The following is a 56,565-nucleotide window of genomic DNA, read 5'->3' as shown; positions in this document are numbered from 1 at the left end:
GTGCGGCTCGACGGGCGACGTGCTGCGCATCAGCCCAAGCGCGCGGCCCGATCCGTCGGCGTGGTGCAGCGTTCTCCAGGATTCGCTCTCCCATTCGGCCGAGGCGACCAGGTCGAGCGCGGAGGTCCAGAACTCCACTGCCCGGCGCACGTCCGACACACCGATCACGGGGATGCCAAGTGTGAGCATCGTGCAAGTGTAGGAGCGGGGGCACCATGGGACGCATGGGGAAAACCGCGGTCATCGTCATCGACATGATCAACACGTACGACCACCCCGACGCGGACCGGCTGCTGCCCTCGGCGCGCGAGGCCGTCCCGGCGGCTGTCCGGCTCGTCGAGCGCGCCAAGGCCCTGGATGTGCCCGTCATCTACGTCAACGACAACTTCGGCGAGTGGCGTTCGCACCACGGCGAGATCCTCGACAAGGCACTCTCCGGCGCGCACGCCGACCTGGTCGAGCCCCTGCGCCCCGACGAGCGCTCGCTGTTCGTCGTCAAGGCACGCCACTCGATCTTCTTCGAGACTCCGCTCGCCTACCTGCTGAGCCAGCTCGGCGTGGACCGCGTCGTGCTGTGCGGCCAGGTCACCGAGCAGTGCGTGCTGTACTCCGCGCTCGACGCCCACACCCGCCACCTGGAGGTAGCCGTGCCGCGGGACGCCGTCGCGCACATCTACCAGGACCTGGCGGACGCGGCGCTGCGGATGATGGAGCGGAACATGGCGGCCGAGATCACCACGGCCGGCGCCGTGTCGCTGGACGGCTGACGCGGGGCTCGAGCGCCGGGCGGGTGAACGGGAGCCATGCGGGGCGCCGTGCGGGGTACCCGGAGCGAGCGCCCGCCACAGACGGCCCGGAAGGGAAGGACACCGATGCCGAAGGACGACAAGTTCTACGACCGAGACCGCCCCGACGACGCGTCGCTGCCGGAGGACCGGCCGCGCGGAGGACGTGCACGGCCCGCCAAGGGCGGCAAGTCCTGGGGCGTGATCGGCGTCCTCGTGGTGATCTTCATCCTCGTCCTCGTGGGCATCGCGCTCTTCCCGTGACGGTGTACTCGTTAGGACGCAGAACGGTTTGGGATCGCGCGGCGGCGGCAACACCGTTGGTCATGCGCGTGCCGGCGACGAAACACATGAAATCCGCGGCGACCCCGACAGGCCCCGGTCGGGGGAGCCTGCTTCATGGCGCCCTCGCCGCCTCCGTGAAGGCGTTCGACGCCCTCGGGGAGTGGGGCCGCATCGACCCCCTGATCAAGCCCGTGCAGAGCGCCGTTCGCGCACTGCCGCTCGGCCGCGCCCGCGACGCGCTGCACGGCCTGGACGTCGGGCATCCGCTGCACCCCTTCCTGGTGCAGGTGCCGATCGGCGCGTGGATGTCGGCGGCCGTGCTGGACGCCGTGCCGGGCAGCGCCCGCCAGAGCCGCGCGCTGATCGGCGTCGGGCTGCTCGCCGCCGGACCCGCCGCACTGGCCGGCTGGGTCGACTGGGCCGAGCAGCACGAGCAGCAGATGCGCACCGGCCTCGTGCACGCCACAGGCAACGTGGTCGCGGTGTGGCTGTACGCGTCGTCCTGGGTGGCGCGGGGCCGCGGGAGGACGGGACGGGGCAGGGCGCTCGCCTACGCGGGCCTCGCCGTCGTCGGCGCCTCCGGCGCGCTCGGCGGGCACCTCGCGTACCGCCAGGGGGCCGGCGCCAACAAGGCGGAGCCCGTACCGCATCTGCTGGAACCCGGCTGGCAGCCGCTCGGCGCGCTTGGCGACCTGCCAGTCGGCGAACCCGTACGGCGGCAACTCGGTGAGGTGCCGCTGCTGGTGTTCCGGCACGCGGACGGCCGCGTCGACGTCCTGGCCGACCGCTGCAGCCACCAGTCGGGACCCCTCTCGGACGGCACCGTGCGCGACGGATGCGTCGAGTGCCCCTGGCACGGCAGCGTCTTCCGCCTCGCCGACGGCGAACCCGTGAGCGGGCCCGCCACCGCCCCTCAGCCGCGGTTCGAGACGAGGACGGGCGCGGACGGAACGCTGGAGGTCTGCCTGCCCGGCGCCGGCTGACCCCGGCCCGTCGGCGCGCCTGCATGTTCGGCGCCCGGTGGGGAACCCGGGGTCCCTGACGCGCGCGGGATCACCGCGGACGTCGTCGCGCGGTGAGGAAGGGAGACCACGGGTGACCGCATACGGATACTTCCTGTCGTCGGAGGAGTTCGCGCCGCACGAACTCCTCGAACAGGCACGCATGGCGGAACAGGCGGGCTTCGAGGCGCTCGCCATCTCCGACCACTTCCACCCCTGGAACCACGAGCAGGGGCAGAGTTCCTTCGTGTGGTCGATGATCGGCGCACTGTCGCAGGTCACGTCGCTGCCCATCACGACACTCGTCACGTGCCCCACCGTGCGCATGCACCCGGTGATCAACGCCCAGGCCGCCGCCACGGCGTCCGTACTCACCGGCGGGCGGTTCCGGTTCGGCCTGGGAACGGGCGAGGCGCTCAACGAGCACATCCTCGGCGACCCGTGGCCGGAGGCGACCGAGCGCATGAAGATGCTCGAAGAGGCGATCCAGGTCATGCGCAACCTGTTCTCCAGCGAGCAGACCACACACCGCGGCGACCACTACACCGTGCAGAACGCCCGCCTGTACACACTCCCCGACGAGCCGCCGCCCCTGTACGTTTCCGGCTTCGGCCCGCAGGCCGCGGCCCTCGCGGGACGCATTGGGGACGGGCTCGTGACGATGTCGGCCGATCCCACGCTCGTCGAGCAGTTCCGCAGGGCGGGCGGCGGGACCAAGCCGGTGATCGGCGGGCTCAAGGTCTGCTGGGACACCGACCGCGACCGCGCCGTCAAGACGGTGCACCGCATCTGGCCCAACGAGCAACTGCCTGGTGAGATAACGCAGTTGCTGCCGACGCCCGAGCATTTCCAGCAGGCGTCCACACTGGTCACCGAGCAGATGGTCAGCGAGGCCGTCGTCTGCGGCGATTCCGTCGACGAGCACGCGTCGTCCGTCGGGGCGTACGCCGACGCCGGGTTCGACGAGGTCTACGTCAACCAGATCGGCCCCGACCAGACGCAGTTCTTCGACTTCTACCGCACCGAGGTGCTGCCCCGCCTGCGCGGGAAGACGCGCTGACCCACGGCGCGCTGACCTCAACCTGACAACCCACGGAGGCACCATGAGGGCCCTCACCTGGCACGGCAAGCGCGACGTCCGCGTCGACACGGTCCCGGACCCGAAACTCGTCAAGGCGACCGACGTCATCGTGCGGATCACCTCCTCCGGCATCTGCGGTTCCGACCTGCACCTCTACGAAGTGCTCGGCCCCTACCTCGATCCCGGCGACATCCTCGGCCACGAGCCGATGGGTGTGGTCGAGGAGGTGGGCAACGACATCACGACGCTGTCGGCCGGCGACCGGGTCGTCGTCCCGTTCAACGTGTCCTGCGGAACGTGCTGGATGTGCGGTCAGGGACTGCACTCCCAGTGCGAGACGACGCAGGTACGGGAGTACGGCACGGGGGCCGCGCTGTTCGGGTACTCCAAGCTCTACGGCCAGGTGCCGGGCGGGCAGGCCGAGTACCTGAGGGTGCCGTTCGGCGACACGCTCCCCGTCAAGGTGCCGCACGGCCCGTCGGACGACCGGTTCGTCTACCTCTCCGACGTGCTGCCCACCGCGTGGCAGGCCGTCGAGTACGCGGCGATCCCGCCCGGCGGCAGCGTCACCGTCCTGGGGCTCGGGCCGATCGGCGACATGGCGGCACGGATCGCCCTGCACCGGGGCGCCGAGCAGGTCATCGGCGTGGACCTCGTACCCGAGCGGCTGGCGCGGGCACGCGCGCGTGGAGTGCACACGCTCGACATGCAGGAGTTCGGCGAGGGGCTCGGCGACGAGGTGCGGCGGCTCACCGGCGGCCGGGGCACCGACGCGGTCATCGACGCCGTCGGCATGGAGGCGCACGGCAACGGCATGGCGAAGAACGCGCAGCGGCTCGTCGGCTTCCTGCCCGAGTCGGTCGGCCAGAAGATGATGGAGAAGGCGGGCATGGACAGCCTGGCCGCGTTCATCACCGCCATCGACGTGGTGCGCAGGGGCGGGACCGTGTCCCTGTCCGGAGTCTACGGCGGCAGCGTCGACCCCGTGCCGATGCTGAAACTGTTCGACAAGCAGATCCAGCTGCGCATGGGCCAGGCCAACGTGCGCCGCTGGGTCGACGACATCCTTCCGCTGCTCGTCGACGACGACCCGCTCGGCGTCGACTCCTTCGCCACCCACCGGCTCCCCCTCGAGGACGGGCCGCAGGCGTACGCCACCTTCCAGGCGAAGAAGGACGGCATGGTGAAGACGCTGCTCAAGCCCTGAACCGGCCCCAAGGCCCGAATCGGCCCGGCCCGGCCCGAGCACGGCCGATGGCTGACTCGGCGCGTGCCGGGTACCCGGGCAGTGCCAAGGAAAGCGGATACGGAGGTCAGATCCGATGCCAGCGGGATCGAACAGCAAGCGTGAGCGGCAGTACGAGCACATCAAGGAGGGCGCCGAGAAGCGTGGCACCTCCGAGGGGCGTGCGAAGGAGATCGCCTCCCGCACGGTCAACAAGGAGCGCGCCCGTTCGGGTGAGGCCAAGTCGGCGAGCAAGACGTCCACGCGCGACCCCAAGTCCGCCTCGCAGCGCGGAGGCGAGCGCTCGCACAGCGGCCCGGGCGGCCCCACCAAGGACCAGCTCTACGAAGAGGCCAAGAAGAAGAACGTCGAGGGCCGCTCGTCGATGAACAAGCAGGAACTGCGCAAGGCACTCGGGCGCTGAACGGGTGACGCGGGCGACGCGGGTGACGCGGTGACGCGGTCGCTCAGCCGGGGCCGACCGGGGGAGTGCCGTGGGGCGTCCAGGTCACCGTGCGCCAGTCGGGCGCGAGCACGAGCCGGGTGAGCGGGTACGTGGGCCCGAGCCCGGGATCGCCGTCCCGCCGGCCGATGCCGAGGCCCGCGCGTTCGAGGGCCTCGACCCTGCGCTCCAGCGCCTCCTGGCTGGACGCGCGCAGGGCGGTGCGGCGGATGCCGCAGGTGCGATCTCGTGCGAGGGTGCCACGGCCGGTGATCCTTCGTTCGAGGGGACGGCTGCTGGGTGGGTGGCGCCGACCCCAGGTGCCGTCCACAAAATCGTCAACAATCTGGGTCGCAACTCTTGTGCCGCTCGTCGGCGCGCGTCTACGGTCCGGCAGAGCGCCGAGCCCACCGACAGCGAAGGACGCCATGCCGACGACGACACAGCACGACACTCCGGAGGAGAACAGAGGCGCGGTCCGCACGGGGACGGTCGTGGCCGCGCTCGTCGCGGTCTGCCTCGCACAGATCGGCCTGGCCATGCCCGCGACGCTCAACGGCGTGTTCCAGGAGGAGTTCCACCCGGTCGGCTCGCAACTGACGTGGATATCCGACTGTTCGCTGCTGCCCATCACCGTCCTTGAACTCACCTTCGGCGTCCTGGGCGATCTGTTCGGCCGCAAACGACTCCTCATGGTCGGTGCCCTGCTGCTGGCGATCGGCGAGGCCGTCTCCGCGTCCGCCGACGGCGTCCACGTGATGTGGGCCGGGCAGATCGTCGCGGGTCTCGGCTGCGCGGCGCTCTTCCCCACGTCACTGGCGATGCTCATGTCCGGTTCGCCGGCGCCGGGCAGGCGCGCCCGCATGATCGCGCTGTGGGCCGCCATCCTGTCCACGGGCAACTTCCTGGCGCCCCTGCTCGGCGGCCTCACGGCCACCTACGCCACCTGGCGCTGGGCGTTCATCGTGGTGGTCATCCTCGCGATCGTGGGCACGGCGCTGAGCTGGTTCGGGGCGCAGGAGTCCACATCGCCCGAAGGCCGTTCGCTCGACCCGGCCGGCCAGACGACCATCGGCATCGGCCTGTGCGCCCTGCTGTTCGGCGTCATCCAGGGCGCGTCGGACGGCTGGGAGAGCCCGCTCGTGGTGACGGCTTTCATCGTGGCGGCCCTGTCCATCGCGCTGTTCATCGTCGTGGAACTGCGGGTGCGCAACCCGCTGCTGCGCCTCGGCCTCTTCCGCAACCGGGCGTTCGCGGTCGCGTCCGCCGTCACCGTCATCGGCATGTTCGCCTTCCTCGGCACGGCGTTCACCACCAGCCTGCGCATGGGCCCGGTCCAGCACCAGAGTTCACTTCGCATAGCCGTCGCGTTCCTGCTGCTCAGCGGCTTGACCATCTTCCTCATGCCGCTGACCGCACGCCTCATGGCGGCGCTCGAACCGCGCTGGGTGCTGGGCGCCGGGTTCGTGCTGATGGCGGTGGGCGACTTCCTCGCGGGCCGGCTGCCGGTCACCGACTCCACGCTGCCCTCCCTCATCGTGCCGCTCGGCCTCGTGGGCGTCGGCTTCAGCCTGGTCGTCTCGTCGGTGACGGAGACAGTGGTCGGAACGGTGCCGCACCACCTGTCGGGTATGGCAAGCGCCACCACCAGCATGCTGCGCGACTTCGGCTTCACGCTCGGTCCCGCGGTCATCGGCGCAGTCGCCGCGGCCCGCTCGTCCGCCGCGTTCACCAGCGCACTCGCCGGCTCCTCACTTCCGCCCGACGTCAAGGCCGCCGCGGGCACGCTCGCCGCGCAGACGGGCAGCCCGCTGCCCGTGGAGGACCAGCCCGCCACGAGCACGGTCGGCAAGGCCTCCGACCTGGCCATGCACGCGCTCGGCCACGGCTACGCGATCGGCTACGTGGTCTGCGGCGCCGCGGCACTGGCCTGCTGCCTGTTCACGGTGGTCGCCCTGCGCCGTGCGTCCGCCGAGGCCCCCGCGAAGGCGGCGGCCCAGCCGGCCACGTCGTGACGGCGTTTGCTACGCGCCGTCCGGACGGCCGGCGCCCGCGTCCGGCAGCCTCCGGCCGAGGCGCGCATAGGTGACGGCTGCATGCACCGGGAGGGCGACCGGCACGACGAGCAGAAGGCTCCACGCGACGGCGCCGACGGCAGCCAGGAGGCAGCACGCCAAAACGGCCAGGAGAGTGGGCACGGTTGACGCGATGGCGATGCGCGCACGTGTACGGCGGCTCATGGGGACCCCCTGCTGGGAAGTGACGTGGAGTGAGGTGGACGGTCAGGCCGAGCTGTCGCGGGCACGCGCGAGGTAGTCGGCCAGGTCCCGCCAGTCGTCGGCCGGCGCATCGGGCTCGCCGGACACGGCGGCCGGATCGTCGTGCCAGGCCTGCCGTACGCCGGCCGAGACTCCCGCGTCACCGCCGGTGAACAGCGCGCTCAACTCGTCCATACGGGCCACCAGTCGTCGGACCCTCTCATCGGTGGGTGCGGTCCCGGCCGCGCGCAGCCGGTCCGCCCTGCGATACAACTCCGGCCACTCGACCTCGAGCAGATAGTGCGCCGCGGGCCCGAGCGCGGCGCCGCGGGTGCGCAGGAGCCGCATCTGGTCGGCGTCCAGGTGGCGCAGCAGCGCCTGCTCGGCCTCGGGACCGGTGGCGCCGATCGCCCGCAGCGCGTCGAGCAGCGCGGTGGCCGTCGGGGCCCGGTCGGCGGACAGCTCGCCTTCGAGCCGCACCAGCCGCTCGCGCAGGGCGCCGAGCGCGGCCATGGACGCCTCGACTCCGGCAAGGTGGTCACGGACAAGGCGCGCCGGATCCACCCCGGCATCGAGGCAGGCGGCGACCGACTCCAGGCTCAGCCCCAGCCCGCGCAGCGCCAGGATCTGGTACAGGCGCACGATGTCCTCCCCGGCGTACTCCCTGTGCCCGCCGGGCGTGCGCCGCGACGGGCTGAGCAGACCGACGGCGTCCCAATGGTGCAACGTGCGCACCGTCACCCCACTGGCCTCGGCGAGTGGGCCCACCTTCCAGGTTCCGGAAGCGTCCATGGGACAACGATGCATCCTCACGCGGCGTGAGGTTCAAGCTCTCCCGTCGGCCGCCGTCGTTTCGGCGGCCGGCGGGGCGCCTGCTTGCTTCGAGCGCACTCCAAGGGCCTAGCGTGGGCGTCATGACGGTCAACGACGCCATCGAGAAGATTCGCAAGACCCCACTGGGTGCCTCAGGCCCACTCGTGGGGGTGCAGGGCTTCGGCGCCATGGGCATCAGTGCCGCCTACGGGCGGACGGACACCGCGGCCGCCCGCGACACCCTGGAGGCCGCCGCCGAGGCGGGTGTCACCCTCATCGACACGGCCGACATGTACGGCATCGGCGCCAACGAGGAGTTCCTCGCGCCGTTCGTCGCCGCCCACCGCGACGAGATCACCCTGGCCACGAAGTTCGGCATCGAGCTGCGTGCCGATGAGCCGGGCTACCGGGCCATCCGCAACGAGCCCGCCTATGTCGAGCGGGCCGTCGAGGCGAGCCTGCGCCGCCTGGGCGTGGACGTCATCGACCTGTACTACATGCACCGCCGCGACCCCGACGTGCCGCTGGCCGAGTCGGTCGGCGCCATGGCCGAGCTGGTGCGGCAGGGCAAGGTCAGGTACCTGGGGCTGAGCGAGGTCACCGGTGCCGAGCTGCGCGAGGCGCACGCCGTCCACCCGATCACCGCCCTGCAGTCGGAGTGGTCGGTCTTCAGCAGGGCCGTCGAACGCAGCGCGGTCGCCGCGGCGGCCGCGCTCGGTGTCGCCCTCGTGCCGTACTCGCCGCTCGGCAGGGGCTTTCTGACGGGCGCCTTCACCGACGCGGGCAAGGACCTCCCAGACGACGACTTCCGGCGGACGATGCCCCGCTTCTCCGGCCCCAACGCCGAGGCCAACGCCGCCCTCCTCGCCCCGATGCGCGACATCGCCGACGAGCACGGCGCCACGACGGCGCAGGTCGCCCTGGCCTGGGTGCAGCAGCAGGCCGACGTGCACGGCCTGACCGTGGTGCCGATCCCCGGCACCCGCAAGCGCGGCCGCCTCCTCGAGAACGCCGCGGCCACCCGGATCGAGCTGAGCGCGGGCGAACTGGCGCTGCTCGAACCGATCGCCGGGCAGGTGGCGGGCGAGCGCTACGCCGACATGTCACCCACGGCCGATGCCCGCGAGTCCCTCTGAGGGGACCGACGCGGCGGTGGTGGCGCCGGCGGTGCGCCGGGCCACCACCCGCCGGGTGTGCGGCGACCCTTGACGGGTGTGTCTGTGAGCGCTAACAATGACGCATCACGGATCGGAGAACCATGTCGCAGACCGCGGAGAGCACCGGGCCCCGTCGCGCCCCGACCATGGCGGACGTCGCGCAGCTCGCCGGTGTGTCGCACCAGACCGTCTCCCGGGTGCTGAGCAATCATCCCAACGTCAGGGACACCACGCGCGCCGAGGTGCAGCGGGCCATCGAGACGCTCGGCTACCGCCGCAACTCCTCGGCCAGGGCGCTGGTCACCCGGCGCACACTGACGCTCGGCGTGGTCGCCTGCAACCCCGCGCTCTTCGGCCCCGCGAGCACGCTGTTCGGCCTGGAGGAGGCCGCCAGGGGCGAGGGATACATGGTGTCCACCGTCACCCTGCGCCGCTACACCGCGCAGGCCCTCGCGGACGCGATCGACCACCTCAGCGACTGGGGGGTGGAGGGGATCGTGGTGATCGTGCCGCAGCGCGAGGCGGTGGCGGCGCTCGCCGAACTGCGGCTGCCCTTCCCCGTGGTGACCGTCGAGGGCGGTCACGGCCTGCCGATACCCGGTGTGTCGGTCGACCAGGAGCTGGGCGGCCGGCTGGTGACCGACCACCTGCTGGCGGCGGGCCACACCACCGTATGGCACGTCGCGGGGCCGCAGGACTGGCTGGAGGCCGGGGCCAGGGTGGCCGGCTGGCGCGGCGCCCTGGAGGACGCGGGAGCCGAGGCGCCGCCTCCGCTGGAGGGGGACTGGACGCCGCTCTCCGGCTACCGGGCGGGCCAGGAGCTGGCGGGCCGGGTGTCGTCCGGCGCGGCGGGGCGCCGCTCGCCCGAGGTGTCGGCCGTCTTCGTCGCCAACGACCAGATGGCGCTCGGCGTGCTGCGTGCCTTCCGGGAGGCCGGGCTCTCGGTGCCCGGGCAGGTGGCCATCGCCGGTTTCGACGACATCCCCGAGGCCGAGTTCTTCGCCCCGCCACTGACCACCGTCCGCCAGGACTTCGCCGCCGTGGGCAAGGCCAGCATCCGGCTGCTGATCGACCAGCTGGAGTCCGGCGCCACCCGTGAGGGCGAACGCGTCGTCATCGAGCCACGTCTGATCGTCCGCAGCAGCAGCACCCAGCACTGACCCGCCCCCGAGAGGCGGCGCACCCGCGGCGGAACCCCGGCGGAGCGCGCCGGCCGCCGGGGCCCGCACGACCGGAGGGCCGGAGGACCGGCATGACCAAAGGGCCCGCATGACTGGAGAGACCATGACGACCGATACGCCCGCCGTCACCGTCGGAGTCGACTTCGGGACCCTGTCGGGCCGCGCCCTGGTCGTGTCCGTGGCCGACGGACGCGAACTGGGCACCGCCGTGCACGAGTACGCGCACGGCGTGGTGGACACCTCCCTGCCGGACGGCACAGGACTCCCCACGGGCTGGGCCCTGCAGATGCCGCAGGACTGGCGTGACGTCCTGCGTCTCGCGGTGCCGAAGGCCCTGCGGGACGCGGGGGTGAGCGCCGACCAAGTCATCGCGATCGGCACCGACTTCACGTCCTGCACCGTGCTGCCCACCCGCCGCGACGGCACCCCGCTGTGCGAACTGCCCTCCCTGGCCGGGCGCCCGCACGCCCACCCCAAGCTGTGGCGCCACCACGCCGCCCAGCCGGAGGCCGACCTGATCGTGCGGCGGGCGCGGGAGTCCGGCGCGTCCTGGCTCGCCCGGTACGGCGGCCGGATCTCCAGCGAGTGGCAGTACGCGAAGGCCCTCCAGGTGCTGCGCGAGGACCCGGAGGTGTACGCCGCCGCCGACCGGTGGATCGAGGCAGCGGACTGGATCGTCTGGCAGCTGACGGGCGCCGAGAACCGCAACCCGTGCACGGCCGGGTACAAGGGCATCCACCAGGACGGCGTCTACCCGGGCCCCGGCTATCTGGCGTCACTGCACCCGGACTTCGCGGGCTTCACGGAGAAGCTGGCGCACCCGCTGTCCCCGCTGGGTTCGTCCGCGGGCGGCATCGGTCCCGCCGCCGCGGCGCTGACGGGTCTGCGGGAGGGCACGGTCGTCGCCGTCGGCAACATCGACGCCCACGTCACCAGCGCCGCCGCACAGGCCCTCGACCCCGGCCACATGCTGGCGATCATGGGCACCTCCACCTGCCACATCATGAACTCCGACGTCCTGGCCGACGTGCCCGGCATGTGCGGTGTGGTGCGCGACGGCGTCGTCCCCGGCCTGTGGGGGTACGAGGCCGGCCAGAGCGGCGTCGGCGACCTCTTCGCCTGGGCAGTGCGCACCGCGCTGCCGCAGGCCTACGAGCAGGAGGCACGCAGGCGCGGCATCACCGCGCACGAACTGCTCACCGAGAAGGCGGCGGCGCAACCCGTCGGCGGGCACGGTCTGCTGGCGCTCGACTGGCACAGCGGCAACCGCTCCGTGCTCGTCGACCACGACCTGTCGGGGCTGCTCGTCGGGCTGACGCTGGACACCCGCCCGGAGGACATCTACCGCGCCCTGATCGAGGCCACGGCCTACGGCGCCCGCACCATCGTGGACGCGTTCGAGCGGGCCGGCGTCCCGGTCGCCGAGTTCACCGCGGCCGGCGGCCTGCTGAGGAACCCGTTCCTGATGCAGACCTACAGCGACGTGCTCGACCGGCCGGTCAACGTGCTCGCCTCCGAGCAGGGCCCGGCGCTCGGCGCGGCGATCCACGCCGCGGTCGCCGCGGGCGCCCACCCGGACGTGCGAACGGCGTCGGCCGCCATGGGGCGCCTGCACCGGCGCGCCTACCTCCCCGACCCGGCGCGCGCGGCCGCGTACGGGCACCTGTACGCCGAGTACACCGCCCTGCACGACCACTTCGGACGCGGAGGAAGCGACGTGATGCACCGGCTCAGGCGCCTCCGGGACCGCCGCGCGACCGAGGGCCCTTCCGTCCCCTGAATTGTTAGCGCTCACAGATCATGCGAGCGCTCACCCCACCGTGAGAGACCAACCGCGAGGAATCAGAGGTCACCGTCGTCATGAGCAGTGGTTCTCAGCCCCCGGACCGCGCCGCGGCCGTCGCGTCGCTGCGCGGGCAGGTCAGCGAGCTGCACAAGGAACTCGTCCGCTACCAGCTGGTCGTGTGGACGGCGGGCAACGTCTCAGGACGCGTGCCGGGCCACGACCTGTTCGTCATCAAACCCAGCGGCGTCGACTACGACAGCCTCTCGCCCGCCAACATGATCGTGTGCGACCTGGACGGCCGGGTGGTCGAGGGCGACCTGTCACCCTCCTCCGACACCGCCGCCCATGCCTACGTCTACCGCCACATGGACCGGGTGGGCGGGGTGGTGCACACCCACTCGACGTACGCCTGCGCCTGGGCCGCGCGCGGCGAGCCTGTGCCGTGCGTCCTGACGGCAATGGCCGACGAGTTCGGCGCGGAGATACCCGTGGGCCCGTTCGCGCTGATCGGCGACGACTCCATCGGCAAGGGCATCGTGGACACCCTCGACGGCCACCGCTCGCCCGCGGTCCTCATGCAGAACCACGGCGTCTTCACCGTGGGCGAGGACCCGCGTGCCGCCGTGAAGGCGGCCGTGATGTGCGAGGACGCCGCCCGCAGCGTCCACATAGCGCGCCAGCTGGGCGAGCCCCTGCCCATCGAGTCCGCCGCCGTCGACCGCCTCCACGCCCGCTACCGGCACGTCTACGGGCAACGCCGCCCCGCCGGGCCCAGGGGAGCCACCGCATGAGCGAGCCCGCGCAGGAGGTCTGGTTCCTCACCGGCAGCCAGGGCCTCTACGGCGAGCAGACGCTGCGCCAGGTCGCTGACCAGTCGCGTGCCATCGCCGAACGACTCGGCGCACACGCCGCCACCCCCGTCAAGGTCGTGCCCACCCCCGTCCTCACGGACGCGGCGGCCATCACCCGCGCCATCACGGAGGCGAACGCGGCACCCCACTGCGTGGGGCTGATCGCCTGGATGCACACGTTCTCGCCGGCGAAGATGTGGATCGCGGGGCTCGACCTGCTGCGCAAGCCGCTGCTGCACCTGCACACCCAGGCCAACGTCGAACTCCCCTGGTCCACCATCGACATGGACTTCATGAACCTCAACCAGGCCGCGCACGGGGACCGCGAGTTCGGGTACGTCCAGGCGCGGCTCGGCGTCGCGCGCAAGACCGTGGCGGGTCACGTCTGCGACCCCGCCGTCGCCCGGCGCGTGCACACCTGGATGCGGGCCGCGCTCGCGCGCGACGCGGTGGGCAGGCTGAAGGTCGCCAGGTTCGGCGACAACATGCGGGACGTGGCCGTCACCGAGGGGGACAAGGTCGAGGCGCAGCTGCGGTTCGGCGTCTCCGTCAACACCTACGGCGTCAACGACCTCGTCGCCGCCGTCGACGAGATCGGGGACCGCGCCGTCACCGTGCTCGCGGACGAGTACGAGGAGACCTACCGCATGGGCGAGGGGCTCGGCCGCGGCGGCGAACGCCACGACGCGCTGCGCTACGCGGCCCGCGTCGAACTCGGCCTGCGCGCCTTCCTGACCGCGGGCGGGTTCGACGCCTTCACCACCAACTTCGAGGACCTGGGCGGGCTGCGGCAACTGCCGGGCCTCGCCGTGCAGCGGCTGATGGCCGACGGCTACGGGTTCGGCGGCGAAGGGGACTGGAAGACCGCCGTCCTGCTGCGCGCGCTCAAGGTCGCGGGCCGGGGCGCCGCGGGCGGCAGCTCCTTCATGGAGGACTACACCTACCACCTCGTCCCGGGCAGCGAACTCATCCTCGGCGCGCACATGCTGGAGGTGTGCCCCAGCATCGCGGCGCACCGCCCCAGTTGCGAGATCCACCCGCTGGGCATCGGCGGCAGGGAGGACCCGGTCAGGCTGGTCTTCGACGCACACGCGGGGCCCGCGGTGGTGGTGGGCCTCGCGGACATGGGCGATCGCTTCCGCCTGGTCGCCAACAGGATCGACGTCGTACAGCCCCCGCACCCCCTGCCGAGACTGCCGGTGGCGCGGGCCGTCTGGCGTCCGGCGCCCGATCTCCGCACCTCGACGGAGGCATGGCTGACCGCGGGCGGCCCGCACCACACCGTGCTGTCGACCGCCGTCGGTACGGAGGAGCTGTCCGACTTCGCGGACATGCTGCGCACCGAGCTTTTGCTGATCGACGAGACCACGCAGCTGCGGCAGTTCGCCAAGGAGATCCGCTGGAACCAGGCGTACTACCGGCTGGCCGGTGGGCTGTGACCCGGGAGCGCACGGTCCCGGGGGCGGCCCGGTCTGCCGGTGTGTTCCGCGCATGTCCCGGCCGCGAAGGGCGGGATGTGCGCGTATGCCATGCGCCCCAACTCCCGTGCGGGCAGGGGGCCGCGATTCGGCCCGTTTTTCTCTGTGCGACACCTTGACGCTCCCGCAGTGAGCGCTAACACTCTTAGGCGGCGGGCATCGGAAGCCCGCCGTGCTCCACGCGGAGGGCCGAACCCGGCCCAGGGGGACCACGTTCCGCGCCCCCGTCGTACCACGCTCGCAAGACGAAATGATGTGCCCCGTACCTCGGGGCCCCATGTTGTTAGCGCTCACAATGGCCGCCAAGGCCACTGTCTGAACAGGAAGTGCGCCTATGCGTGAAGTCCGAGCTGTTGTGGTCGCGGGGCGCCGGCGGTGGAGTGCCGCGGCGGTGGCACTGGCCGCCGTGCTGGCCGCGGCGGGGTGCAGCAAGAGCGGTGCCGGGGACTCCTCGGCGGCGACCGGCCCGGACGCGGGAGGCTCCCACGCGTCGGCAGCGCCCGCCATCAAGGGCGACATCGCGTTCAATGACGCGAACCTCGCCAAGCTGGACGCGGCACTCAAGGCGGCCCTCAAGGGCAAGGACCTGTCCAAGCTGCACGAGGCCATGGTGGTCAACGTCGCGGTCGACTACTGGAACGCCGGAAAGCAGGGCTTCACCAAGGGCCTTGCCGACCTCGGCGTCAAGGGCACGTACCAGGCCCCCGCCAACGGCCGCCTCGACCAGCAGCTGTCGATCATCCAGACGCTGCGCGGCCAGGGCATCACCGGGCTCAGCGTCTCCGCCATCGACCCGACGGCGATCAAGGCGCCGATCTCGTCCGCCAAGAAGGCCGGCATCCCCGTCCTCGCCATCGACTCGCCCCTGCCGAAGGAGGACGGCGCCGACCTCTACCTCGGCACCCCGAACTACGAGGCGGGCCATAAGGCCGGCGAGGCGATGAAGCAGGCGCTCGACGGCAAGGGGCAGGTGGTGATCCTGGTCGGCTCGCTCACCACGTCCAACGCCGTCGAACGCATCAAGGGGTTCGAGGACGCGCTCAAGGGATCGGACGTCAAGGTCGTCCAGAAGCTCAGCGACGGCATGGACGCCTCCAAGGCCCTGTCCAACGCGCAGACCGCCTTCCAGACGAACCCGAACATCAACGGGCTGTACGGCGTCTACTCCTACGACGGCCCCTCCGCCGGCCAGGCCGTGCAGGCCGCGGGCAAGACCGGCCGCATCAAGATCATCTCGGATGACAGCGACCCGCAGACGCTGAAGTTCCTGAAGTCCGGAGTCATCCAGGCCACCGTGCTCCAGCAGCCCTACCAGCAGGGGTACACCGGCGCCTACCTGCTGGCCGCGTTCAAGGTGCTGGGCAAGGAGGCGACCCTCAAGCTCGTGGGGCCTTACCTGGAGAGCGACCACACCACGCTCAGCTCCGGCGTCGGCCTGGTCACCAAGGCCAACCTGGCGGACTACCAGGCGAAGCTCAAGCGGCTGGGCATCGGCTGATGGACGGGCACAACGACATCGGGCACACCGAAAGCGCGGTCACCCTGCGGGACGTGTCCAAGTCGTACGGCCCCGTGAAGGTGCTCGACATCCCGCGGCTCGACCTGGCGCGCGGCCAGATCGTGGCGGTGGTGGGAGAGAACGGCGCGGGCAAGTCCACACTGATGGGCGTCCTGTCCGGCACCGTGACCCCCACCACGGGCTGTGTCGAGGTCGCGGGCCGGCCTCTCCAGCCGGGCCGCCCCGACCACGCGCGCGAGGCCGGAGTCGCCCTCGTGGCGCAGGAGTTCCCGCTGGTCGGCCAGATGAACGTGGCGGAGAACCTGCTGCTCGGGCGGCGGCCGCGGCGCGCGGGCAACCGGTTCGTGGAGCGCCTGGTCTTCGACCGCCCCGGCACCCGGGCCGAGGCCGGGGCGCTGCTCGCCGAGGTCGGTGTGGAGGGTGTGGACGTCGACCGGCCGGTCGAGCGATTCCCGGTGCCGGTACGGCAGATGATCGAGATCGCCAAGGCCTGGGGCCACCGGCCGGTCGTCCTCATCCTCGACGAACCGACGTCGTCGCTCGGCCCCGTGGAGGCCGGGAACGTGCTGGACCTCGCGCGCCGGCACGCCGCCGCGGGCGGGGCCGTGCTCTTCATCGGGCACCGCCTCGACGAGGTGCGTTCCGTCGCGGACCGGGTCGTCGTCCTGCGCAGCGGGCGCCTCGTCGCGGACCTCACCCCCGCGGAGGCCACCGAGGAGCGGATGATCCGCGAGATGGTCGGCACGGAACTCGCACGCGCCGATCTCGCGCCGCCCTCCGCGGTGGAGCGCACCACGACCCTGAGCGTGCGTGAACTGACCGCCGACGGGCTCGGCCCCGTCGACCTGGACGTCAGGGCAGGCGAGATCGTCGGCGTCGCCGGGTTGATGGGCTCGGGGCGCAGCCGCCTGCTGCACACCGTGATGGGCGCGCAGCCGCGCACCGGCGGCACCGTACGGTTCGACGGGGCCGACTTCCGTCCCCGCCACCCGGCCGACGCGGTCGAGGCGGGCATCGGCCTCGTCCCGGAGGACCGCAAGGCGCAGTCGCTGCTGCCGGCGCACTCCGTGCGGTGGAACGTCACCCTCGCGACCCTGCGCCGCATCAGCGCTCGCGGTGTGCTCACGCCGCGCGCCGACAAGGAGCACGCCCGCCGCATCGTCGGGGACCTCGGTGTGCGCCTGCACAGCCAGGAGCAGCCGATCGGCGACCTCTCGGGCGGCAACCAGCAGAAGGCGGTCTTCGGGCGCTGGCTCGCGGCCGACCCGAAGCTGCTGCTGCTCGACGAGCCGACCCGCGGCGTCGACGTCGGCGCGAAGGCGGAGATCTACGGGCTCATCGACGCCGCGGCCGAGCGCGGACTCGCCGTGCTGGTGGCCTCCTCCGAACTGGAGGAACTGCTGTGGATCTGCCACCGGATCGTGGTGATGGCGCACGGGCGGGTGGTCGCCGACCTCCCGCGCGAACGCTTCGGCAAGGAAGTGATCATGACGGCGGCCGCCGGGACGCGGTCCGGGGCGGCCACGCGAGGCACGCGAGGGAAGGCGAGCACATGAACACCAGCACCGCACCGGTGAAGCCGGCGGCGGACACCGCGAGCCGGGCGCGCACATCGCGCGTAAGGCGACTGGCCGAGACGCCCGAGGTCGGTGTGGTCACCGCGTGCGTCGTGGTCTTCGCCGCCCTCGCGATCGACAAGTCGGCGTTCGCCGGGGCGGTCAACCTCCAGGGCATGGGGTTCGACCTGGCCCAGTACGGGCTGATCGCCATCGGCGAGTCCCTGGTGATCCTCACCGGCGGCATCGACCTCTCGGTCGGCGCGCTGCTCGGCACCAGTGTGATCCTGATGTCCTGGTTCAACGTACGCGCCGGCATGCCACCCGTCGTCGCCATCCTCGTCACACTGGCGATAGCCGGGGGAGTGGGCCTGCTGCACGGGCTGGCCGTCACGCGCCTCAGGATGGCGCCGTTCGTCGTCACACTGGTCACCTACACGGTGGCACAGGGGGTCACCCTGGCCATCACGTCCGGCACGTCCATCACCGGCATCGGCGGACTGTTCGGGGACATCGGCCAGACGTACGTCGCCCAGATCCCGCTGCCGCTCCTGCTGTTCGTGGTGGTCGCCGCTGTGGCGTGGTTCTTCCTCGAACGCACCTACGCGGGACGCCAGGTGTACGCGGTCGGCGGCAACCCCGAGGCCGCGCGCCTGGCCGGGATACGGGGCAGCCGCAGAATCGTGTCGATGTACGTGACCAGTTCGCTGCTCTCCGCCTTCGCGGGGATCATGGTGCTCGGCCGGATGAGCGTCGGCTCGGCCAGCGGCGTGGGCGTCGGCTGGGAGCTGTCGGCGATCGCGGCGGCCGTCATCGGCGGCGTGAGCCTGGTCGGCGGCCAGGGCCGCATCATCGGCATCGTGGCCGGCACCGTCCTGCTCGAACTCATCAACAACGGCCTGACGACGCTGCGGGTCAACACCAACTACACCAACATCGTGCTGGGATGCGTCCTGGGCCTCGCCATCACGGCCGACCGGCTGCGCGCGAGAAGCATCGCCAAACGCGGCTGAACCGCCCGTGTGGCTGCCCGCGGGCAGCCACACGAGCGGTTCAGCCGTCAGCCCAGCCTGGTGTCGGCGTAGACGACCATCGCGTCGTGCTGGTAGTCGGCCAGACCGTCGGCGATCCTGTCCCAGTTGACGCGCATCCTGGGGTCGTCCACGTACGTCTTGGCCAGGCCCCTGTACGCGGCCGCGTCCGGCGTCCAGAACCGGCACACGCCCCGGTAGTGTGCGTCCATCTCGGCCTGCACGGCGGGATCGGCGACCGGTGTGCCGGCCACCATGAGCTCCGCCACGCGGATCATCTGCGCCGTCACCTCACGCTGCCACCGCTCCTGGTCGGCGTCGGTCATCCCCTGTACGGCCTGCCGGGACTCCTCCCACGCCCGTGGCCACCGCTGCCTCGCCTCGGCGTCCATGGCCCGGGCGTCGGCGGACGAGGCCTGGAAACCCTCGAAGAGGTTCTCCGGCCTGTTGATCTTCGTCATGGCGCTGCCGTCCTTCTCCTCCAGTTCGGCGATGGTCCGCCCGACCGTGCGCACGAGCGTGTCCAGCCGGTCGCGCTCGCTCAGCAGCCGCCTGTGGTGCTCGCGCAGCACGGTCACGCGGTCGGCCCGGCTGTCCAGCACCGCCTGGATCGCGCGCAGTCCAAGGCCCAGCTCCCGCATCAGCAGGATCTGCTGCAACCGCAGCAGGTCCGCCTCCTCGTAGTGGCGGTGCCCGTTGGATCCGATGCGCGCGGGCGGCAGCAGGCCGATGGCGTCGTAGTGCCGCAGCGTCCGGGACGTCACCCCGGACATCCGGGCCACGTCCGCGATCGACCAGGACATCGCCGTTCCCTTCTTCGCCGGGCCGGTCGTTCCGGCCACACGGACGACCGTAGGAGTTGACGCAACGGAAACCGCAAGCCCGCGGGGTGCCGGGCCGCGGCCGCGGTGGGTCAGACCGAGGTCACCGGGACGCCCGCGGCCGCTATGCGCTCCAGTTCCTCCTGCGCGGCCTCGCCGTCCGTCACGAGATGCCCGACGGCCGCCAGCGGGCAGATCTTCGCCAGTGTGACCTTGCCGATCTTCGAGCTGTCCGCGACGACGACCGTGCGGCTGCTGCTGTTGGTGAAGGCACGGTCGGTCGCCGCCTCCAGCTGGTCGTGCGTGGTGCAGCCGTGCGCGGCACTGATGCCGTCGACACCGAGGAACGTCACATCGGTGTGGTACTCGGTGAGCGCCTTCTCCGCGGTGGGGCCCACCAGTTCGTAGCTCTCGGTGCGTGCGGTGCCACCGATCACGACGAGGGTGACGTCCTTGTGCAGGACCAGCTCCGCCGCGATGTTCACCGCGTTGGTGACGATGGTGACGGGGCCGCGCTCGGCGAGCAGCCGGGCGATCTCCGTCGCGGTCGAGCCGCCCGTCATCCCGACGACGGCGCCCGCCGGCACCAGCGCGGCCGCGGCGCGGGCGATGGCCAGCTTCTCCGGCCTGCGCCGCTCGCTGCGGTACTGCAGCGGTGCTTCGAGGCCGATGCTCCCGAGCGCCGCACCGCCGTGGGTACGCCGCAGGAGGTTGAGGGCGTCGAGGTGCTGGAGATCGCGCCGCACCGTGGCCCCGGAGACGTGCAGCAGCCGGGACAACTCCTCGACGCCCACGCTGCCCTTCGCGGAGACATGCTCAAGGATGCGCGCGTGGCGCTCAGTTCTCAGCATGCCCGCAGCATAGCCATTCGCACTCGTCGGAGCCTCGGAATAGGCGGTCCTGCGGTCGTGCAGGGGACGTTTTCCCCGCGTAGTGGTCGCTTCTCACTGCGCAGTTCTGATCAGATTCGCACCCTTGACATGACGAATACTGCTCGATTTACTGCTGGCGACGCCGCACCAGTGGTCGGCGTCAGAGGTACGCCCAGCCGGTGGACGGTGTGATGCCGCGAGCCCGGACAAAGTCGCCAGGGCGGTGGTCGCCACCGCCCGAGGCGGGGACGTGCCCGCCACAGCCGGAGCTCGATGATGAACGTCCGCCTCCTCCCGGGGTCCCGTCTCCCCGGCGTCCGCCGCCGGCCCGTGCGGGGACCGTACGCCGCACGGGGCAGCCGCCCGGGTGATCAGGCACGAGGCCCCGGCAGGACCGGCGACCACCCGTAGTCCCGCCCGGGCGCGCCCTGACCCCCGCGGTCCCAGCAGGCCGGGCCGGGCAGCCCCGGCTCTTCCTCCGGCCTGCCGCACAGCGCCTTTTCCCGGTCGCGCGCTCCGTTCCGGCGGCGCAACACCCAAGAGCACCCAAGCACACGACACCGCATGCCGCCCTTCCCTCGTCCAGCGCATTCGATCCCCACTTGGAGGTCCAGTGGCTCTCGGCCAGCACCATCCCGCACCGCACACGCGCCGGAGCGTGCTGCTCGCCGGTTCCGGGGTCGCCGCGGCCACACTCCTCGCCGGGTGCGGCGGCGGTGCGGGCGACGGTGTGGGGCCCGACGGCAGGGTCACGATCAACATGTGGCACGGCCAGACCGACACCGGACTTGCGGCCATCAAGCGCCTGGTGGCGCGGTTCACCCGCACCCACCCGCACATCAGCGTCGATCTCAGCGGGGGAGTGCTGGCCGACTCCATGCTGCAGAAGGTCACCGCGGCCCTGGCCTCCGGGTCGTACCCGGACATCGCCTACATCTTCGGCTCCGACCTCGCCGGCGTGGCCCGCAGCCCGCAGGTCGTCGACCTGACCGACACCGTGCACTCGGCGCCCACACCCTGGAAGAACTACTGGGGGCCCGCCAGGGAGGCCGTCACCATCAACGGGCACGTACGGGCCTCGCCCGCGCTCCTCGACTCGCTCGCGGTGGTGTGCAACAAGAAGCTGTTCCGCGAGGCGGGCGTCGATCTGCCCGAAGCGGGCTGGACCTGGCGAGACTTCGTGGACGTCGCCCACCGCCTCACGGACCCGGGGCGCGGCACCTTCGGCACCGGCTGGCCCGGTGTGGGGGACGAAGACACCGTCTGGCGGCTGTGGCCGATGGTGTGGGACCTCGGCGGCGACGTCATCGGCGCCGACGGGCGCAGCATCGGCTTCGAGGACTCCGGGGTCCGCGCCCTGGAGACCGTGCAGGCGCTCGCGCGGGCCAAGAGCGTCTACATCGACCCCAAGCCCGGCACCGAGCAGATGTACCAGGTCTTCGCGTCCGGCAGGATGGGCATGGTCGTCACAGGACCCTGGCAACTCCCCGACATCCGGCAGGCGAAGGTCGACTACGCGGTGGTGCCGCTGCCCAGCTACAGCGGCAAGCCCGTCACCATATCCGGCCCCGACACCTGGACCGTCTTCGACAACGGTGACGCGCGTTCACGGGCGGCCCGCACCTTCGTGTCCTGGCTCGCCCAGCCCGACCAGGACGTCCACTGGGACATCGAGGCCGGCAGTCTGCCCCTGAGCCGGCGCAGCGAGGACGAACCCGCGTGGCGGAAGCACGCCGCCGCGACCACCGGGCTCGACGTCTTCACCAAGGCGCTCGACTCGGCGCGCGTGCGCCCCGCACACCCCGCCTACGCACAGGTCTCCACGGCGCTCGGCCAGGCCATCGTGGCCGTGCTGCTCGGCAAGAGCAGCCCGGCGCAGGCCATGCGCCGCTGCGCCTCCGAGGCCAAGGCCGCCCTCGTCATCCCGCGCTGAGGAGCGTTTCCATGTCCGCACTGCCCACCCCTTTCACGCTCCCCGACCACGAGAGGCAACTGCGCGCCAAGCGCCGCGGCCGCCGGCGCGAGTCCGCCACCGCCTGGGGATTCGTCCTCCCCGCCGTGCTCGTCATCATCGGCCTCAGCGTGGTGCCCGTCATCTGGTCGCTGCTCCTGTCCTTCCAGGCCGACGACCTGGTGACACCGAGCCACTGGGTCGGCTTCGACAACTACCGCGCGCTCACCGAGGACCCGCACTTCAGCCAGGCCGTCGGCAACACACTGCTGTACACCGTGCTCTACGTGCCCCTGAGCATCGTCCTCGGCCTGCTGCTCGCCCTGGTGCTGAACCGCCGCATCCGGCTCGTCGGGCTGTACAGGACGCTGATCTTCATCCCGTTCATCATCTCCGAGACGGCGCAGGGTGTGCTGTTCTCCTTCATCCTCGACCCCCAGTTCGGCGCCGCCAACTCCGTACTGAACAAGCTGGGCCTGCCGTCCCAGGGCTTCCTCACCGACCCGAACCAGGCGCTCCCCGTCCTCGTGGCCGTCTCGCTGTGGAGCGGCACAGGATTCTGCGTCGTCATCTACCTCGCCGCGCTTCAGGACGTGCCGCAGAACCTCATCGAGGCGGCCAAGCTGGACGGGGCCGGCCGTTGGCACCTGCTGCGCCACGTCGTCCTGCCGACGCTCACCCCGGTCAGTGTGTTCCTGGTGATGTGGCAGACACTCCAGGCCCTCCAGGTGTTCGACCTGGTGTACGTCACCACCAAGGGCGGGCCACTCGGCTCGACCACCGTCATCGTCTACTTCATTTGGGAGCAGGCGTTCAAGAACTTCACCGCCGGCTACGGGGCGTCGGCGGCCTACGTCCTCGCACTGGCCCTGCTGGTGGTCGGAGGAGCCATGCGGCTGGCCAGGCGCCGCAAGTCAGCCACCGCCGAGGGAGCAGCCCGATGACCGCGACCACCACCACCCCGGCGAACGGCGTCCGCCCGCACACCCCGGCGCCCGCGGCCGGGCCGCGCCCGCGCCGCCGGCTGCTGCCGTTCAGCAAGTGGCACCTGCTGCTCGCGCCGCTGGGCATCATTTTCGCGCTGCCCATGGTCTGGCTCGTCCTCAGCTCCGTGATGAGCGACGCGGAGATCAACAAGTTCCCGCCCGCGCTGTGGCCCTCGGGGATCCACCTCGACGGCTACCGCTACGTGCTCGGCAACGCCATGTTCCCGCGGTGGTTCGCCAACTCGCTGATCGTCTCGGCCGTCGCGGTCCTCTCCAACCTCGTCTTCGGCTCGCTGGGCGGCTACGCGTTCGCCCGCATGAGGTTCGCCGGCTCCCGCGTCCTGCTCGTGCTGATGCTTGCGACGATGGCGATCCCCTTCCAGCTGACCATGATCCCCACGTTCCTGGTCATGAAGAAGCTCGGGCTGATCGACACGCTCGGCGCGCTGATCGTCCCCTCCCTCGTGACACCGTTCGCGGTGTTCCTGCTGCGGCAGTTCTTCCTCTCCCTGCCCAGGGAACTGGAGGAGGCCGCCTGGATCGACGGGTGCTCACGGCTGCGCGTGCTCTTCCGCATCGTGCTGCCGCTGTCGAGACCCGCCCTCGCCACCGTCGCCGTCCTCACGTTCCTGTCCACATGGAACGACCTGACATGGCCGCTGATCGCCATCAACCACGACACGCATTACACACTGCAACTCGGCCTGACCACGTTCCAGGGCCAGCACCACACCAAGTGGTCCGCCGTCATGGCGGGCAACGTCATCACCGTACTGCCCGTCCTGCTGGCCTTCCTCGGTGCCCAGAAGTCGTTCATCCAGTCCATCACCTCCAGTGGCCTCAAGGGCTGACAAGCTGTTGTCAACAGAACGAGAAAGAGCAATGACCGCAAAGAAGATCGTGTTCATCGGCGCGGGCAGCGTCGTCTTCACCCAGGGCCTGCTGGCGGACATCTTCGCCTTCCCCGAGTTGAAGGACGTGCACATCGCCCTGCACGACATCGACGCGGAGCGGCTTGCCACCGCGCACGGAGCCGCACGCTTCATCGCGGGCGAGCGCCGGGCGGCCCCCCGCATCACCGCACACGCCGACCGGCGTGAGGCCCTGGAGGGCGCCGACTTCGTCATCAACATCGTCCAGGTGGGCATGCGCGAGGCCACCAGGACCGACTTCGAGGTCCCCGCGCGCCACGGCGTGCGCCAGACCATCGGGGACACCCTCGGCGTCGGCGGCATCTTCCGCGCACTGCGCACCTTCCCGCTGCTCAAGGCGCTCGGCGAGGACATCGCCGCCGTCTGCCCGGACGCCTGGCTGCTCAACTACACCAACCCGATGGCGATGAACGTTCAGTACCTGGCGCGTGCCACGGGACTGACCCGCGTGGTCGGCCTGTGCCACTCGGTGTTCTGGACGATGCACGACCTCGCGGAACTCGTCGGTGTGCCGTTCGAGGAGGTCAGGTACCACGCGGCGGGCGTCAACCACCAGGCGTGGGTGCTGCGCTTCGAGCACAATGGCCAGGACCTCTACCCGCGCCTGGACGAACTCATCGCCGGCGACGCCCAACTGCGGCGCAGGGTACGCGTGGACATGTACCGGCGCCTCGGCTACTACCCCACCGAGACCAGCGAGCACTCCAGCGAGTACGTGCCGTGGTACCTGCACCACGACAGCGAGATCGACCGGCTGCGCCTGTCCGTCGGCGAGTACCTCGGCATCGTCGACGAGAACGTGGCCGCCTACGAGGAGACCCGCAGGGCGCTCGCCGCCGGCGAGCCGCTCGCCTTCGAGTCCACCATGGAGTACGCGCCGCAGATCATCCACTCCATCACCACCGGCACACCGCGCACGGTCTACGGCAACGTCCCGAACCACGGCCTCATCGACAACCTGCCGTCCGACGGCACGGTCGAAGTGCCCTGCCTCGTCGACGCGCTGGGCGTCCAGCCCACCCGCGTCGGGGCGCTCCCGCCGCAGTGCGCGGCGCTCAACCGCACGTACCTGTCCATGAACGACCTCGTCGTACGGGCCGCCGTCGAGGACGAGCCCCGGCACATCAGGCACGCGGCCATGACCGACCCGTCGACCGCGGCCACACTGACCGTGGAGGCCATCTGGGACCTGTGCGACGACATGGTGCGCGCCCACGGCGACCTGCTCCAGCCCTCGCTGCGCGCGACGCTCGGGCACTGACCGGCCACAACGGTGAGGGGGCGTGGCACAGCCGCCACGCCCCCTCACCGTGCCGCTCCCGCTCAGCCCAGCGTGAACTTCTGGGCGCCGGAGTTGTTGCAGTCCCAGATCTGCAGCCTGGTGCCGTTGGCGGTGGCGCCGCTCGGGGAGTCGAGGCAGCGTCCCGACTGCGGGTTCAGCAGTGAGCCGTCGCTCTGCTGCTGCCACACCTGCCCGCCCGCGCCGTCACAGTCCCACAACTGCACCTGCGTGCCGTTGGCGGTGCCGTTGCCGTTGATGTCGAGGCAGCGCCCGAGCGTCCTCAGCGTGCCGTTGGTGGCGTGGAACCAGTGCTGGTCGGCTGCCCAGCTCTGGCAGCCCCACAGCTGCACCGGGGACCCGTTGGAGCCGGTGTCGTCCGCCGCGACGTCGACGCAGGTGCCGCCAGGTGCTGTGATGGGGCTCCCGCCGCCCACGGCGAACTTCTGGGCGGCGGAGCCGTTGCAGTCCCAGATGCGCAGCCTGGTGCCGTTGCCGGTGGCGCCGTTGGGCGAGTCGAGGCAGCGTCCCGACTGCGGGTTGAACAGGGAACCGTCGGAGCGCTGCACCCACTTCTGGCCGCCCACGCCGTTGCAGTCCCACAGTTCGACCTCGGTGCCGTTGGCGGTGCCGTTGCCGTCGATGTCGAGGCAGCGCCCGATGGTGGACAGCGAACCGTTGGTGTTGTGCCGCCAGTGCTGGTCCTCCGCGTACGACTGGCAGTCCCACAGCTGAACGCCGGTCCCGTTGACGCCGGTGTCGTCGGCGGCCACGTCCACGCACTTGCCGCCAGGTCCTGTGATCGTCCCCTGCGGCCCGTTGGGCACGTTCGTCTCCCCGGAGTACCCGACGGAGACGATGTCGGCCTGCACCGCGTTCTCCGCCGCGTCCGTCGGGTAGCCGGAGACCATCACGCCTTCGAAGAAGGTGCCCCTGTTCCAGTTGCTGTTGTCACCACCGGTGCCCAGGATGATGCCGCCCTCCTGGTGCATCGGCATGTAGCCACCGCGCGTGGGCAGTGAACCGTCCCACCACGTCGACAGTCCGCCCGACTGGGAGTCGCCGCCCTTGAGTGCGTACCTGGTCTGCCCGTTGTTCTTCAGGACCGCCGTGACGAACGTGCTGCCGTTGCCCCTGTTGGCGGTGTTGGAGCCGTTGTTCCCCTGGAACATGCCGTTCTCCATGTCGGCCTCGACCCACGGTCCCGAGCCGGTGCACGGCGCGAAGTAGCAGGTCGTCGCGATGGACACGGCGTCCATGTGGCCGTTGCCGGTGTCGGCCGGGGTCGCCTCCGCGTTGCCGTAGTCGAAGCAGCAGGCAGAATTCACGTGGGTACCGCTGGCGACCATGTACGCGCCCTCGGCCTGGCCGTTCACGGCGGTACCCGACGCGGCTCCCTGCGAGCGGTAGCCGACCCCGGGCGACACCCACAGGCCGTACACCTTGTGCCCGCCCGCCGTCACCGACAGCACACCGGCGTCCGCACCGCGGTCCGCGCCCATGCCCGACGTCCCCGCGGGGCCCGGCAGCAGATCGTTGTGACGCGACGTCTGGTCGTACACCTTGCTGATGCGGCACGTGGTGTTCCCGCAGAACGTGTCCTGCGCCTCGGCGTTGGCGTACCCGCCGGGCGACAGCACACCGATGTCGGACGTGGCACCGTCCGACGCCCGTTTCACCTGGTACAACGGCCCGTCGTACGACGAGAACAGAGCACGCGTCGTACTGTGCGCCGCCACACACGGCGTACCCGCCGCACCGTAGATGTCACACGGCAGGGAGCCCGCCGCCTGCGCCGTACCGGGAAGGGTGATCAGGACACCGACGACGAGCCCGACGGCCGCCACGGCGGACAGCAGGGCCCGCGCGTACCGGCGGGCGGGTCCCGCGATGGCGGCCTGGACGAGTCTCGCGATGCTGGATCTCATTGCGACCATGAGCGCTCCTGGATGGGGGATGGAGCATGAACTCGCCTGCGCAGCGGCAGAGTTCACCCCTGTCCGGCGACTGGCTCGGAAGGTACGCCCGTTGGTCGATTGCGTCAATATTTGTTGCTTTTTTCTTTCAGGCCCTCTTGTTGCTGTCTGAATCTGTTGCTTTCTCGCGCTGGGCGTCACGTTCTTTGATGCGCGCCGTTTCCTTCCTGACCTCGGCCTGGGTGGCGCGCTCCCGCCGCAGCCACCCGGGCTCGTCCGTCTTCAGCGCCTCGATCTGCTCGGTGGTGAGCGCCTCGGTCACCCCGCCGCGCGCGAGCCCCGCGATGGACACGCCCAGCTTCGCCGCGACGACCGGCCTGGGGTGCGGGCCGTCGCGGCGCAGCTCCCGCAGCCACACGGGCGGGTCGGCCTGGAGGGCGTTCAGCTCGGCGCGCGACACGGCACCCTCACGGAACTCGGCGGGGGTGGCTTCGAGGTACACACCCAGCTTCTTCGCCGCGGTCGCGGGCTTCATCGTCTGGGTGTTCTGGTGCGACGTCATGCCGACCAGGGTATCCAGCGCGTGCGCGGGCCCCGACCACGAGCGGCTAACCTTGCGGGGTGACAGGCACGGAGGGACCCACCGCGTTCCGGCTCGCGTACGTACCGGGCGTGACCCCCTCGAAGTGGGTGCGGATCTGGCAGGAGCGCGTGCCCGGCGTGCCGCTCGTCCTGCATCCGGTGACCGCCGCCCAGGCGCTCGGCGTGCTGCGCGAGCGCGGCGCCGACGCGGGCTTCGTCAGGCTCCCGGTGGACGGGGACGACCTCAGCGCGATCCCCCTCTACACGGAGACGACGGTGGTCGTCGCCCCGAAGGACCACGTCGTGGCGGCGGTCGACGAGGTGTCCGCCGATGACCTCGCCGACGAGGTCGTACTGCACCCCCTGGACGACACTCTCGGCTGGGAGCGGCCGCCCGGCCTGCCCGCGCTCCAGCGCGCGGCCACCACGGCCGACGCCGTGGAACTCGTGGCCGCGGGCGTGGGGCTCCTCGTGGTGCCGCAGTCCCTGGCGCGCCTCCACCACCGCAGGGACCTCACGTACCGGCCACTGCTCGGCGTCCCCGAGTCGCGGATCGCGCTGTCCTGGCCGCGGGACGCGACGACGGAGCACGTGGAGACCTTCATCGGGATCGTCCGCGGCCGCACCGTCAACAGCTCGCGGGGCCGCCCCGCCAACCCGCCCGCCAAGCCCGCGGCCGGCTCGGGGCGCGGCGACTCCGGGCGCCGCGGCTCCGGCGCGGGCAAGGCGGCGGGCGGGGCCGCCGGGAAGAACCGCCGCACCGCCTCCGGCCGCCCCGAGCGCGGCCGGCGCGGCAAGCCCCGCCGCAGGTCGTAGGCGAGGGCCAGGGCCGGGTCAGTGGCTCCCGGTCAGCTCCCCGCTGAGCCGGCCGTGCAGGTGCGCGCTCGGGTGGTTGAGCCCGACGATCTCGACGCTCTTCCCGCGCTGCTCGTACTTGGTCTCTATGGCGTCGAGAGCGGCGACCGACGACGCGTCCCAGATGTGCGCGTCGGTGAGGTCGATGACCACCTTGCCGGGATCGCCCGCGTAGTCGAACCGCGTGACCAGTTCGTTGGAGGAGGCGAAGAACAGCTCGCCCGTGATCGCGTAGACGACCTGCGAGCCGTCGGGATCGGTGACGGAGGTGACGTCGGCGAGGTGGGACACGCGGCGGGCGAAGATGATCATGGCGGTGACCGAGCCGACGACCACGCCGATGGACAGGTTGCTCGTGGCGACGACCACGATGACGGTGACGACCATGACGGCCGTCTCGCCGATCGGCATCCGCCTCAGGGTGGCGGGCTTGATCGAGTGCCAGTCGAAGGTGCCCACGGCGACCAGGACCATCACGGCCACCAGCGCGGCCATCGGGATCTCGGAGACGACGGGCCCGAGGGCGATGCACAGGATGAGCAGGAAGAACCCGGCGAGGAACGTCGAGAGCCTGGTGCGTGCCCCGCTCTTCACGTTGATCATGGTCTGCCCGATCATGCCGCAGCCGCCCATGCCGCCGAAGAAGCCGGTGACGATGTTGGCGATGCCCTGCCCGACCGCTTCCCTGGTCTTGTTCGAGCCGGTGTCGGTGAGCTCGTCGACCAGCTTCGCCGTCATCATCGACTCCATGATCCCGACCAGGGCCATCGCGAAGGCGTACGGGGCGATGACGGTCAGGGTGTGCACGGAGAAGGGCACGTCCGGGAGGCCGGGCACCGGGAGCGAGGAGGGCAGCCTGCCCTTGTCGCCGACCGTGGGCACGGCGATGCCCGCGGCCACGGTGATCACCGTGAGGACGGCGATGGAGACCAGCGGCGCGGGCACGGCCTTCGTCAGCCTGGGGAACAGCAGGATGAGCGCGAGCCCCGCCGCGACGAGCGGGTACACGGGCCACGGCACGTCCCGCAGGTTGGGGATCTGCGCGGTGAACAGCAGGATGCCCAGCGCGTTGACGAAGCCCACCATGACGCTGCGCGGCACGAACCGCATCAACTTGGCGAGGCCGAGCGAGCCGAGAACCACCTGGAAGAGGCCCGCGAGTATGACGGTGGCCACCAGGTAGCCGAGCCCGTACTGGCGGGCGACGGGCGCGATGACCAGGGCGACGGAACCGGTCGCGGCGGAGATCATCGCGGGGCGGCCGCCGGCGAAGGCGATCACCATGGCCATGGTGCAGGCGGCGAACAGCCCCACCTTCGGGTCGACGCCGGCGATGACGGAGAACGAGATGGCCTCGGGGATCAGCGCCAGGCCGACGACCAGACCGGCGAGGGCCTCGGTGCGCAGCACCTTCGGGGACAGCCAGGAGGGCCGTCCGCTGCCGCGCAGCAGCGACGCGGCGAAGGACAGGGGAGTGGACAAGGAAGCGGAACCTGTCGTGCTCGGGCACGCCCGGAGACGATCCGGGGCGGGCGGGAAAGGACGCGGAGGGCCGGACGGCCGGCCGCGGTCGGCCCGTGGCGCGGGCCGGAAGTCTTCGGTGGGGCGGGGAGGCGGGCGCACGGTCCGCCGTGCCGCGTCAGCGACGTAGGATCACGGCGGGCAGGGGGCGGCGACGGGCAGCGGGGACCTGCGCACACTCTCTCCTGCGGGACTCGGCGTCATGGCCGGATCAACTCTACCCTAACGTTAGGGTAGGTTCGCGGGACGGTCCGGCGCGGGGCCCTGGTCACCATCGCCGCGGTGAGGAGAACGAGCACGATGACGGGCGCTGCGCACACGCACATGCGGATCGGCGAGGTCGCCGCGCGGACCGAGCTGTCCCTGCGCACGATCCGCCACTACGAGGAGACCGGTCTCGTCACCCCGTCCGCCCGCTCCAGGGGCGGCTTCCGGCTCTACACGGAGGCCGACGTGGCGCGGCTGATGGTGGTACGCCGGATGAAGCCGCTCGGCTTCACGCTCGAGCAGATGCGGGACCTTTTGCAGGCGACCGACCGCCTGGACGAGGGCGTCGCCTCCGGCGAGGAGCGCCAGGCCCTGCTCGACCGGGTGCGCGCGTACGAGCGCGAGGCGGCCGAGCAGGTGGACAGGCTCCGCGTCCAGCTCTCCCGCGCCGAGGACTTCGCCGAGACCCTCCGCACCCGGCTGGACAGGAACGCGCCCACCGGCCGCCTCTGAGCCCGCCCGTAGCATGTGATCATGACCTCACCGGCTGACGGCTCCCCTGACCCCGCCCTCAAGGCGGCCGCGCGGACACCCGAGTTCTGGCGGCGCCAGATCACCGAGCGCGTCCCGCCCGACCCCGACGTCAGCGGGGACGACCTGATGTCCACCTTCGAGAAGGTGTACCGCCGCCGCATCGCCGAGGAGATCGACGAGCGGGGCCTGACGACCGCCGCCGAGGTCGCCGCGGCGCTGCGCGCCGGGGAGCTCGGCAGCCTGCCGCGTACCTGAACGGCGGCCCCGGCGCCTCGGCCCTCCGGGCCCGTGTGCCGCGCTGCACGGGTCTTGTCAAAGGCACGTCACCACTTCTACGGTATGGCCGCGTAAGAAAATGCTCGACTCTGTTGCTTTCCGTTTAATTCACCGCGAACAGAGGACTGCCATGCCAAGACCCGTCAGCAGGCTGCTCGCCTGCGTGACCGCCTGCGCGATGTGGGTGGGCGTGCCGAGCCTGGCGGCCGTGACCGCCGACCTCGCCGTCACCGCCACGCCGGCCGCCGCACTCGACAACGGACTGGCCCGCACGCCCCCGATGGGCTTCAACGACTGGAACGCCTTCGGCTGCGACGTCAGCGAGCAGCTGATCGAGCAGACCGCCGACTACCTCGTCAGCTCCGGTCTGAAGGACGCCGGTTACACCTACGTCAACATCGACGACTGCTGGCAGACGCACAGCCGGGACGCCCAGGGGCGCCTCGTCCCCGACCCCGCGAAGTTCCCCGACGGCATCAAGGGCACCGCGGACTACGTGCACTCCAAGGGCCTCAAGCTCGGCATCTACGAGGACGCCGGCACCGAGACGTGTGCGCACTACCCGGGCAGCCTCGGCCACGAGACCACCGACGCCCAGTCGTTCGCGGACTGGGGCGTGGACTACCTGAAGTACGACAACTGCAACAACAACAGCGACGGCACACGCGCCGACTACGTCAAGCGCTACACCGCCATGCGCGACGCGCTCGCCGCGACCGGCCGCCCGATCGTCTACTCCCTGTGCGAGTGGGGCGTGCAGAACCCCTGGGAGTGGGCCGGGGACGTCGGCAACTCCTGGCGCACCACGGGCGACATCAGCGACAGCTGGTCGAGCATGCTGAACATCGCCAAGGCCAACATGCCCCTCGCCTCCGCGGCAGGACCGGGCCACTGGAACGACCCGGACATGCTGGAGGTCGGCAACGGCGGCATGACCGACACCGAGTACCGCAGCCACTTCTCGCTGTGGTCGATGATGGACTCGCCGCTGCTCATCGGCACCGACCTGCGCAAGGCCACCCCGCAGACGCTGGCGATCCTCGGCAACAAGGACGTCATCGCGCTCGACCAGGACCCCCTGGGCAAGCAGGCCACGGTGGTCTCGTCCGACGGCGGCCGCTACGTGATGACCAAGCAACTCGCCAATGGTGACAGGGCCGTGGCCCTGTTCAACGCCGGCGACCAGGCGCAGCGGATCGCCACCACCGCCACCGCGGCCGGCCTCCCGCACCGGGGCGGCTACACGGTGCGCGACCTGTGGAGCCACACCACCTACGACTCCGCGGGCACCCTCGCCGCCACCGTCCCCGCGCACGGCACCGTCCTGCTCAGGGTCAGCGCAGGACACACCTCCCGGCGGAACCCGCCACTGCTCGACACCGGTCTTGCCGCGGGGGCCGACGCCCTGCAGCCGGGCGGCACCGGCACGGTCGCCACGTACGCCACCGACCTGGGCGCCGCACCCGCCACCAACGTCAAGGTGGCGCTCGACGCCCCCGACGGCTGGAGCGTCAAGGCGACGGGACACGGCAGCGCCAGGGTCCTGCCCAGGGGCAGGACCCTCAGAACGTCGTGGCGGGTGACGGTACCGGCCGGCACGAAGCCCGGCTACTACGACCTGCCGGGCACCGTCACCTACACCCACCCGGGCAGCCGCGCGAAGACGAAACTGCCGCTCGCGGGCAGCGTCCTCGTCGCCGTCCTCCCGCCGTCCGGCACGAGCCGGCTCAGCGACATCGACTGGACGTCGGCCACCAACGACTGGGGACCGGTCGAGAAGGACACGAGCAACGGTGAGGCGGCCGCGGGCGACGGTAACCCGATCACCATCGGCGGCATCGTCTACGCCAAGGGCCTCGGCACCAACGCCCCCAGCACCGTGACGTACTACCTCGGCGGCACGTGCACCGAGCTCGACACCACGGTGGGCGTCGACGACGAGAAGAACGGCAAGGGCACCGTGGAGTTCAAGATCGTCGCCGACGGCAAGCAGGTGGCCGACAGCGGTGTCCTGACCAACGCGGACGGCCCGAAGCCGCTGCACGCCGACCTGACGGGCGTGCACAGCGTGCAGCTCGTCGTCACCGACGGCGGCGACGGCGCGGACAGCGACCACGCGGACTGGGTCGACCCGCAGGTGACCTGCGGCTGACCCGGAACCTGTCTCAGGCGAGCCCGCCCGTCACGACGGGCGGGCTCGCCTCAGCCGCGGGTGCGCCGCCGCACAGCGGTGAGGCGCCACCGCCGGCCCGCACGGGCCCGAGCGGTACGCCGTTCGCGCGCAGCACGTCGCGAACGTCGAGGATCAGCGGGAAGACCTCCTGGTTGCGGTCCTCGCCCTGCTCGTCCCAGGCCCGCTGCTCCGCCTCGACCGCCATACGGTCCTGCGCGAACACCCGCTCCGTGAAGCGCCGGATGAGCGGCCAGGCCAGGTTCAGGGCGCCCGGCACCGGAGGCTTGGCGATCATGAGCAGCCCGTAGGCGTGGTTGACGCGCTGCTCGGCGTCCTCCGGCACGTAGGCGGCCCACAGGGAGAAGGCGGGCAGCTGGGACCTCTCCGGCACGTCCTGGAGCGTCTGGTAGGGGTAGCCGGTCCTGATGGTGATGACGTCGGACGTGTTCCCGCCGCTGAAGCCCTCGCCCGAGAGCAGGCCCGCGCCCCGGTCCTTCCTGCCGCCCGCCGGGACGAACAGGTACCGCGCCTCGACGTGCGAGGGGCCGGTGTCGTAGCCGAGCAGCTTCGGCTGGATCCTGCCGAGCACGCCCCGGTGCAGGAACTGGTGGTTCATGTCGAGCAGGTTCTCGTGCATGAACGAGTAGTGGCACTTCACGGTGCGCGAGAACGTCATCGTCCGGTGTGTGGGCGCGTGGAACTCGGGCAGGTCGGGGAAGGGCGCCGCGGCGGCCTTGGCCGGATCGCCCGGGAAGACGAACACCAGCCCGTACGCCTCCCTGACCGGATAGGAGCGCACGCCGCGCGGCGGCCGCTCCGCGTCCTTGGGCAGGTAAGGGATCCCCGAGATGCGCCCATTGCCGCGGTATGCCCACGCGTGGTAGCAGCAGCGCAGCGACTCGCCCTCCACCACGCCCATGGACAGCGGAACCTGACGGTGCGCGCAGCGGTCCTCCAGGGCGTGCACCGCGCCGCTCGCCGTCCGGTACAGCACGATCCGCTCGCCCGCGAAGGCCGTGGCGAACGTCTTGTTCTTCCGCACGCGGCGCGAGACGGCGAGGGGGTACCAGTAGTCCGGATGGATGCCGGTCCTGCGCAGGTCGGCCTGTGCGGGCTGTTCCTCGGTCATGGCGCCTCTCTCTCGGGCACGTCCGCCCTAGCACGCGGGCACGTCACGGCTCACGGCTCCTCACGGACATTCTTGGCGGCTTCGGCAGAAGGCGCAGGACGGACGCGTCCCGGAGAGTGACGGGCGGCGCCGCGCGGGTCACGTCCGCCGGTCGCCGAACTCGAAGACGAACCCGCAGACGCCGGGGATCAGGACACCCACACCGATGAAGAACAGCCACAGACCCAGCACGACGCCGAGCGCGGTCACCGCGACCCCGACAGCGGTGAACACCGGGTACGCGGTGCTCGGCGGGAAGAAGCCGAGGGGCGCGCCGGCCCCGTCGGCCATCTCCCCCTCACCGTCGTCCTCGGGCCGGGTGCCGCCCCGCCGGTACTGGTAGGTCAGGTAGAACGTGATCAGGGCCGACATGACCGCCGCGAACGTCAGCGCGGCGGTGCCGGCGGGGTCGTAAGCCGACCACCAGCCGTAGATCAGCGCCGCCAGCCCGAAGAAGACCGTGACGCCACCGAAGAGCGCAGCCTCCCGCTTCAATGGCGGTCCTCCTCCCCGACCGGGTGGTGCCTGGCCTCGACGGCCTTGATCTGCGGGTAGTGCAGGTCGAAGGCGGGCGACTCGGACCTGATCCTCGGCATCGTCAGGAAGTTGTGCCGCGGCGGCGGGCAGCTCGTCGCCCACTCGAGCGAGCGGCCGAAGCCCCAGGGATCGTCCTCCTCGACCCGCCGCCCGTACCGCGCCGTCTTCCAGACGTTGTACAGGAACGGCAGCGTCGACAGGCCCAGCAGGAAGGCCCCGATCGTGGAGAGGGTGTTCAGCGTCGTGAACCCGTCGGCCGCCAGGTAGTCCGCGTAGCGGCGCGGCATGCCCTCGGCCCCGAGCCAGTGCTGCACCAGGAAGGTCGCGTGGAAGCCCACGAACAGCGTCCAGAAGTGGATCTTCCCGAGCCGCTCGTCCAGCATCTTGCCCGTGAACTTGGGCCACCAGAAGTAGAACCCGGCGAACGTCGCGAACACGACCGTCCCGAACAGCACATAGTGCAGGTGCGCGACGACGAAGTACGAGTCCGTGACGTGGAAGTCGATCGGCGGCGACGCCAGCAGCACCCCCGTCAGGCCGCCGAACAGGAAGGTCACGAGGAACCCGATCGACCACAGCATCGGGGTCTCGAACGACAGCGCGCCGTGCCACATCGTGCCGACCCAGTTGAAGAACTTCACGCCCGTCGGCACCGCGATGAGGAAGGAGGCCAGCGAGAAGAACGGCAGCAGCACGGCGCCCGTCGCGTACATGTGATGCGCCCACACGATGCCCGAGAGCCCCGTGATGGACACCGTCGCACCGATCAGGCCCACGTACCCGAAGGTCGGTTTCCGGCTGAACACGGGGATGACCTCGGTGATGATCCCGAAGAACGGCAGCGCCACGATGTAGACCTCGGGGTGCCCGAAGAACCAGAACAGGTTCTGCCACAGCACCGCCCCGCCGTTCGCCGCGTCGAAGACGTGCGCGCCGAACTTGCGGTCGGCCTCAAGGGCGAGCAGCGCCGCCGTCAGCACGGGGAAGGCGAACAGCGCGAGGATCGACGTGAAGAGGACGTTCCACGTGAAGATCGGCATCCGGAACAGCGTCATGCCCGGCGCCCGCAGGCAGATGATCGTGGTGATGAAGTTGACCGAGCCGAGGATCGTCGAAAGACCGGAGACCACGAGCCCCATCGCCCACAGGTCGCCTCCGACGCCGGGGGAGTGGACCGCGCTGTTCAGCGGCGCGTACGCGAACCAGCCGAAGGACGCGGCGCCGCCGGGGGAGAAGAACCCGGAGACGACCAGCACGCCCCCGAACAGGAAGAGCCAGTAGGTGAAGGCGTTCAGGCGGGGAAAGGCGACGTCGGGCGCGCCGATCTGCAACGGCATGATCGCGTTGGCGAAGCCCACGAAGGTCGGCGTCGCGAACAGCAGCAGCATGATCGTGCCGTGGATGGTGAAGAGCTGGTCGTACTGTTCGGCCGAGACGATCTGGAGCCCAGGGCGCGCCAGTTCGGCGCGCATCATCAGCGCCATGAGCCCGGCGCCGAGGAAGAAGCAGAAGGCCGTGGTCAGGTACAGGTTTCCGATCACCTTGTGATCGGTGGTCGTCAGCCAGTTCGTCAGCCGGTCTCCCACGGGCGTCGGCGGGAGGACGGCGGTGTTTCCCGGTAGCTCGGGCGTGTTCGGCTGGAGCTTTCCGCTGACCTCGATGAGGTCCTGCTCTCCGCGCCCTGCCGGTGTGCCGGACGAATCCGCTGCTGCCATCCGCTCTCCCCGGGTGCCTGTTCGCGCGCGTACGGCGTGCCGCCGCAGACACCGCGTAGGTAGCCCGGCCGGTCCGGATCAAACCTGGATTCATCCGAACAGACCAAGCAAATCCCCGTCAGGCGGTCAGGACCCCGCGTGGCCGCGTGCCCGGCGGGCGCGCTCCTCCGCCCCGTGACCGGCCGTCGCGTGCGGTGCGGCGGCCGTCGCCGTGTCACCGGCCGCGGCGAGGCCCGCGACGGCGATCCCGTACCCGGCGCAGGCACACCCCGCGAGGAGCAGCCCGCCGCCGACGGTCGCCGCCGCCCTGCTCCGTCCTCCCCACAGGGCGGCCCCCGCCGCGCCTGCGAGAGCCAGCGCCCGTGCCGCCCGCAGCAGGGACTCCGCCCGGACCTCGTGGGGAGCACGGCGCACGGGAACGAGGCGGCCGGCGGCGCCCAGACTTCCGCCGCGTGATGTCGTCCTCCGGCAACGACCGTCCATGAACGCCCACTCCCGTCTCGCCCGCGCTCCGCGATTGACGCGCGTCCGGGAACCCGGATACCCCGATCGCGTGACCTGACGCCTCGTCGGATGGTCGCGCCGGCAAGGGGTTTCGGCGCGCCGGGCCGTCAGCGGCCGGGCACGATCCTGATGGCGGCCACCGTTCCCTCGCCGTCCACACGCACCGTCCCCGCGCCCTCCTGACGGACGCAGTCGAGCCTGCCGAGCGGCGTCGCGTCCTGCCGCTCGTCCACGAGGCGCAGCCCGCCCGAGAGGGCCATCACCAGCAGCGTCTCGTCCCGTGCGCACGCCAGATCGCTCCGGCCGTCGACCGGGCGTACCGACACCTCGGCAGCCGCGCGCCCCTCACGCGTCATCACGTTCATGTCGCGGGCGGGGCCGCCGGGCAGCCGGCAGTCCGTGGTTGCCGCGCCGGGGAAGGCGAACGGGGCGAGGGGTTCGAGCCGGTGGGGCGTGCCGTCCACGGTGAGCACCATGGCCTCACCGTCCACGAGAGTGATCACGCGGGCGATGCCGGGGAAGGCGGAGAAAGGGCCCTCAGCGGCGACGTCCGCGATGCTGACCCGCCAGTCGAACGCCTCGGCGGCCCGGGCGGCCCCTGCCTCGGCTCCGGTGGCTCCGGCGGGTCCTGTGGCTCCGGTGGCTCCGGGGCCGGGGAACGTGGCCGACGCGACCTCCCGGGTGGTGCCGCCGCCGTTCTTCCAGGGCATCGTGCGGTAGTCGTCCCAGCGCAGCACAGCGGTCGGCATCGTCGCGCCCGCCTCCTTCTCCCGGCCCGTCGCGGTGGCTTCGCGCCCCGGCCGTCATGATCACCGCGGCGCCCTGGCCAGCATAGGCGGCGGGGAGGCGGCCCCTGCGGGCGGTGGCCGCTTGCGGCCACGCGCGCCGGCCGCCGGGCGGCGGCCCGCCTACCGAGTCCCGGCCAGCACCTCGGCCGCGGCGACGCCCGAGGCGGCCGTGGCGCCCAGGGTGCAGATTCGCACGGCCCCAGGGGCGGACGCGCCCGGAAGGCCCATCTCCACCACGACGGCGTCGGGGCGCGCCGAGGAGAGCTCCGTCAGGGCCCTGGCCATCCAGGGGTGCCGGGCCGCATCCCGGACGACGACGACCAGGGGACGCCCCGATGCCGGCGCCAGCGCGTGGTCGGCCAGGAACGTGGAGCCGTCGAGCAGCTCGTCCTGGTGCGCGCGGACGAACGTGGTTCCCGGCAGCCGCTCGCGCAGCGGCGCGGCGACGCCCCACGGCGTCTCCTTGCCGATCGCCAGGTTCGTGGCCGGTACGAGTTCCACCACGTGCGGAGCGGCCGCCAGCGGGAGGACGCCGTGCGAGGGGCCGCTCAGCCTGACCGCGCGACGCGCCGCCGCGTAGCCGATGTCGCCGCTCACCGGGTCGACCGGGACTCCGCGGCTCAGGCCCGTCGCCCAGCCGGCGAACGCCGCGACGCGGCCCGCGGCTTCGGCGAGACGCTCCTCGGCCAGGGCCCCGGAGGCGACGGCCCCGGTGAGCGAGTCGACAAGGAGCTCTGTGGTGGCCTGCTCGGCGCTCTCCCCGCCCACGCAGATGGCGTCGACTCCGGCGTCGACGGCACGGACCGTGGCGCCCCCGATGCCGTAGAGGTCCGTGACGGCGCCCATCTCGATGGCGTCGCTGACGACCAGGCCGTCGAAGCCCAGCTCCTCGCGCAGCAGGCCCAAGAGGATGCGGCGGCTGAGGGTGGCCGGCAGGCCGGCGTCGTAGGCGGGCACGAGGAGGTGGCCGCTCATGACCGCGCGCACGCCGGCCTCCATGGCCGCCTCGAACGGGGGCAGCGCCTGGGTGGCGATCTCGTCGAGGCTCGCGTCGTAGCTGGGCAGCCCGTGGTGGGAGTCGACGGCGACATCGCCGTGCCCCGGGAAGTGCTTCGCGCAGGCGGCGACTCCCGCGGACTGGAGCCCCCTGATCCAGGCCCCGGTGTGGCGGGAGACGACCTTCGTGTCGACGCCGAACGACCGCACGCCGATGATCGGGTTGTCGGGGTTGGAGTTGACGTCCGCGCTCGGCGCGTAGTCGAGGCTCACGCCCGCCGCGTGGAGCTGGCGGCCCAGGTCGCGCGCGACGGACTCGGTCAGCTCGACGTCGTCGACCGCGCCGAGGGCGAAGCTTCCGGGCCGGGTCGAGCCGGTCGCCGACTCGATGCGGGTGACATCGCCCGCCTCCTCGTCGATGGCGATGACGAGCGAGGGGTTCTCGGAGCGCAGCTGCGCGGTCAGCCGGGCGACCTGTGCGGGGGAGGCGATGTTCCGCGTGAACAGGACGACCGATGACAGCCCGTCACCGATGGCGCGCAGCACCCAGTCGGGAGCCTCGGTGCCGACGAACCCCGGCTGCAGGACGGACAGGGCGAGTCGCCGCAGCTCCTTGCTGTGCTTGCTGGAGGACATCCACCGGGCCTTCCGGACAGTGCGTGCGCGTCGATCACGGCAGGTGTGATTGGTACGGTCCAAGGGATGTTGGCCCAGGCCAATCTGCGGTGTCAAGGCCATGTTCTCTGCTCGCACCCGCCTTCGGGCGACGAGCCGGGCCGGCCCTGTGACGGACGTGTCGCCGCACGTCCAGTGGGGTGACAGTGACGAAAGGGGCAGGTGGCCCCGCGCGGGGGAGGGTGGCGTCCGGCGCGTGCGGAACGGGCGCAGTATCCCCCGCTGTTGGTGCCTGCGTCACCTCTTCGCCGCTCTGTGTGAACACTGTGGCAATGCCCGTGTTTCGGCCCCCGGTTACCGGCGAGTCCGGTATTGACAGGCTCCGTTGGTCTAGTCCATTTTAGTGAGGCGTGAGCGGAACGAGTAGCGGATGGGACAACCCGCCTTGCCGTTCACGCCAGTTGGCCGGGCACCGCGTCGTCACAGCGAGTGCCTGCGCGACTGAGGGGGCACCACGTGCGACAGGCAAGGGCGAGGGGCAAGATGCTGGTGCTGTATTCGCGGAGGACCACAGTTCCCACGAGCGGGCCGGTGCCACAGGCCTGCGTCCCACCCGCCTCGACGCCCGTCTTCCGTCCGTCACCTGACCTGACCTCTTTTTGACCCGACCCCTGACCTGACCCGGCCCGGGCCCACACCTTCCGTCCGTCCGCCGTGCCCCGGGCACACGCCGGTGGACGTGTCACCACGGCCTCTCCCGACGCGGATCGGCGTGCCCGCGCACCACCGGGCGCACCGGCGCGTGCGCGGACGCGGGACGCCGCGTCCCGCCCAGAACAAGTCGCCACTCAAGCCTTGGAGCGATCGCATGACGGCATCCGACTATCTGTACCGAGCATCCTCCGACGTCCCGTACTTCAGCTCGGACGCCGACACCTACCTGGCGAGGACGCCGCTGCGCGAACTCACCAAGACGCGCAAGCTCAGGGTGCTGTCGGAGGAGGACTTCACCTTCTGGCAGACCTACGGCTACATCGTCGTGAAGCAGGCCATCCCGGCCGACTCCGCCCAGAAACTGCTCGACTTCGCCTGGGACTTCCAGGGCCTCGACCCGGAGCGTCCCGAGACCTGGTACGAGGAGCGCGAGTACCGCTCCGACCTGGACCGCGAGCTGCACATCTACGGCTTCGTCGAGGCCTACCAGCACCAGCTCATCTGGGACAGCCGCCAGGCGCAGCGCGTCTACGACGCGTTCGTCGACCTGTGGGACTGCGAAGAGCTCTGGGTGACCCTGGACCGGCTCAACCTGAACCCGCCCAACGTCAGGACACGCGACCGCGCGCTCATACCCACCACCGAGCGCGGATTCGACATCAAGCTCCACTGGGACATCGACTCCACGCTCGGCGTACTGCCGCAGCGGGTGCAGGGCATCATCGCCCTCAACGACACCAAGCCCGACCACGGCGGGTTCCAGTGCAACCCGGAGCTCTTCCGCCGCTTCGACCGGTGGAAGGTCGACCAGCCCGCCGACCGCGACCCGATCCGGCCCACCTTCGACAGCGACGAACTCCCGGTGGTGCGCCCCGACCTGGAGGCCGGCGACCTGCTCCTGTGGAACGGCGCGCTCGCCCACGGTGTGGCACCGAACGTCTCCGGCAGCGGCGTACGCGCGGTCCAGTACCTGTCGATGATGCCCGCGCTCGAGTCGCACGAGGAACTGCGGCGCTCCCGGGTCGCGTCATGGCGCGACCTGACCACCCCGGAGTGGAACAAGACGCTGCTCGGCGACGCCGGCCGGCACGAGTCCCTGAGGTACGGCAGGGCCGAGCTGAGCGACCTCGGCGCCAAGTTGCTCGGCCTGAAGTCGTGGAGCGGGCGGCCGTTCGACGAGCAGGCCGCCGATTCGGCCGGGGCGTGAGGATGCGCCGGATCTGTCTGACCCTCCCCACCAACAGGGAGTGCGGGGCGACGATCGCGGCCATCGGCGACGAGGCCGCCTACGCGGCCGAACACTTCGGCGTCGAGGTCCATCTGCTGATCCTGGACTCCTGCGAGCCCGGCGTGTTCGCCGGGCACGCGCGCATCGCGCACGACACGCCCAGGCCGCCCGGCGTCGTCGTGCACCACCTCGACGAGGCGCACCAGCGGGACTTCCTGCGCCGCGTGATCGACCGGGCCGGCGTCACGAAGCCCGACCTGATGCTCGACCTCATGCTGCCGTCCGCGGTCTCCTACGGCGCCTGCACCAACCGGGCGTTCCTGATCGCCGCCGCACTCGGCTGCGAGTCCGTGCACCGCAGGGACTCGGACAGCCGCTACCAGGTGCTGGACGGCGCGCCCGTCTTCCCCGTCCACCACGAGCTGCGCTCGCTCGGCAGGCGTGCGGCCGACGCGGCCGACGGCGTCAGCGACACCGCACTCGACCCACGGCTCGCGCACCGGCCGGTGACCATGGTGGGCAGCTCCTTCGTGGGCGAACTCTCCGTGGACATCGCGGAGATCGAGCGGCTCGACCGCGACGTCTACTACGACGTGGTCAGCCTGTGGGCGCCCGTCGAGTGGTCCGGCGAGCAGAAGCGCGACCTCGTCGACGAGTCCTTCCGCGGCGCCGGAACCGAAGCGTTCACCGGTGACCACTCCACACTGACCGTCGTCGACCCGATGCGGGTCGACATGTGCAACATCAGCTTCCACGGTGTGCACGAACGTGTGCCGCTGCCGCCCGCGACCGACACCATCGGCAGCGACTACTTCCTGATGCACCTCGTGCACGACGCGGCGCTGCCCGGCGTGCTCCACAACCGCAACATCGTCAACTACTACACGGGCGAACGCAGGACGGACCAGGGCTTCGCCGCCTACCAGACGCGCTTCGTGAAGTTCTTCCTGTCCATGCTCTACTTCAACCACCTCTACGACGTGATGGCGCGCACCGGCGACGCCCTCCTCGACGACCGGCTGCGGGTGCGCGCCGGCGCACTCGCCGAACTCGTCAGGGACAGCACCCGTCTCGACCGGTCCGGGAACATCGACCGCCTCGACCGGCTCGACGCCGCCTACCGTCGACTCGGCGGCCGCTACGCCGAGTTCGCCGAGGCGCTCGTCCCGCGCCGCGAGCGGCTCCTCGACGAGGCCAGGCAGGACATCGAAGACTTCGCACTCCTGATCGAAGCATGGGAGCCGCTGATGGACGCGGGCAGGACCACCCACCTCACCCCGGCCCCCGGCCGGCCGGCCCGAGACCCCCGATGACGCGCGACACACCGTCCCTCCTGGCCGCCCTCGCCGCCGCACCGCAGGACCGCGTCGTCTACGACCTCGCCGGGATCGAGGAGGGCTATGACACCCTGGTACGCGAACTGCCGGACGTCGCCGTCCGCTTCGCGATGAAGGCCTGTCCCGTCGACGAGGTGCTTGCCTGCCTCGCGGCGAGGGGCTCGGGATTCGACGCGGCGAGTCCCCAGGAGATCGCCCAGGCGATCAGGACGGGCGTGCCGCTGACACGCATCCACTACGGCAACACCATCAAGTCAGACGCCAACATCGCCGACGCCTACCGCCTGGGCATCAGGGACTTCGCCACCGACAGCCTGGCGGACGTACGGGCGACGGCCGAACACGCCCCGGGCGCCCGGGTGTTCTGCCGGCTGGCCACCGACGGGGACGGCGCCCTGTGGGGGCTCAGCAACAAGTACGGCTGCTCCGCCGCGGACGCGGTACGCGTGATGACGGCCGCGAAGGAGTCCGGACTCGTACCCGCCGGCCTGTCCGTCCACGTCGGCTCGCAGCAGATGACGGCGGAGGCCTGGCGCGCCGCCTTCGAGCGGCTCGCCGACGTCGCCACCGCCCTGCTGGCGCGCGGCACGCGCCTCGACCACATCAACCTCGGCGGCGGCCTGCCGGCGACCGGCTACCTCGACCAGCACGGAAGGCCGCTGGAACCGCCGACCGACAAGATCTTCGCCGTGATCAGGGAGGGCATGCAGCGGCTGCGTGAAGTCTGCAGCTCACACCTCGACTTCATGGTGGAACCGGGCCGATACCTCGTCGCCGACCACGGCGCGATCCGGGCACACGTGGCACGGCTGACCGCGCGCGAGAAGCTGAACGGCGAGCGCCACCACTGGCTCTACCTGAGCTGCGGCAAGTTCAACGGCCTCTACGAGATGGACGCGTTGCAGTACCGCGTCGTCTTCCCCTCGCACCAGGGCGCCGAGACGGTACCCGCCGTGATCGCCGGGCCGACCTGCGACAGCGACGACGCCTACGCGTACGACCGCGGCCTCGTCCAGGTGCCGCGCGAGGCCGCCTCCGGCGACCCCGTGTGGGTGCTGTCCTGCGGCGCCTACGCCACCAGTTACACCACGCAAGGGTTCAACGGCTTCTCCCCGCTGCCCGTCGCCTTCGTGCGCGGCGGCGAGGAACCGGGCGGTGCGACGGCCCCGCTCCGCATGGCCGCGGAGGGCGTCCGGTAGATGGACCACGACATCGCTGAGGACATACACGTACGGCACGTACGCGAGGACGACTGGGACGCCATCGTCGTCCTGGAGTCGCGCGCCTACGCCGCCGCGGGCCTGTCGGAGGGACGGGCGGCGCTCCGGTCGCGCGTGCGGGCGTCGCCGTCCACCTGCTTCGTCCTGCACACCGGACGGCGCCTGGCCGGCTATCTGCTGGCGCTGCCCTACCCCGAGGCGCGCTTCCCCGACCTGGCGAAGGCCGAGGACGTCGCCTTCGACTCCCGCAACCTCCACCTGCACGACATCGTCATCGCCGAGGACCTGCGCCGCGGGGGGCTGGCGGGCCGCCTCGTCGGACGGCTCACCGCGACGGCCGCCGAGCGCGGGTACGAGCAGATCTCGCTCGTGGCGGTCTCCGGCAGCGAGACCTTCTGGTCGGCCCAGGGCTTCACCGCCCACGACGGCGTCCTGCCGCCGGGCGGCTACGGCGATAAGGCCGTGTACATGTACAGGGCGGTCGGCGCCGCTGGTGTTCCCAGTGCGCCGTCGCGAGACGAAGAGGGCTGATGCACGTGCTCCGCGTTCAGGACCCGTTCCGCAGGGGGCAGCTGGCGATCGCCGCCCTGTTCTGCACCCTCGGCTTCCAGTACGCCACCTGGGCGGCCCGTATCCCCGCCATCAAGGCGCACCTCGGTCTCACCGCGGGTGAGGTGGGCCTGCTGCTGATGGCCACGGGCGTGGGGGCGGCCGTGTCGTTCCCGCTGGTGACGATGTTGATGCGGCGCCTGGGATCGCAGCGCCTCGCGCTGCTGTCGTCCGCGTGCCTCGCGCTGCTGCTGATCCCGCTCGCCGTGGTCCCGAACTTCCCGACCGCACTGGCCATCATGCTGTGCGACGGCGTGCTCGTGGGATGCCTCAACGTCTCCATGAACGCGCAGGGAGCGGCGCTCGAGGTCAGGCACGGGCGCAACGCCATGGCCAAGCTGCACGCCACGTTCAGCGCGGGCTCGCTGGGCGCGGCGCTGCTCGCCTCCGCGATGAACGCGGTGACCCCGGCCGTCATCGCCCACTTCGGCGCGGCGGCCGCCGTCCTGCTGCTGCTCGTCGTGTACGCCAGGTCGGGGCTGCCCGAGGGCGACGGCCCCGCCGCGGACGCGCCGGAGACGGACGAGGCGGCGGGCACCGGGAAGAAGACACGCTCCCGATGGACCCTGCCGACCCGCATGACGCTGTGGATGTGCTGCGCCATGGCGTTCGGCACCGTCACCGAGGGCGCCATGAACGACTGGTCGGCGCTGTACATGAAGGACGTCGCCAAGGCCTCGGCGGAACTGGCGCCCATGGGCATCGCCGTCGTCTCCGGCATGATGGTGCTCGCCAGGCTCTTCGCCGACGGGTGGCGCAGCCGCTGGGGCGACGGGCGCATCGTCCGCGTCGGCAGCGCGGTCGCCGGGCTGGGCCTCGCGCTCGCCCTGCTCGCCGGGGGAGCGGTGCCCGCCCTGATCGGGTTCGCGTGCGTGGGCCTCGGCATCGCGGCCGTGACGCCGTGCGTGTACGTGGCGGCCGCGGCCCAGGGTGCTGAGGCGCTGACGCTGGTCGCCGCGATGGGCACGACCGGCCTGCTCGGCGGGCCGCCCCTCATCGGCTTCGTCGCGAACAGCGCCGGCCTGGTGTGGGGACTCGGCGCCGTGGCCTGCTGCGCGCTCGTCGTCACGCTCTGCGCGACCCGTATCCGCTGGACGGGCAGCGCGCCCGCCGCGGCCGGCGCACCGGCCGCCGCCGGTCCCGTCGGCGAGGAGCAGGCGGTCCTGTGAGAGGTGCCGTCGCCGCCCGGGGACACGCGGTGCGGTGGCGGCACCCGCCGCGAGCATGAAAGTTTCTTTCAGCGTCCGTGGTGGTCGCCGATTTCTCCGGTGTAGACCAACGGCGTGGGCTGACACCCCTTCACACACGTGTCCTTCGCACGCCACTCTTCCGTCATGCGGTGACCACACCATGGGCACGGCACAAGCGCACCGGAAATCCCCCACTTCTGGAGGCACTGATGGACCTCGCACGCACCGTTCGCCGTAGATCCCCCTCACGCCGCCTGCTCGCGGGCGCGACAGGGGCGCTGCTCGCACTGGCGGGCATCGTCGTCTCGGCCCCCGGTACTGCGGCGGCCGCGCCCGCGCCCAACTCCGCCGCGGCCGCGCACAACCCCGACCTGGACTGGATGGGCTCCACGATCCCCGCCCACGAGGGCGGCGGCACGCAGCCCCCGTCGGGCGGCGGCGGGCAGGTCTTCGTGACGCAGACCCCCGGCATGGACGTCAGCCACTACCAGGGCGCCATCAACTGGCCGTCGGCGTACTCGAAGGGCGCCCGGTTCGTCTACATGAAGGCGACCGAGGGCACCAGCTACCGCGACCCGAACTTCTCGGCGAACTACACGGGCTCGTACAACGCGAACTTCATCCGCGGCAGTTACCACTTCGCCACCCCCAACAGCTCGTCGGGCGCAGCCCAGGCCGACTACTTCGTCGCGCACGGCGGCGGCTGGTCCAAGGACGGCAAGACCCTGCCCCCGATGCTGGACATCGAGTACGGCTCCTCGTCGACGTGCTGGGGCCTGAGCCAGTCCGCGATGGTCAGCTGGATCACCTCCTTCGTCAACGAGGTGCACGCGAAGACCACCCGCTGGCCCACCATCTACACCACCACCGACTGGTGGAAGACCTGCACGGGCAACACGGCGAAGTTCTCCTCGAACGACCCGCTGTTCATCGCCCGCTACTCGTCCAGTGTGGGTACGCTCCCGGCCGGCTGGCCCTTCTACACGTTCTGGCAGTACGCGGACTCCGGCACGTTCCCCGGCGACCAGGACCGCTTCAACGGCCCGCTGTCCGGCCTGCAGAACCTGGCCAACAACACCTGACAACAGGCTCGTTGACGGTGTGGGGCCGCTCGCCCGGGTGAGCGGCCCACACCGGTGGCCCACTCAATCCCGACGCAGCGGCAGTCCGATGGCGAAGACGGTCTCGCCCGGCCGGCTCGTGACGTTCAGTGTGCCGTGGTGTGCTGTGACCACGGCCCGGACGATCGAGAGGCCGAGCCCGGTGCCGCCGCCCGCGCGCGCACGGCCCTGGTCGGCCCGCGCGAACCGGTCGAAGACCTCGCCCACCAGTGGCGCGGGAATGCCGGGGCCGTCGTCGGTGACCCGCAGCAGTGCGGAGCCGGAATCGGTGGTGAGGGCGAGCACCACGGTGGTGCCCGCCGGAGTGTGCACCCGGGCGTTGGCGAGCAGGTTGGCGATCACCTGGTGCAGGCGGTGCTCGTCGCCCACCACCGTCACCGGCTCCTCGGGCAGGTCCAGCAGCCACCGGTGGCCAGGACCGGCGGTGCGGGCGTCCGACGTGGTGTCCAGCGCGAGCCTGGTGAGGTCGACGGTGTCGCGCGCCAGCGGCCGGCCCGCGTCGAGCCGCGCGAGCAGCAGCAGGTCGTCGACGAGTCCGCTCATCCGCTCGGTCTCCGACTGGATCCGCTCCAGCGCGTGCCGCACCTCGCCCGGCACGGGCCCGGGATGCCGCCCGGCCAGCTCGGCATGGGCGCGGACCGTCGCCACCGGCGTGCGCAACTCGTGGCTCGCGTCCGCGGCGAAGTGCCGCAGCCGCTCCTCGCTCGCGTGGCGTCTGCTCAGCGCATCACCCACATGGCCGAGCATCCGGTTCAGCGCGGCCCCGACCTGGCCCACCTCCGTCGCCGGGTCGCAGTCGGGCACGGGCTCGGGCATGGCGACCTCGCCGCTCGCCAGCGGCAGGCGCGTCACGTCGGACGCCGTCGCGGCGACGCGGCGCAACGGGCGCAGCGACGCCCGCACCCACAGGCCCCCGGCCACCCCGGTCGACAGCAGCACGGCGGCGAAGACGAGCGCCTCGACGGCCTCAAGGCGGTGCAGTGTGTCCTCGACCGGCGCCAGCGGCAGGCCCGTGACGAGGACGTCGCCGTCGTCGCCGCGCACCGCGATGACCCGGTAGCGGCCGAGTGCCGAGAGCCGGATCGTCCGCCCGTGGCCGTCGGGCGCGAGGGCGGCCAGCGCGTGGCGGTCCGCGGCCGTCAGACGGACGCGCGCGTCCGCACGGTCGCGGACGACGGCCGCCTGGGTGGCCCTGCCGGACAGCAGGCGCGCGCCGAAGGTGCCCTCGGCCTGGCCGCGCGTGTCCAGGTGGTTGTCCGCGTCGGGGTGCGCCTCGTGCTCCAGGCCCGCCGCGAAGCGGCCGCCTGCCGCGGTGAGCTGCTCGTCCACCCGCTGTTCGAGGAACCCGCCGAGCGCGACCACCGTGGTCACACCGACCGCCAGGCAGGCGAGGGTGAGCAGCACCACGAGACCCACGGTCAGCCGGGCACGCAGGGAGCGCGGCACGAGTGAGCGCGACGGCGGGATCCGGCTCACGGCGCGTCCGGCTTGAGGACGTAGCCGACCCCGCGGACGGTGTGGATCAGCGGCGTCCTCCCGGCGTCGATCTTCTTGCGCAGGTAGCTGATGTACAGCTCGACGACGTGCGCCCTGCCGCCGAAGTCGTAGGACCACACGCGGTCCAGTATCTGCTCCTTCGACAGCACGCGGCGCGGATTGTGCATGAGCAGCCTCAGCAGCTCGAACTCGGTGCGCGACAGATCCACCGCCACCCCCGCACGCGCCACCTCGCGCGCGTCCTCGTCCATGGTGAGGTCGCCGACACGCAGCACGTCGTCGGCGGGCTCCCGCGCCATGCCCGCCCTGCGCAGCAGGCCACGCAGCCGGGCGAGCACCTCCTCGAGGCTGAACGGCTTGGTGACGTAGTCGTCGCCGCCCGCCGTGATGCCGGCGATCCGGTCCTCCACCGCGTCCCTGGCCGTCAGGAACAGCACGCACACGTGCGGGAGCGTGCGCCTCAGCGCCTTCAGCACCTGCAGGCCGTCGAGGTCGGGCAGCATCCAGTCCAGCACGACCGCGTCCGGCCTGAAGCCTTCCGCGGTGGTGAGGGCCGAGGCACCGTCGGCGGCCGTGCGCACATCCCAGTGCTCGTAGGCGAGCGCCCCTGCCAGGGCCTCGGTGAGGTCGGGCTCGTCGTCGACGACGAGGACGCGGGCGGCAGTGCCGTCGGGCCTGCGCAGTACCGAGCGGGGCGAGCGGGGCGAATCGTTGTCCATCGTGTCTCCAGCATCTCCTCCACCCGTGCGCCCGCGGCGGCGGTCCACCTCTGAGTTTGCTCTGAATCCGGCCGAGGGCGCTCATTGAGAGGCTGCTCAGAGGGTGTGCGGCGAGGCTTGCGTCCCGACCCGCGACAGCGGCAGGGCCGATACGGCCGGCCGCGACCAGGGAGACAGCCGATGACCACCGAGACCACGCCCCGCCGGGCCGCTGCCGCCGCGCCCCCGGCCCGCCGCTCCGCCGTGCGCCTGGTCCCCGCGGCGGCACAGGCCCTCATCGGCGCGGGCGCCGCAGCCATCGTCGGGCTGTGGTGGAGCGACACGACGTCGGTGGTGGGCGCCGCCGGCTGGCTCACCGACGCCGGCCGCATCACCGGGCTGCTCGCCGGGTACGCCTGCGCCGTCCTCCTCGCCCTCATGGCACGCGTGCCGCTGCTCGACCACGGCGTGGGCACGGACCGGCTGGCCCGCTGGCACGCCATGGGCGGCCGCTACACGGTCTGCCTGGCCTCCGCGCACGTCCTGCTGATCATCTGGGGGTACTCCCTCACCTCGCACACCTCCGTCGTGAGCCAGACGGGAACACTGGTCCTGCACTACCCGGAGATGCTCAAGGGGACCATCGGGTTCCTGCTCCTCCTCGCCACCGGCGTGGTGTCCGCCCGCGCCGCACGGCGCAGGATGCGCTACGAGACCTGGTACCACCTGCACTTCGCCACCTACCTCGCGGTGTTCCTCGTCTTCGGGCACCAGCTCGCCAACGGCGCCGACTTCGTGGGAAACCGCGCGCTCCAGCTCGCCTGGTACGCGATGTACCTGACGATCGCGGCACTGCTCGTCTGGTTCCGCTTCGTCGTGCCGGTGCGCCGTACGATCCGCCACCGGCTGCGGGTCGCGGCCGTGCACCCGGAGGCGCCGGGCATCGTCTCCGTGTACCTGACCGGCCGGCGGCTCGACGAACTCACCGTCAGGCCGGGCCAGTTCTTCCGGTGGCGGTTCCTCGCCCCGGGCATGTGGTGGGCCGCCAACCCCTACTCGCTGTCGGCTCCTGCCGGGTCGGGCTCCCTGCGGATCACCGTCAAGGCCGTCGGCACGCACAGCGCGGCGCTCGCCCACCTGGCCCCCGGGACCCGGGTGTGGGCCGAGGGGCCCTACGGCGGCTTCACCCAGGCACGCGCGTCGGGCGACAAGGCCCTGCTGATCGCCGGGGGAGTGGGCATCACCCCGCTGCGCACGCTCTTCGAGACGCTGCCGGGCGAGGTCACCCTCATGTACCGGGCCCGCAGCGCGCGCGACCTGGCGCTGCGCGGCGAACTCGACGCCCTGGCCGCCGAGCGCGGCACGCGTGTGCTCTACGCCCTCGACGACGCCGCCGGGCCCCACGCGCTGCCGCTCACCGCGCGCGCCCTGCTCAGGGCCGTCCCCGACCTCACCGCGCACGACGTCTACCTGTGCGGCCCGCCCGCCATGACGGCAGCGGCGACCCGGGCCCTGCGCGCCGCCGGCGTCGCGCGCGGCCGCATCCACCACGAGTCTTTCGCCTTCTGACCAGGACCACGGAGAAACGAGCAGACCATGCGCAGAGCGGTCCTCACCACGCTGTCGACCACCGCGGGCGTCGTCCTGCTGCTGTCGCTCAAGCCGCACCAGTCCGCACCGCCCGCCGTCACCGCGCGGGCCCCAGCGACGACCTCGCCCACCCCTCGTCCGAGTGGGAGCGCCACGGCCGACGGCACCTGGACCGGCACCACCGTCGACACGCGCTACGGACCCGTCCAGGTATCCGCCACCCTGCAAAGGGGGCGCCTGACCAAGGTCACGGTCCTCCAGGTGCCCAACGGAAGCGGCCGGGACCGGGAGATCGCCGGCTACGCGGTGCCCCGGCTCACGCAGGAGGCGCTCGGGGCGCAGAGCGCCCGGATAGACGCCGTCTCCGGGGCGAGCTACACCAGCGAGGGCTACATCAGGTCGCTGCAGAGCGCGCTGGACCGCGCCGGTGCCTGAGCGGGCCGCCGCCACGGGCGTGCGCCACGTCGAGCACGTCATGGGGACGGTCTTCTCCTTCGACGTGCGCGACCGGGCCACGGAGCGCGTACGCCAGGGGCTCGCCGACGCGGTGGCCTGGCTGCACCACGTGGACCGTGTGTTCTCGACCTACCGCGAGGACAGCGCCGTCAGCCGCCTGCGGCGCGGTGAGACCACGCCGGAGCGGTGCCCGGCCGAGGTCGCCGAGGTGCTGGCCCTGTGCGAGCACGCCAGGCGCGACACGGACGGCTACTTCAGCGCCGCGCCCGACGGGCGCCTCGACCCGTCGGGCCTCGTGAAGGGCTGGGCCGTGGAACGCGCCTCGTGGCTGCTGCACAACGCGGGGGCGCACAACACGAGTGTCAATGGCGGCGGTGACATCCAGCTGCGGGGCGAGAGCGCCCCCGGCACGCCGTGGCGCGTCGGCGTCGCGCACCCGCTGCGCCCCGGCGAGCTCGTCGCCGTCGCCGAGGGAAACGATCTCGCCGTCGCCACGTCGGGCACGGCGGAGCGCGGTGCCCACATCCTCGATCCGCACACCGGCCGGCCCGCGCGCGGCCTGCTGTCGGTGACCGTGACCGGGCGCCATCTGACCTGGGCCGACGTCCTCGCCACGGCGGTCTTCGCCAAGGGCAGCGCCACCCTGCCGGGGACGGCGCGCGCCGCGGGATACGAGGTACTCGCCGTCACGCCCGGCGGAGAGGTACGGCACAGCGACGGCTTCCCCGCCCCGCGCCCGAGGTGACGGGGCGGACGGCCGGCCCGCCGCTCAGGAGGGCGTGCCGGTCTCCGGCGCCTGCGTCGTCAGCAGCGGCTGGAGCACGCCCGTACTCAGCCGCGCGACCAGCGGCGTCGCCGCCCGCGCGATCACCCGGCTGACCACGTACGCGACCGGCAGGGCCAGGATCGCGGAACCGATCACGTCGTGCGGGTAGTGGGCGCCGACGTACACCCGGGTGAACCCCTCGAACAGCGCGAAGATCGCCGCCACCGCGCTCAGGCGCCGGTCGAGCAGCCACAGGGCCGCGACCGTCGCGAAGGCGGTGGTGGAGTGCCCGCTGGGGAAGGCGTAGTCGCTGCGGACCGGGCACGCCTCGATGTAGTAGTCGTGGGGCAGCGAGTAGCAGGGCCGCACCTCGGCGACGAACTTCTTCACCACCTCGGCGACGGCGAAGGTGACCGCCACGGACACCGGCACGGCCAGCGCGAGCGTCATGGCGCGCGCGCCGCGGCGCCGGGCGTTCCACCAGCCGATCACCATGAGGACGGCGAAGACGGCGAGCCCGGCGGTGGTCCACAGGTCGATGGCCGAGTTCAGCCAGCGGGTGTCGCGTGCGAACCCGGTGACGGAGGTGAAGAGCGACCCGTCGATGCCGGAACCGTTGTAGGCGAGCGTCGCCGCCGCGTGCGTGGTCATGAGGCCGCTTCCTTCGTACGTGTCGGCCGGCGCCGCGCAGGTCGGAGGGGTCCGGCCGGCCCGGTTCGTCTACGTGACAGTAGACGATGAGCCGGGCCCGGCCAAATCCTGAACGGCGAACGGGGCAAGGGGAGTCGCGGGCGGCTTCGACCGGCGCTCACCGCCCGGCGGCGGCCGGGTCCGGCACGAGCGCGGTGGTGATGGTCATCGGCTTCCCCGTGACGGCGATCATGTGCAGCGTGTGGCCGCCGCGCGCCACCCGCCGAAACCCGTGCGGCGGCGTCAGCTCGTACGTCGCCGAGGCGTGCGGCCCGATTGACGCGGGCCCCGACGTGATCGCCCACCAGCCGGAGGCGCTCTGGGCCGCGCGGCTCGCGAAATGCGGGGTGAGCGTCGTGCCCGTCGTGTTGACGACCCGCACGGCCGCCGAGGTGATCCCGTGCCGGGGCGTGTCCGTGAACCGTGCGGTGACCGTCATGCGCAGTGGTGCGGGGCTCGCCGCCGCGATCGCCGCGCACGCCGCCGCGGGCAGCAGGAGGCCCGCACCGCACGCCGCTTTCGCGCGGCGCCCCAGCGGCAGCCGCGGCTGCCACGCGCCGGCCAGCGCGGAGGCCGGCACGGTGGCGGCCGCGGCGAGCCAGAGCGGCGTCATGAGCAGGTAGTACCCGTCCTGCGAGCGGGTCGACAGGTAGAAGGGGAGCCACGGCAGGACCGTCAGCGCGGGCCCGAGCCGCCGTGCGAACAGGACGAGCGCGGCGAGCAGCCCGAGCAGCAGCAGGAGGGTCGCGTAGGAGTAGAAGTCCAGCCTGCTACTGCCCGGGGTGAAGTAGTACGAGATGCCCATGAGGCCCTGCCCGTGCAGGATCGCGCCCTGGCTGATGGGCAGCAGCAGCCCGGAGGCCCAGGCGCGCGGGCCCAGGGCGGCGACGTACGCGTTGAGCACCGCCCAGGTCAAGGCGGCGACACCGGCGTAGCGGGCCGTGACGGCGAGCGCGCGGCGGCCCGGTGTGCGCAGCCGTGCCCGGTCGCCATCGGCTTCTCTCGCGTCCGGTGCCGGGTCGCCGTGCCCGGCCATGTCGCCGCGCCGCACGGCGTACACGCCGATGAGCAGGAACGGAGCGAGGAACCATGCCAGTTGCTGGGCCGCGCACGCGGCGCCGAGGCAGACCGCGCGCAGCACCCCGTACCGCCCGAGCCTGCCGCCCGCCCCCGTGGCGGGCCAGCGGACCACGACGGGAACGAGCAGGGCGAGGGCGAGTACGGCCGGGTAGCCGAGCCGTGCGTACGCCGGGAGCATGCCGAAGCCGAGGCAGACCGCGGTGGCGGCCGAGCGCCACGGCACCGGGAGCAGTCGCCAGAGCACGAGCGTCCCGATGATCAGGGCGGCGCTGGTCACCAGGGTGGCGGCCGCGGTGGAGTGGATCACCAGCCGCACGGGCGCGGCGATCATGGCGGTCAGCGGCGGGTAGCCGTACGTGAAGTCGCCGCCGCCCGCCATGGTCTTGGTGAGGCCGACGCGCGGCGTGCCGAACAACCAGGGCCAGGGATCACCGTAGACGGGGCGACCGTGCAGGATCTGGAGCGCGGCCTGCGCCGTCAGCACGCCCTCGTCGCTGCCCGCGTGGTCGAGCCAGTAGCCGCAGACCACCAGGGTGATCGCCACGGCGAGCACGAGGCCGTCCACGCGTGCGAGTGCCCGGCGCCCGCGCACAGCGAGCGCGAGAACCCCGCAGACGAGGATCGCGGCGTAGCAGAGGGAGATCACCCCGGCGACCGGCGGGTGCCGGTGCATCGCCGTCGTCCACAGTGTCCGGGTGCCGATGAACAGGCTGATCGTGGCGAGCAACGTCAGCCCTCTGTGCCACTGCGCGGGCGCCGGGTCCGCGGCCGCGCGCCCGGCGCGTACGTGGCGCAGGGTGAGAATGCGGCGGCCGGGTGGACGCGGTCCTGAGTCGTCGACGGGAGCGTGCAGGGTGTCGTCCACAGCGGCGTCCTTACCTGGTGCGAGCGACCCCCCGGGCGACTACTGCGTCATGCAGGCAGATCATATTCACGCAGCGTTCGTCCCGCCCTGGTCGTCGCCGGCCCGCCGCGCGGACCTCGCCGTCCTACTGCGCGGGCCGGTGCAGCAGCCCCCGGGCGACGAGTTCGACGGTCAGGGCCACCGCGGCGGCCTGCACGGCCATCAGCGCGATCAGCACGAACAGCTGGACGGCCCCCGCCGTCAGGGGCGAAGCGCCGCCCAGCAGCACTCCGACGAACGCGCCCGGAAGGGTGACGAGCCCGACCGTGCGCGTCTGGTCGAGGCCGGGCAGCTGGGCGTCGGACGCCGCGGGACGCACGACTTCGAGGCGGGCGTCCCGGTCGAGGAAGCCGAGCGACAGGGCGGCCTCCACCTCTCCGCGCCGCTGCGTCAGCTCGTCCAGCGCCCGCCGGCCGGCGAGCACCGTCGCGGTGAGCGCGCCGCCCAGCAGGATCCCGGCGATGGGGATCAGCGCGATGCCCTTCAGCGGCACGAGCCCGGTCAGCAGCAGCGCCGCGACGACCGGGGCGGTGGCCGCGGCGATGGGTACGGCGGTGAGCCACCAGGACCCGTCGGAGGTCAGCCGGCGGCCCGCCGTGCGCACCGCTGTCGCGAACATCAGGAGCAGGAACGCCGTCAGCGCCCACAGCGAGCGGATCACGTACGTGATGACCACGGACACCGCCGCGAGCTGGACCGCGGCCCTGACCCCCGCGAACGCGATCTGGCGCCACCGCTTAGGACCTGTCTCCGCCCCGAGGTGGTAGCGGGCGGACACGAGTATCGCCGCCAGCAGGAGCGCGGCCAGCACGATCCCGAGCGTCCTGTCGACGGGGAGCAGCGAGGCGGCCGTGACCGTGGTGTCGCGCATGGGTACCGTCCGTTCTCCGTGTGTGGGTCCTCTGCGTGGCCCGTGCTGCGACGCGTGGCCCGCGCTCGGAAGAGTGCCAGGGGCCGAGGCCCGCGCTCGGAAGAGTGTCAGAGGCGCGCCGCCGGAAGGGCGGCCGCCCCTCTTTCGACTACAGTGTTGTAGACGAAAGGTCCGACGCCGGCCGTCCGGGACTTCGGGCCTCGGCCCCCCGCCGCGGTCGCACCACGAGGAGAAGGTTCGCGACCATGGCCGCACCCCTGTTCACGGCCGCACAGCTCGCCGTGAACGTGCTCGACGCACGATCCCTCCTGTCCGCGTTCGGTGTCGCGGGCATCGCCCTGGTGATGTTCGCCGAGACCGGGCTGCTGATCGGGTTCTTCCTCCCCGGCGATTCGCTGCTGTTCACCGCGGGGCTCCTGTGCACGGGGACCGCCGACCGCGGCTCCGCGCTGTCGCTGCCCCAGGTGCTCGTCGCGTCCGCCGTCGGCGCCCTGGTCGGGGCGCAGGTCGGGTACATCATCGGGCGGCGCGGCGGGCGCGCGCTGCTCGACCGCAGCCGGTCGCGGCGGCTGCACGAGGGCGCGGTCAGGGCCGAGGAGCTGCTGGCGAGGTACGGGCACGCGAAGGCGGTCGTGCTCGCCCGGTTCATCCCGGTCGTCAGGACCGTGCTCAACCCGCTCGCGGGCGCGCTCGGCGTGCCCGTGCGCACCTTCACCGTGTGGCAGACGGCCGGCGGCCTGGTGTGGTCGATCGGCCTCGTGCTCGCGGGGTACGCGCTGGGCTCGTCGGTGCCCAACGTCGACCGCTACCTGCTGCCGATCATCGCCCTGATCGTCATCGTCTCGCTGGTGCCGCTCGCCGTCGAGCTGGTGCGCTCCCGCAAGCGCGCGGCGCGCGAGGGCACGGCGCGCGAGGGC

52 protein-coding genes (1 of these 52 only partly in view) are annotated in these 56,565 nt (G+C 71.8%); 33 read left to right on the top strand and 19 right to left on the bottom strand.

The annotated features are described in order from the left end of the window. Positions 1–189, bottom strand: the beginning of a protein-coding gene (locus JFN87_RS08590) for a VOC family protein (protein WP_209339321.1). Its footprint begins 192 nt before the window's first position; the window shows 189 of its 381 coding nt (coding positions 1–189); it begins with the start codon at positions 187–189; the stop codon falls past the left edge of the window. A 35-nt stretch (positions 190–224) separates the two neighbouring features. Between JFN87_RS08590 and JFN87_RS08585 the strand changes: the two genes are divergently transcribed. The 6 genes from JFN87_RS08585 (at position 225) to JFN87_RS08560 (ending at position 4,801) form a co-directional block, all read left to right on the top strand. Beyond that, complete coding sequence (locus JFN87_RS08585; RefSeq protein ID WP_209339320.1) at positions 225–767, top strand: cysteine hydrolase family protein; 543 nt, start codon at positions 225–227, stop codon at positions 765–767. A gap of 105 nt (positions 768–872) precedes the next feature. Next, positions 873–1,049 (top strand): hypothetical protein, encoded by a 177-nt coding sequence (locus tag JFN87_RS08580; protein ID WP_209339319.1) that lies wholly within the window; start codon positions 873–875, stop codon positions 1,047–1,049. 86 nt (positions 1,050–1,135) lie between these two features. After that, entirely contained in the window at positions 1,136–2,053 is a 918-nt protein-coding gene (locus tag JFN87_RS08575; RefSeq protein WP_209339318.1) for a Rieske (2Fe-2S) protein, read from the top strand. Positions 2,054–2,165: 112 nt separating this feature from the next. Then, a complete protein-coding gene (locus tag JFN87_RS08570) occupies positions 2,166–3,131 on the top strand; it encodes an LLM class F420-dependent oxidoreductase (protein ID WP_209339317.1) in 966 nt (321 codons plus the stop codon). Between the two features lie 43 nt (positions 3,132–3,174). Continuing rightward, positions 3,175–4,359, top strand: a complete 1,185-nt coding sequence (locus JFN87_RS08565; protein ID WP_209339316.1) for a zinc-dependent alcohol dehydrogenase — start codon at positions 3,175–3,177, stop codon at positions 4,357–4,359. 115 nt (positions 4,360–4,474) lie between these two features. After that, positions 4,475–4,801, top strand: a complete 327-nt coding sequence (locus JFN87_RS08560; protein ID WP_209339315.1) for a plasmid stabilization protein — start codon at positions 4,475–4,477, stop codon at positions 4,799–4,801. Between the two features lie 43 nt (positions 4,802–4,844). Here the strand turns inward: JFN87_RS08560 and JFN87_RS08555 are convergent, their stop codons facing one another. Continuing rightward, positions 4,845–5,150, bottom strand: a complete 306-nt coding sequence (locus JFN87_RS08555) for a VOC family protein (RefSeq protein ID WP_209339314.1) — start codon at positions 5,148–5,150, stop codon at positions 4,845–4,847. Positions 5,151–5,247: 97 nt separating this feature from the next. Between JFN87_RS08555 and JFN87_RS08550 the strand changes: the two genes are divergently transcribed. Then, positions 5,248–6,834, top strand: coding sequence for an MFS transporter (locus JFN87_RS08550; protein ID WP_209339313.1), 1,587 nt, complete (start codon positions 5,248–5,250; stop codon positions 6,832–6,834). Positions 6,835–7,101: 267 nt separating this feature from the next. On the opposite strand, the gene JFN87_RS08545 is transcribed toward JFN87_RS08550, so the two are convergent. Then, the gene (locus JFN87_RS08545; RefSeq protein WP_209339312.1) at positions 7,102–7,869 is read right to left on the bottom strand and encodes a MerR family transcriptional regulator; all 768 of its coding nucleotides are present in this window, start codon (positions 7,867–7,869) and stop codon (positions 7,102–7,104) included. Between the two features lie 122 nt (positions 7,870–7,991). On the opposite strand from JFN87_RS08545, the gene JFN87_RS08540 reads away from it, so the two are divergent. The 8 genes from JFN87_RS08540 (at position 7,992) to JFN87_RS08505 (ending at position 18,431) form a co-directional block, all read left to right on the top strand. Beyond that, positions 7,992–9,026: an aldo/keto reductase gene (locus JFN87_RS08540; RefSeq protein WP_209339311.1), complete on the top strand. Its 1,035-nt coding sequence runs from the start codon at positions 7,992–7,994 to the stop codon at positions 9,024–9,026. Between the two features lie 122 nt (positions 9,027–9,148). After that, positions 9,149–10,207 carry a LacI family DNA-binding transcriptional regulator gene (locus tag JFN87_RS08535; protein WP_209339310.1) on the top strand — a complete coding sequence of 353 codons (1,059 nt, stop codon included), beginning with the start codon at positions 9,149–9,151 and terminating at the stop codon, positions 10,205–10,207. A gap of 124 nt (positions 10,208–10,331) precedes the next feature. Further along, positions 10,332–12,008, top strand: coding sequence for a ribulokinase (araB, locus tag JFN87_RS08530; RefSeq protein ID WP_209339309.1), 1,677 nt, complete (start codon positions 10,332–10,334; stop codon positions 12,006–12,008). Between the two features lie 80 nt (positions 12,009–12,088). After that, the gene (locus JFN87_RS08525) at positions 12,089–12,805 is read left to right on the top strand and encodes an L-ribulose-5-phosphate 4-epimerase (RefSeq protein WP_209339308.1); all 717 of its coding nucleotides are present in this window, start codon (positions 12,089–12,091) and stop codon (positions 12,803–12,805) included. After that, positions 12,802–14,304: an L-arabinose isomerase gene (gene araA, locus JFN87_RS08520; RefSeq protein WP_209339307.1), complete on the top strand. Its 1,503-nt coding sequence runs from the start codon at positions 12,802–12,804 to the stop codon at positions 14,302–14,304. The genes JFN87_RS08525 and araA overlap by 4 nt, the downstream gene beginning before the upstream one ends. Before the next feature lie 373 nt (positions 14,305–14,677). Next, positions 14,678–15,841, top strand: coding sequence for a substrate-binding domain-containing protein (locus tag JFN87_RS08515; RefSeq protein WP_209339306.1), 1,164 nt, complete (start codon positions 14,678–14,680; stop codon positions 15,839–15,841). After that, on the top strand, positions 15,841–17,418 hold the full coding sequence (locus JFN87_RS08510; RefSeq protein WP_209339305.1) for a sugar ABC transporter ATP-binding protein: 1,578 nt from the start codon (positions 15,841–15,843) through the stop codon (positions 17,416–17,418). The genes JFN87_RS08515 and JFN87_RS08510 overlap by 1 nt, the downstream gene beginning before the upstream one ends. Continuing rightward, positions 17,415–18,431: an ABC transporter permease gene (locus JFN87_RS08505; protein WP_209339304.1), complete on the top strand. Its 1,017-nt coding sequence runs from the start codon at positions 17,415–17,417 to the stop codon at positions 18,429–18,431. Before JFN87_RS08510 ends, JFN87_RS08505 begins: the two co-directional genes overlap by 4 nt. Before the next feature lie 47 nt (positions 18,432–18,478). Here the strand turns inward: JFN87_RS08505 and JFN87_RS08500 are convergent, their stop codons facing one another. Together JFN87_RS08500 and JFN87_RS08495 are read right to left on the bottom strand one after the other, a co-directional pair. Beyond that, positions 18,479–19,252 carry a MerR family transcriptional regulator gene (locus JFN87_RS08500; protein WP_209339329.1) on the bottom strand — a complete coding sequence of 258 codons (774 nt, stop codon included), beginning with the start codon at positions 19,250–19,252 and terminating at the stop codon, positions 18,479–18,481. Between the two features lie 110 nt (positions 19,253–19,362). Continuing rightward, complete coding sequence (locus tag JFN87_RS08495) at positions 19,363–20,121, bottom strand: DeoR/GlpR family DNA-binding transcription regulator (RefSeq protein WP_209339303.1); 759 nt, start codon at positions 20,119–20,121, stop codon at positions 19,363–19,365. Positions 20,122–20,755: 634 nt separating this feature from the next. Here JFN87_RS08495 and JFN87_RS08490 point away from each other — a divergent pair. From JFN87_RS08490 to JFN87_RS08475, 4 genes are read left to right on the top strand one after another with little or no spacing between them, the layout of a single operon-like run. After that, positions 20,756–22,075, top strand: coding sequence for an ABC transporter substrate-binding protein (locus JFN87_RS08490; protein WP_209339302.1), 1,320 nt, complete (start codon positions 20,756–20,758; stop codon positions 22,073–22,075). Between the two features lie 11 nt (positions 22,076–22,086). Next, positions 22,087–23,037: a carbohydrate ABC transporter permease gene (locus JFN87_RS08485; RefSeq protein WP_209339301.1), complete on the top strand. Its 951-nt coding sequence runs from the start codon at positions 22,087–22,089 to the stop codon at positions 23,035–23,037. Further along, on the top strand, positions 23,034–23,930 hold the full coding sequence (locus JFN87_RS08480; protein ID WP_209339300.1) for a carbohydrate ABC transporter permease: 897 nt from the start codon (positions 23,034–23,036) through the stop codon (positions 23,928–23,930). Before JFN87_RS08485 ends, JFN87_RS08480 begins: the two co-directional genes overlap by 4 nt. A gap of 31 nt (positions 23,931–23,961) precedes the next feature. Further along, complete coding sequence (locus JFN87_RS08475; RefSeq protein ID WP_209339299.1) at positions 23,962–25,272, top strand: alpha-glucosidase/alpha-galactosidase; 1,311 nt, start codon at positions 23,962–23,964, stop codon at positions 25,270–25,272. A gap of 62 nt (positions 25,273–25,334) precedes the next feature. Here the strand turns inward: JFN87_RS08475 and JFN87_RS08470 are convergent, their stop codons facing one another. Next, the gene (locus JFN87_RS08470) at positions 25,335–27,218 is read right to left on the bottom strand and encodes an arabinofuranosidase catalytic domain-containing protein (RefSeq protein ID WP_209339328.1); all 1,884 of its coding nucleotides are present in this window, start codon (positions 27,216–27,218) and stop codon (positions 25,335–25,337) included. A gap of 136 nt (positions 27,219–27,354) precedes the next feature. After that, the gene (locus JFN87_RS08465; RefSeq protein WP_209339298.1) at positions 27,355–27,768 is read right to left on the bottom strand and encodes a DUF5997 family protein; all 414 of its coding nucleotides are present in this window, start codon (positions 27,766–27,768) and stop codon (positions 27,355–27,357) included. A gap of 59 nt (positions 27,769–27,827) precedes the next feature. On the opposite strand from JFN87_RS08465, the gene JFN87_RS08460 reads away from it, so the two are divergent. After that, positions 27,828–28,604: a LysR family substrate-binding domain-containing protein gene (locus tag JFN87_RS08460; protein ID WP_209339297.1), complete on the top strand. Its 777-nt coding sequence runs from the start codon at positions 27,828–27,830 to the stop codon at positions 28,602–28,604. 18 nt (positions 28,605–28,622) lie between these two features. On the opposite strand, the gene JFN87_RS08455 is transcribed toward JFN87_RS08460, so the two are convergent. Next, entirely contained in the window at positions 28,623–30,125 is a 1,503-nt protein-coding gene (locus JFN87_RS08455) for a SulP family inorganic anion transporter (protein ID WP_209339296.1), read from the bottom strand. Between the two features lie 339 nt (positions 30,126–30,464). Between JFN87_RS08455 and JFN87_RS08450 the strand changes: the two genes are divergently transcribed. The 3 genes from JFN87_RS08450 to JFN87_RS08440 all read left to right on the top strand — a co-directional run bounded on the left by JFN87_RS08450 (position 30,465) and on the right by JFN87_RS08440 (position 33,333). Then, positions 30,465–30,884: a MerR family transcriptional regulator gene (locus JFN87_RS08450; protein ID WP_209339295.1), complete on the top strand. Its 420-nt coding sequence runs from the start codon at positions 30,465–30,467 to the stop codon at positions 30,882–30,884. A gap of 21 nt (positions 30,885–30,905) precedes the next feature. Continuing rightward, the gene (locus tag JFN87_RS08445) at positions 30,906–31,160 is read left to right on the top strand and encodes a hypothetical protein (RefSeq protein WP_209339294.1); all 255 of its coding nucleotides are present in this window, start codon (positions 30,906–30,908) and stop codon (positions 31,158–31,160) included. Between the two features lie 151 nt (positions 31,161–31,311). Further along, the gene (locus tag JFN87_RS08440) at positions 31,312–33,333 is read left to right on the top strand and encodes an NPCBM/NEW2 domain-containing protein (protein WP_245178965.1); all 2,022 of its coding nucleotides are present in this window, start codon (positions 31,312–31,314) and stop codon (positions 33,331–33,333) included. A 13-nt stretch (positions 33,334–33,346) separates the two neighbouring features. On the opposite strand, the gene JFN87_RS08435 is transcribed toward JFN87_RS08440, so the two are convergent. The 6 genes from JFN87_RS08435 to JFN87_RS08410 form a co-directional block, all read right to left on the bottom strand. Beyond that, positions 33,347–34,483 carry a Rieske 2Fe-2S domain-containing protein gene (locus tag JFN87_RS08435; RefSeq protein ID WP_209339293.1) on the bottom strand — a complete coding sequence of 379 codons (1,137 nt, stop codon included), beginning with the start codon at positions 34,481–34,483 and terminating at the stop codon, positions 33,347–33,349. Between the two features lie 138 nt (positions 34,484–34,621). After that, positions 34,622–35,017, bottom strand: coding sequence for a cytochrome c oxidase subunit 4 (locus JFN87_RS08430; protein ID WP_209339292.1), 396 nt, complete (start codon positions 35,015–35,017; stop codon positions 34,622–34,624). Further along, positions 35,014–36,774, bottom strand: coding sequence for an aa3-type cytochrome oxidase subunit I (gene ctaD / locus JFN87_RS08425; protein WP_209339291.1), 1,761 nt, complete (start codon positions 36,772–36,774; stop codon positions 35,014–35,016). The genes JFN87_RS08430 and ctaD overlap by 4 nt, the downstream gene beginning before the upstream one ends. Positions 36,775–36,900: 126 nt before the next feature. Next, positions 36,901–37,188, bottom strand: a complete 288-nt coding sequence (locus JFN87_RS08420) for a hypothetical protein (protein ID WP_209339290.1) — start codon at positions 37,186–37,188, stop codon at positions 36,901–36,903. A gap of 197 nt (positions 37,189–37,385) precedes the next feature. After that, the gene (locus JFN87_RS08415) at positions 37,386–38,027 is read right to left on the bottom strand and encodes a HutD/Ves family protein (protein WP_209339289.1); all 642 of its coding nucleotides are present in this window, start codon (positions 38,025–38,027) and stop codon (positions 37,386–37,388) included. 159 nt (positions 38,028–38,186) lie between these two features. Beyond that, complete coding sequence (locus JFN87_RS08410; protein ID WP_209339288.1) at positions 38,187–39,698, bottom strand: glycoside hydrolase family 3 protein; 1,512 nt, start codon at positions 39,696–39,698, stop codon at positions 38,187–38,189. Positions 39,699–40,545: 847 nt separating this feature from the next. Here JFN87_RS08410 and JFN87_RS08405 point away from each other — a divergent pair. The 6 genes from JFN87_RS08405 to JFN87_RS08380 all read left to right on the top strand — a co-directional run bounded on the left by JFN87_RS08405 (position 40,546) and on the right by JFN87_RS08380 (position 47,057). Continuing rightward, positions 40,546–41,598: a phytanoyl-CoA dioxygenase family protein gene (locus JFN87_RS08405; RefSeq protein WP_209339287.1), complete on the top strand. Its 1,053-nt coding sequence runs from the start codon at positions 40,546–40,548 to the stop codon at positions 41,596–41,598. A gap of 2 nt (positions 41,599–41,600) precedes the next feature. Then, a complete protein-coding gene (locus JFN87_RS08400; protein WP_209339286.1) occupies positions 41,601–42,932 on the top strand; it encodes a DUF6271 family protein in 1,332 nt (443 codons plus the stop codon). Further along, the gene (locus tag JFN87_RS08395; RefSeq protein ID WP_209339285.1) at positions 42,929–44,155 is read left to right on the top strand and encodes a type III PLP-dependent enzyme; all 1,227 of its coding nucleotides are present in this window, start codon (positions 42,929–42,931) and stop codon (positions 44,153–44,155) included. The genes JFN87_RS08400 and JFN87_RS08395 overlap by 4 nt, the downstream gene beginning before the upstream one ends. Continuing rightward, positions 44,156–44,707 (top strand): GNAT family N-acetyltransferase, encoded by a 552-nt coding sequence (locus JFN87_RS08390; RefSeq protein ID WP_209339284.1) that lies wholly within the window; start codon positions 44,156–44,158, stop codon positions 44,705–44,707. Beyond that, positions 44,707–45,954 carry an MFS transporter gene (locus JFN87_RS08385; protein ID WP_209339283.1) on the top strand — a complete coding sequence of 416 codons (1,248 nt, stop codon included), beginning with the start codon at positions 44,707–44,709 and terminating at the stop codon, positions 45,952–45,954. The genes JFN87_RS08390 and JFN87_RS08385 overlap by 1 nt, the downstream gene beginning before the upstream one ends. Positions 45,955–46,184: 230 nt before the next feature. Continuing rightward, on the top strand, positions 46,185–47,057 hold the full coding sequence (locus JFN87_RS08380; protein ID WP_209339282.1) for a lysozyme: 873 nt from the start codon (positions 46,185–46,187) through the stop codon (positions 47,055–47,057). Between the two features lie 63 nt (positions 47,058–47,120). Here JFN87_RS08380 and JFN87_RS08375 read toward each other — a convergent pair whose 3' ends face one another. Both JFN87_RS08375 and JFN87_RS08370 read right to left on the bottom strand, forming a co-directional pair. Beyond that, positions 47,121–48,563 carry a sensor histidine kinase gene (locus JFN87_RS08375; RefSeq protein ID WP_372449202.1) on the bottom strand — a complete coding sequence of 481 codons (1,443 nt, stop codon included), beginning with the start codon at positions 48,561–48,563 and terminating at the stop codon, positions 47,121–47,123. A 5-nt stretch (positions 48,564–48,568) separates the two neighbouring features. Then, positions 48,569–49,312: a response regulator transcription factor gene (locus JFN87_RS08370; protein ID WP_282961562.1), complete on the bottom strand. Its 744-nt coding sequence runs from the start codon at positions 49,310–49,312 to the stop codon at positions 48,569–48,571. Positions 49,313–49,492: 180 nt separating this feature from the next. Here JFN87_RS08370 and JFN87_RS08365 point away from each other — a divergent pair, with 180 nt between their 5' ends. Genes JFN87_RS08365 through JFN87_RS08355 form a run of 3 tightly spaced genes read left to right on the top strand, consistent with a single transcriptional unit; the run spans position 49,493 to position 52,082 of the window. Further along, on the top strand, positions 49,493–50,860 hold the full coding sequence (locus JFN87_RS08365; protein ID WP_209339280.1) for a ferredoxin reductase family protein: 1,368 nt from the start codon (positions 49,493–49,495) through the stop codon (positions 50,858–50,860). A 27-nt stretch (positions 50,861–50,887) separates the two neighbouring features. Next, positions 50,888–51,316, top strand: a complete 429-nt coding sequence (locus tag JFN87_RS08360) for an FMN-binding protein (protein WP_209339279.1) — start codon at positions 50,888–50,890, stop codon at positions 51,314–51,316. Positions 51,317–51,356: 40 nt separating this feature from the next. Then, positions 51,357–52,082, top strand: a complete 726-nt coding sequence (locus tag JFN87_RS08355; protein WP_209339325.1) for an FAD:protein FMN transferase — start codon at positions 51,357–51,359, stop codon at positions 52,080–52,082. Positions 52,083–52,106: 24 nt separating this feature from the next. On the opposite strand, the gene JFN87_RS08350 is transcribed toward JFN87_RS08355, so the two are convergent. The 3 genes from JFN87_RS08350 to JFN87_RS08340 all read right to left on the bottom strand — a co-directional run bounded on the left by JFN87_RS08350 (position 52,107) and on the right by JFN87_RS08340 (position 55,648). Beyond that, positions 52,107–52,754, bottom strand: coding sequence for a phosphatase PAP2 family protein (locus JFN87_RS08350; protein WP_209339278.1), 648 nt, complete (start codon positions 52,752–52,754; stop codon positions 52,107–52,109). A 157-nt stretch (positions 52,755–52,911) separates the two neighbouring features. Further along, a complete protein-coding gene (locus JFN87_RS08345; RefSeq protein ID WP_372449201.1) occupies positions 52,912–54,678 on the bottom strand; it encodes a hypothetical protein in 1,767 nt (588 codons plus the stop codon). 184 nt (positions 54,679–54,862) lie between these two features. Further along, positions 54,863–55,648, bottom strand: coding sequence for an ABC transporter permease (locus JFN87_RS08340; RefSeq protein ID WP_209339277.1), 786 nt, complete (start codon positions 55,646–55,648; stop codon positions 54,863–54,865). A gap of 245 nt (positions 55,649–55,893) precedes the next feature. On the opposite strand from JFN87_RS08340, the gene JFN87_RS08335 reads away from it, so the two are divergent. Further along, a partial coding sequence (locus JFN87_RS08335; protein ID WP_209339276.1) for a DedA family protein occupies positions 55,894–56,565 on the top strand: 672 nt, incomplete at its 3' end.

Origin of the sequence: Streptomyces montanisoli (genome assembly GCF_017813245.1) — a bacterium.
Classification (GTDB): domain Bacteria; phylum Actinomycetota; class Actinomycetes; order Streptomycetales; family Streptomycetaceae; genus Streptomyces; species Streptomyces montanisoli.
This window is presented reverse-complemented; position numbering and strand designations above follow the sequence as displayed.

Excerpts from the sequence above, each read along its gene's own strand:
- JFN87_RS08585 (WP_209339320.1), top strand. The coding sequence starts at position 225 with ATGGGGAAAACCGCGGTCATCGTCATCGACATGATCAACACGTACGAC.
- JFN87_RS08580 (WP_209339319.1), top strand. The coding sequence starts at position 873 with ATGCCGAAGGACGACAAGTTCTACGACCGAGACCGCCCCGACGACGCG.
- JFN87_RS08575 (WP_209339318.1), top strand. The coding sequence starts at position 1,136 with ATGAAATCCGCGGCGACCCCGACAGGCCCCGGTCGGGGGAGCCTGCTT.
- JFN87_RS08565 (WP_209339316.1), top strand. The coding sequence starts at position 3,175 with ATGAGGGCCCTCACCTGGCACGGCAAGCGCGACGTCCGCGTCGACACG.
- JFN87_RS08560 (WP_209339315.1), top strand. The coding sequence starts at position 4,475 with ATGCCAGCGGGATCGAACAGCAAGCGTGAGCGGCAGTACGAGCACATC.
- JFN87_RS08550 (WP_209339313.1), top strand. The coding sequence starts at position 5,248 with ATGCCGACGACGACACAGCACGACACTCCGGAGGAGAACAGAGGCGCG.
- JFN87_RS08545 (WP_209339312.1), bottom strand. The coding sequence starts at position 7,869 with ATGGACGCTTCCGGAACCTGGAAGGTGGGCCCACTCGCCGAGGCCAGT.
- JFN87_RS08540 (WP_209339311.1), top strand. The coding sequence starts at position 7,992 with ATGACGGTCAACGACGCCATCGAGAAGATTCGCAAGACCCCACTGGGT.
- JFN87_RS08535 (WP_209339310.1), top strand. The coding sequence starts at position 9,149 with ATGTCGCAGACCGCGGAGAGCACCGGGCCCCGTCGCGCCCCGACCATG.
- araB (WP_209339309.1), top strand. The coding sequence starts at position 10,332 with ATGACGACCGATACGCCCGCCGTCACCGTCGGAGTCGACTTCGGGACC.
- JFN87_RS08525 (WP_209339308.1), top strand. The coding sequence starts at position 12,089 with ATGAGCAGTGGTTCTCAGCCCCCGGACCGCGCCGCGGCCGTCGCGTCG.
- araA (WP_209339307.1), top strand. The coding sequence starts at position 12,802 with ATGAGCGAGCCCGCGCAGGAGGTCTGGTTCCTCACCGGCAGCCAGGGC.
- JFN87_RS08515 (WP_209339306.1), top strand. The coding sequence starts at position 14,678 with ATGCGTGAAGTCCGAGCTGTTGTGGTCGCGGGGCGCCGGCGGTGGAGT.
- JFN87_RS08510 (WP_209339305.1), top strand. The coding sequence starts at position 15,841 with ATGGACGGGCACAACGACATCGGGCACACCGAAAGCGCGGTCACCCTG.
- JFN87_RS08505 (WP_209339304.1), top strand. The coding sequence starts at position 17,415 with ATGAACACCAGCACCGCACCGGTGAAGCCGGCGGCGGACACCGCGAGC.
- JFN87_RS08500 (WP_209339329.1), bottom strand. The coding sequence starts at position 19,252 with ATGTCCTGGTCGATCGCGGACGTGGCCCGGATGTCCGGGGTGACGTCC.
- JFN87_RS08495 (WP_209339303.1), bottom strand. The coding sequence starts at position 20,121 with ATGCTGAGAACTGAGCGCCACGCGCGCATCCTTGAGCATGTCTCCGCG.
- JFN87_RS08485 (WP_209339301.1), top strand. The coding sequence starts at position 22,087 with ATGTCCGCACTGCCCACCCCTTTCACGCTCCCCGACCACGAGAGGCAA.
- JFN87_RS08480 (WP_209339300.1), top strand. The coding sequence starts at position 23,034 with ATGACCGCGACCACCACCACCCCGGCGAACGGCGTCCGCCCGCACACC.
- JFN87_RS08475 (WP_209339299.1), top strand. The coding sequence starts at position 23,962 with ATGACCGCAAAGAAGATCGTGTTCATCGGCGCGGGCAGCGTCGTCTTC.
- JFN87_RS08470 (WP_209339328.1), bottom strand. The coding sequence starts at position 27,218 with ATGAGATCCAGCATCGCGAGACTCGTCCAGGCCGCCATCGCGGGACCC.
- JFN87_RS08465 (WP_209339298.1), bottom strand. The coding sequence starts at position 27,768 with ATGACGTCGCACCAGAACACCCAGACGATGAAGCCCGCGACCGCGGCG.
- JFN87_RS08450 (WP_209339295.1), top strand. The coding sequence starts at position 30,465 with ATGACGGGCGCTGCGCACACGCACATGCGGATCGGCGAGGTCGCCGCG.
- JFN87_RS08445 (WP_209339294.1), top strand. The coding sequence starts at position 30,906 with ATGACCTCACCGGCTGACGGCTCCCCTGACCCCGCCCTCAAGGCGGCC.
- JFN87_RS08440 (WP_245178965.1), top strand. The coding sequence starts at position 31,312 with ATGCCAAGACCCGTCAGCAGGCTGCTCGCCTGCGTGACCGCCTGCGCG.
- JFN87_RS08435 (WP_209339293.1), bottom strand. The coding sequence starts at position 34,483 with ATGACCGAGGAACAGCCCGCACAGGCCGACCTGCGCAGGACCGGCATC.
- ctaD (WP_209339291.1), bottom strand. The coding sequence starts at position 36,774 with ATGGCAGCAGCGGATTCGTCCGGCACACCGGCAGGGCGCGGAGAGCAG.
- JFN87_RS08415 (WP_209339289.1), bottom strand. The coding sequence starts at position 38,027 with ATGCCGACCGCTGTGCTGCGCTGGGACGACTACCGCACGATGCCCTGG.
- JFN87_RS08410 (WP_209339288.1), bottom strand. The coding sequence starts at position 39,698 with ATGTCCTCCAGCAAGCACAGCAAGGAGCTGCGGCGACTCGCCCTGTCC.
- JFN87_RS08405 (WP_209339287.1), top strand. The coding sequence starts at position 40,546 with ATGACGGCATCCGACTATCTGTACCGAGCATCCTCCGACGTCCCGTAC.
- JFN87_RS08400 (WP_209339286.1), top strand. The coding sequence starts at position 41,601 with ATGCGCCGGATCTGTCTGACCCTCCCCACCAACAGGGAGTGCGGGGCG.
- JFN87_RS08395 (WP_209339285.1), top strand. The coding sequence starts at position 42,929 with ATGACGCGCGACACACCGTCCCTCCTGGCCGCCCTCGCCGCCGCACCG.
- JFN87_RS08390 (WP_209339284.1), top strand. The coding sequence starts at position 44,156 with ATGGACCACGACATCGCTGAGGACATACACGTACGGCACGTACGCGAG.
- JFN87_RS08385 (WP_209339283.1), top strand. The coding sequence starts at position 44,707 with ATGCACGTGCTCCGCGTTCAGGACCCGTTCCGCAGGGGGCAGCTGGCG.
- JFN87_RS08380 (WP_209339282.1), top strand. The coding sequence starts at position 46,185 with ATGGACCTCGCACGCACCGTTCGCCGTAGATCCCCCTCACGCCGCCTG.
- JFN87_RS08370 (WP_282961562.1), bottom strand. The coding sequence starts at position 49,312 with ATGGACAACGATTCGCCCCGCTCGCCCCGCTCGGTACTGCGCAGGCCC.
- JFN87_RS08365 (WP_209339280.1), top strand. The coding sequence starts at position 49,493 with ATGACCACCGAGACCACGCCCCGCCGGGCCGCTGCCGCCGCGCCCCCG.
- JFN87_RS08360 (WP_209339279.1), top strand. The coding sequence starts at position 50,888 with ATGCGCAGAGCGGTCCTCACCACGCTGTCGACCACCGCGGGCGTCGTC.
- JFN87_RS08355 (WP_209339325.1), top strand. The coding sequence starts at position 51,357 with ATGGGGACGGTCTTCTCCTTCGACGTGCGCGACCGGGCCACGGAGCGC.
- JFN87_RS08350 (WP_209339278.1), bottom strand. The coding sequence starts at position 52,754 with ATGACCACGCACGCGGCGGCGACGCTCGCCTACAACGGTTCCGGCATC.
- JFN87_RS08340 (WP_209339277.1), bottom strand. The coding sequence starts at position 55,648 with ATGCGCGACACCACGGTCACGGCCGCCTCGCTGCTCCCCGTCGACAGG.